Origin of the sequence: Allomuricauda sp. M10 (assembly GCF_020782875.1) — a bacterium.
Classification (GTDB): domain Bacteria; phylum Bacteroidota; class Bacteroidia; order Flavobacteriales; family Flavobacteriaceae; genus Flagellimonas.
The window spans coordinates 345,802-401,423 of the sequence record NZ_JAJGBN010000004.1 but is presented as its reverse complement, the minus strand read 5'-3'; the positions used below and the strand labels follow the sequence as shown (position 1 = coordinate 401,423).

44 protein-coding genes, 1 tRNA gene and 1 pseudogene (1 of these 46 running past the window's edge) are annotated in these 55,622 nt (G+C 42.9%); 26 read left to right on the top strand and 20 right to left on the bottom strand.

Annotated features, from left to right (window positions below):
* Positions 1 to 163, top strand: a pseudogene (locus LKX84_RS12995) (sugar kinase); the annotation flags it as partial.
* A gap of 60 nt (positions 164 to 223) precedes the next feature.
* A complete protein-coding gene (locus LKX84_RS12990) occupies positions 224 to 892 on the top strand; it encodes a bifunctional 4-hydroxy-2-oxoglutarate aldolase/2-dehydro-3-deoxy-phosphogluconate aldolase (RefSeq protein ID WP_228237587.1) in 669 nt (222 codons plus the stop codon).
* Positions 893 to 993: 101 nt separating this feature from the next.
* On the opposite strand, the gene LKX84_RS12985 is transcribed toward LKX84_RS12990, so the two are convergent.
* Together LKX84_RS12985 and LKX84_RS12980 are read right to left on the bottom strand one after the other, a co-directional pair.
* The gene (locus LKX84_RS12985; protein ID WP_228237586.1) at positions 994 to 1,791 is read right to left on the bottom strand and encodes a hypothetical protein; all 798 of its coding nucleotides are present in this window, start codon (positions 1,789 to 1,791) and stop codon (positions 994 to 996) included.
* A 53-nt stretch (positions 1,792 to 1,844) separates the two neighbouring features.
* Positions 1,845 to 3,575: an alpha/beta hydrolase-fold protein gene (locus tag LKX84_RS12980; RefSeq protein ID WP_228237585.1), complete on the bottom strand. Its 1,731-nt coding sequence runs from the start codon at positions 3,573 to 3,575 to the stop codon at positions 1,845 to 1,847.
* Positions 3,576 to 3,763: 188 nt separating this feature from the next.
* On the opposite strand from LKX84_RS12980, the gene LKX84_RS12975 reads away from it, so the two are divergent.
* From LKX84_RS12975 to LKX84_RS12955, 5 genes are all read left to right on the top strand, one after another.
* Positions 3,764 to 4,462 carry a response regulator transcription factor gene (locus LKX84_RS12975; RefSeq protein WP_228237584.1) on the top strand — a complete coding sequence of 233 codons (699 nt, stop codon included), beginning with the start codon at positions 3,764 to 3,766 and terminating at the stop codon, positions 4,460 to 4,462.
* Entirely contained in the window at positions 4,459 to 5,832 is a 1,374-nt protein-coding gene (locus LKX84_RS12970; RefSeq protein WP_228237583.1) for a sensor histidine kinase, read from the top strand. Before LKX84_RS12975 ends, LKX84_RS12970 begins: the two co-directional genes overlap by 4 nt.
* Positions 5,833 to 5,929: 97 nt before the next feature.
* A complete protein-coding gene (locus tag LKX84_RS12965; RefSeq protein ID WP_228237582.1) occupies positions 5,930 to 6,430 on the top strand; it encodes a hypothetical protein in 501 nt (166 codons plus the stop codon).
* A 5-nt stretch (positions 6,431 to 6,435) separates the two neighbouring features.
* Entirely contained in the window at positions 6,436 to 6,912 is a 477-nt protein-coding gene (locus LKX84_RS12960) for a hypothetical protein (RefSeq protein WP_228237581.1), read from the top strand.
* On the top strand, positions 6,896 to 7,663 hold the full coding sequence (locus LKX84_RS12955; RefSeq protein ID WP_228237580.1) for a YoaK family protein: 768 nt from the start codon (positions 6,896 to 6,898) through the stop codon (positions 7,661 to 7,663). The genes LKX84_RS12960 and LKX84_RS12955 overlap by 17 nt, the downstream gene beginning before the upstream one ends.
* 93 nt (positions 7,664 to 7,756) lie before the next feature.
* Here LKX84_RS12955 and LKX84_RS12950 read toward each other — a convergent pair whose 3' ends face one another.
* Both LKX84_RS12950 and ppdK read right to left on the bottom strand, forming a co-directional pair.
* Positions 7,757 to 8,653 (bottom strand): cation diffusion facilitator family transporter, encoded by an 897-nt coding sequence (locus LKX84_RS12950; RefSeq protein WP_228237579.1) that lies wholly within the window; start codon positions 8,651 to 8,653, stop codon positions 7,757 to 7,759.
* 140 nt (positions 8,654 to 8,793) lie between these two features.
* Positions 8,794 to 11,520 carry a pyruvate, phosphate dikinase gene (gene ppdK / locus LKX84_RS12945; protein ID WP_228237578.1) on the bottom strand — a complete coding sequence of 909 codons (2,727 nt, stop codon included), beginning with the start codon at positions 11,518 to 11,520 and terminating at the stop codon, positions 8,794 to 8,796.
* Positions 11,521 to 11,864: 344 nt separating this feature from the next.
* Here ppdK and LKX84_RS12940 point away from each other — a divergent pair, with 344 nt between their 5' ends.
* The 5 genes from LKX84_RS12940 to LKX84_RS12920 all read left to right on the top strand — a co-directional run bounded on the left by LKX84_RS12940 (position 11,865) and on the right by LKX84_RS12920 (position 15,667).
* Positions 11,865 to 12,470: a YceI family protein gene (locus LKX84_RS12940; protein WP_228237577.1), complete on the top strand. Its 606-nt coding sequence runs from the start codon at positions 11,865 to 11,867 to the stop codon at positions 12,468 to 12,470.
* Between the two features lie 33 nt (positions 12,471 to 12,503).
* Positions 12,504 to 13,769: a hypothetical protein gene (locus LKX84_RS12935; protein WP_228237576.1), complete on the top strand. Its 1,266-nt coding sequence runs from the start codon at positions 12,504 to 12,506 to the stop codon at positions 13,767 to 13,769.
* A gap of 81 nt (positions 13,770 to 13,850) precedes the next feature.
* On the top strand, positions 13,851 to 14,450 hold the full coding sequence (locus LKX84_RS12930) for a YceI family protein (protein WP_228237575.1): 600 nt from the start codon (positions 13,851 to 13,853) through the stop codon (positions 14,448 to 14,450).
* A gap of 163 nt (positions 14,451 to 14,613) precedes the next feature.
* Positions 14,614 to 15,489 (top strand): sugar phosphate isomerase/epimerase family protein, encoded by an 876-nt coding sequence (locus tag LKX84_RS12925; protein ID WP_410548881.1) that lies wholly within the window; start codon positions 14,614 to 14,616, stop codon positions 15,487 to 15,489.
* Positions 15,490 to 15,593: 104 nt separating this feature from the next.
* Positions 15,594 to 15,667: transfer RNA gene (locus LKX84_RS12920), tRNA-Arg, on the top strand.
* A gap of 143 nt (positions 15,668 to 15,810) precedes the next feature.
* On the opposite strand, the gene LKX84_RS12915 is transcribed toward LKX84_RS12920, so the two are convergent.
* Positions 15,811 to 16,989, bottom strand: a complete 1,179-nt coding sequence (locus LKX84_RS12915) for a DUF418 domain-containing protein (protein WP_228237574.1) — start codon at positions 16,987 to 16,989, stop codon at positions 15,811 to 15,813.
* 220 nt (positions 16,990 to 17,209) lie between these two features.
* Between LKX84_RS12915 and LKX84_RS12910 the strand changes: the two genes are divergently transcribed.
* Positions 17,210 to 18,178 (top strand): bile acid:sodium symporter family protein, encoded by a 969-nt coding sequence (locus tag LKX84_RS12910; RefSeq protein ID WP_228237573.1) that lies wholly within the window; start codon positions 17,210 to 17,212, stop codon positions 18,176 to 18,178.
* A gap of 58 nt (positions 18,179 to 18,236) precedes the next feature.
* Here the strand turns inward: LKX84_RS12910 and LKX84_RS12905 are convergent, their stop codons facing one another.
* The 4 genes from LKX84_RS12905 to LKX84_RS12890 all read right to left on the bottom strand — a co-directional run bounded on the left by LKX84_RS12905 (position 18,237) and on the right by LKX84_RS12890 (position 23,677).
* The gene (locus LKX84_RS12905) at positions 18,237 to 19,634 is read right to left on the bottom strand and encodes a Gfo/Idh/MocA family protein (protein ID WP_228237572.1); all 1,398 of its coding nucleotides are present in this window, start codon (positions 19,632 to 19,634) and stop codon (positions 18,237 to 18,239) included.
* A gap of 23 nt (positions 19,635 to 19,657) precedes the next feature.
* On the bottom strand, positions 19,658 to 21,019 hold the full coding sequence (locus tag LKX84_RS12900) for a hypothetical protein (RefSeq protein WP_228237571.1): 1,362 nt from the start codon (positions 21,017 to 21,019) through the stop codon (positions 19,658 to 19,660).
* Positions 21,020 to 21,133: 114 nt separating this feature from the next.
* On the bottom strand, positions 21,134 to 21,868 hold the full coding sequence (locus LKX84_RS12895) for a LytR/AlgR family response regulator transcription factor (RefSeq protein WP_228237570.1): 735 nt from the start codon (positions 21,866 to 21,868) through the stop codon (positions 21,134 to 21,136).
* An 18-nt stretch (positions 21,869 to 21,886) separates the two neighbouring features.
* Positions 21,887 to 23,677, bottom strand: coding sequence for a histidine kinase (locus LKX84_RS12890; RefSeq protein ID WP_228237569.1), 1,791 nt, complete (start codon positions 23,675 to 23,677; stop codon positions 21,887 to 21,889).
* Positions 23,678 to 23,842: 165 nt separating this feature from the next.
* Here LKX84_RS12890 and LKX84_RS12885 point away from each other — a divergent pair, with 165 nt between their 5' ends.
* The 5 genes from LKX84_RS12885 (at position 23,843) to LKX84_RS12865 (ending at position 31,862) form a co-directional block, all read left to right on the top strand.
* Entirely contained in the window at positions 23,843 to 24,316 is a 474-nt protein-coding gene (locus LKX84_RS12885; RefSeq protein WP_228237568.1) for a PspC domain-containing protein, read from the top strand.
* Between the two features lie 516 nt (positions 24,317 to 24,832).
* The gene (locus LKX84_RS12880) at positions 24,833 to 25,753 is read left to right on the top strand and encodes a helix-turn-helix domain-containing protein (protein ID WP_228237567.1); all 921 of its coding nucleotides are present in this window, start codon (positions 24,833 to 24,835) and stop codon (positions 25,751 to 25,753) included.
* Between the two features lie 184 nt (positions 25,754 to 25,937).
* A complete protein-coding gene (locus LKX84_RS12875) occupies positions 25,938 to 27,107 on the top strand; it encodes an efflux RND transporter periplasmic adaptor subunit (protein ID WP_228237566.1) in 1,170 nt (389 codons plus the stop codon).
* A gap of 151 nt (positions 27,108 to 27,258) precedes the next feature.
* Positions 27,259 to 30,414 carry an efflux RND transporter permease subunit gene (locus tag LKX84_RS12870; protein WP_228237565.1) on the top strand — a complete coding sequence of 1,052 codons (3,156 nt, stop codon included), beginning with the start codon at positions 27,259 to 27,261 and terminating at the stop codon, positions 30,412 to 30,414.
* An 8-nt stretch (positions 30,415 to 30,422) separates the two neighbouring features.
* On the top strand, positions 30,423 to 31,862 hold the full coding sequence (locus tag LKX84_RS12865) for an efflux transporter outer membrane subunit (protein ID WP_228237564.1): 1,440 nt from the start codon (positions 30,423 to 30,425) through the stop codon (positions 31,860 to 31,862).
* Positions 31,863 to 31,947: 85 nt separating this feature from the next.
* On the opposite strand, the gene LKX84_RS12860 is transcribed toward LKX84_RS12865, so the two are convergent.
* Genes LKX84_RS12860 through LKX84_RS12845 form a run of 4 tightly spaced genes read right to left on the bottom strand, consistent with a single transcriptional unit; the run spans position 31,948 to position 37,364 of the window.
* A complete protein-coding gene (locus LKX84_RS12860) occupies positions 31,948 to 33,576 on the bottom strand; it encodes a serine hydrolase domain-containing protein (RefSeq protein ID WP_228237563.1) in 1,629 nt (542 codons plus the stop codon).
* Between the two features lie 4 nt (positions 33,577 to 33,580).
* Positions 33,581 to 34,882 carry a M20/M25/M40 family metallo-hydrolase gene (locus LKX84_RS12855; protein ID WP_228237562.1) on the bottom strand — a complete coding sequence of 434 codons (1,302 nt, stop codon included), beginning with the start codon at positions 34,880 to 34,882 and terminating at the stop codon, positions 33,581 to 33,583.
* Positions 34,883 to 34,891: 9 nt separating this feature from the next.
* The gene (locus LKX84_RS12850) at positions 34,892 to 36,475 is read right to left on the bottom strand and encodes an N-acyl-D-amino-acid deacylase family protein (protein WP_228237561.1); all 1,584 of its coding nucleotides are present in this window, start codon (positions 36,473 to 36,475) and stop codon (positions 34,892 to 34,894) included.
* A gap of 10 nt (positions 36,476 to 36,485) precedes the next feature.
* Positions 36,486 to 37,364, bottom strand: a complete 879-nt coding sequence (locus tag LKX84_RS12845) for an aminotransferase class IV (RefSeq protein WP_228237560.1) — start codon at positions 37,362 to 37,364, stop codon at positions 36,486 to 36,488.
* A gap of 228 nt (positions 37,365 to 37,592) precedes the next feature.
* On the opposite strand from LKX84_RS12845, the gene LKX84_RS12840 reads away from it, so the two are divergent.
* From LKX84_RS12840 to LKX84_RS12825, 4 genes are read left to right on the top strand one after another with little or no spacing between them, the layout of a single operon-like run.
* Complete coding sequence (locus LKX84_RS12840; protein ID WP_228237559.1) at positions 37,593 to 38,114, top strand: 5' nucleotidase, NT5C type; 522 nt, start codon at positions 37,593 to 37,595, stop codon at positions 38,112 to 38,114.
* A gap of 1 nt (position 38,115) precedes the next feature.
* Positions 38,116 to 38,844: a dienelactone hydrolase family protein gene (locus LKX84_RS12835; RefSeq protein ID WP_228237558.1), complete on the top strand. Its 729-nt coding sequence runs from the start codon at positions 38,116 to 38,118 to the stop codon at positions 38,842 to 38,844.
* Positions 38,841 to 39,563, top strand: a complete 723-nt coding sequence (locus tag LKX84_RS12830; RefSeq protein ID WP_228237557.1) for a M15 family metallopeptidase — start codon at positions 38,841 to 38,843, stop codon at positions 39,561 to 39,563. The genes LKX84_RS12835 and LKX84_RS12830 overlap by 4 nt, the downstream gene beginning before the upstream one ends.
* A 47-nt stretch (positions 39,564 to 39,610) precedes the next feature.
* Positions 39,611 to 40,501: an alpha/beta hydrolase gene (locus LKX84_RS12825; RefSeq protein WP_228237556.1), complete on the top strand. Its 891-nt coding sequence runs from the start codon at positions 39,611 to 39,613 to the stop codon at positions 40,499 to 40,501.
* On the opposite strand, the gene LKX84_RS12820 is transcribed toward LKX84_RS12825, so the two are convergent.
* From LKX84_RS12820 to tsaD, 5 genes are all read right to left on the bottom strand, one after another.
* The gene (locus tag LKX84_RS12820) at positions 40,498 to 41,676 is read right to left on the bottom strand and encodes a class I SAM-dependent methyltransferase (protein ID WP_228237555.1); all 1,179 of its coding nucleotides are present in this window, start codon (positions 41,674 to 41,676) and stop codon (positions 40,498 to 40,500) included. The two genes, LKX84_RS12825 and LKX84_RS12820, sit on opposite strands and share 4 nt — an antisense overlap.
* A gap of 7 nt (positions 41,677 to 41,683) precedes the next feature.
* On the bottom strand, positions 41,684 to 42,784 hold the full coding sequence (locus tag LKX84_RS12815; RefSeq protein WP_228237554.1) for an AI-2E family transporter: 1,101 nt from the start codon (positions 42,782 to 42,784) through the stop codon (positions 41,684 to 41,686).
* Positions 42,785 to 42,787: 3 nt separating this feature from the next.
* The gene (locus LKX84_RS12810) at positions 42,788 to 43,438 is read right to left on the bottom strand and encodes a DUF4159 domain-containing protein (RefSeq protein ID WP_228237553.1); all 651 of its coding nucleotides are present in this window, start codon (positions 43,436 to 43,438) and stop codon (positions 42,788 to 42,790) included.
* A 64-nt stretch (positions 43,439 to 43,502) separates the two neighbouring features.
* Positions 43,503 to 44,207 (bottom strand): 16S rRNA (uracil(1498)-N(3))-methyltransferase, encoded by a 705-nt coding sequence (locus tag LKX84_RS12805; RefSeq protein ID WP_228237552.1) that lies wholly within the window; start codon positions 44,205 to 44,207, stop codon positions 43,503 to 43,505.
* Positions 44,208 to 44,226: 19 nt separating this feature from the next.
* Positions 44,227 to 45,255: a tRNA (adenosine(37)-N6)-threonylcarbamoyltransferase complex transferase subunit TsaD gene (tsaD, locus tag LKX84_RS12800; protein ID WP_228237551.1), complete on the bottom strand. Its 1,029-nt coding sequence runs from the start codon at positions 45,253 to 45,255 to the stop codon at positions 44,227 to 44,229.
* A 128-nt stretch (positions 45,256 to 45,383) separates the two neighbouring features.
* Between tsaD and LKX84_RS12795 the strand changes: the two genes are divergently transcribed.
* The 4 genes from LKX84_RS12795 (at position 45,384) to LKX84_RS12780 (ending at position 52,849) form a co-directional block, all read left to right on the top strand.
* The gene (locus LKX84_RS12795; RefSeq protein ID WP_228237600.1) at positions 45,384 to 49,775 is read left to right on the top strand and encodes a translocation/assembly module TamB domain-containing protein; all 4,392 of its coding nucleotides are present in this window, start codon (positions 45,384 to 45,386) and stop codon (positions 49,773 to 49,775) included.
* Positions 49,776 to 49,909: 134 nt separating this feature from the next.
* Positions 49,910 to 50,896, top strand: coding sequence for a 6-phosphofructokinase (gene pfkA / locus LKX84_RS12790; protein WP_228237550.1), 987 nt, complete (start codon positions 49,910 to 49,912; stop codon positions 50,894 to 50,896).
* A 24-nt stretch (positions 50,897 to 50,920) separates the two neighbouring features.
* On the top strand, positions 50,921 to 51,922 hold the full coding sequence (gene gap / locus LKX84_RS12785) for a type I glyceraldehyde-3-phosphate dehydrogenase (RefSeq protein ID WP_228237549.1): 1,002 nt from the start codon (positions 50,921 to 50,923) through the stop codon (positions 51,920 to 51,922).
* A gap of 75 nt (positions 51,923 to 51,997) precedes the next feature.
* Positions 51,998 to 52,849 (top strand): N-acetylglucosamine kinase, encoded by an 852-nt coding sequence (locus LKX84_RS12780; protein WP_228237548.1) that lies wholly within the window; start codon positions 51,998 to 52,000, stop codon positions 52,847 to 52,849.
* Here LKX84_RS12780 and LKX84_RS12775 read toward each other — a convergent pair.
* On the bottom strand, positions 52,842 to 53,222 hold the full coding sequence (locus LKX84_RS12775) for a RidA family protein (RefSeq protein ID WP_228237547.1): 381 nt from the start codon (positions 53,220 to 53,222) through the stop codon (positions 52,842 to 52,844). The two genes, LKX84_RS12780 and LKX84_RS12775, sit on opposite strands and share 8 nt — an antisense overlap.
* A 43-nt stretch (positions 53,223 to 53,265) precedes the next feature.
* On the bottom strand, positions 53,266 to 55,622 hold the 3' portion of the coding sequence (locus tag LKX84_RS12770) for a putative LPS assembly protein LptD (RefSeq protein ID WP_228237546.1). It continues 337 nt past the right edge of the window; only the last 2,357 of its 2,694 coding nucleotides appear in the window; its start codon lies beyond the right edge, outside the window; it ends in the stop codon at positions 53,266 to 53,268.

Below are 55,622 nucleotides of genomic sequence, written 5' to 3'. Positions count from 1 at the left end.
TTACGGATTGCTCACATGGCCGGATGATGACCAGAAAGCACTTAATTTTGCGGTGGCCGCCTCATGCTTGAAACATACGATAGTGGGCGACGCGAATTTGGTGACCGTGGATGAGGTGGAGAAACTGATGGGAGGGGATGCTTCCGGAAGGGTGGCCAGATAGGGCAAAAGGTGAAGGGTTGAAAGATTGAAAGATAAAAAGTAAAAAGGTTAAAGAAGAGATATGGCAAGATATTCACGGATAGAAGTGGCACAGAAAATGGCGGAGACGGGCATGGTCCCCTTGTTCTACCATCCCGATGTGGAATTGGGAAAGCAGGTGTTGAAGGCCTGTTATGAGGGCGGTGCCCGATTGATGGAATTCACGGCGAGAGGGGATTTTGCCCATGAGGTGTTCACCGAACTCAACAAATATGCCTTAAAAGAACTGCCGGGCATGATCATGGGGGTGGGGAGCATCACCGATGCCGCGGCCGCTTCGTTCTACATGCAATTGGGAGCTAGTTTTATTGTAACGCCTTCATTACGAGAGGACATTGCCATTGCCTGCAACCGAAGAAAGGTAATGTACAATCCAGGCTGTGGCAGTCTTACGGAGATCAACCGCGCGGAGGAACTGGGGGTGGAAATCATCAAACTGTTCCCTGGCTCCACGTACGGCCCCGGGTTCGTGAAGGCCATAAAGGGACCCCAACCCTGGACGAGCATCATGCCCACGGGCGGGGTGGACTCCAGCGAGGCCAACCTGAAGGCCTGGTTCTCCGCCGGGGTGACCTGTGTGGGGATGGGTTCCCAACTGATTTCCAAGGAAATTTTGGATAAGAAGGATTTTGCAAAATTGACGGCTACGGTAAAGGAAGTCTTGGGGATTATTCAGGGTTTACTTAAGTAAAGTTTTGTTTGATTGTTTTAGTATCAAAGTGATTACAGGCTTCAATTTATATGTATTCATTATTGTAAGCAACCAATAGCTATCATGGTTTAAAGCATTAACTATTTATAGTTAATTAAACACTGTGAATTAATGGGTTCTTTAACGATACTTGTTTCTACATAGTCTGTTTCGATTATAGTGTTCGAACATTTTTTTCCTTTGTATTTTTTTCCAGGAATGTGGTTGCAATCAACAAAATCAGACTTACAAATTGAGCATTCTGTTTTTGTTGCAATTCCAGTGACACTCAGTCCATTCAATCGGTTTTGAGAAATCCTTCGTTTGACAATTTTATCAGTTATTACCATTTTAGATTTAAGTCCTTCATCATCACTCCAAAGCCAACACCAACCCACTATTTTGGGTTTATGTTCCAAAAATACAGGAGTAGGTAAATCCTCGTAAGGAGATTTTATTTCAAAGCATTTGTCAAATCCATCCCTTAACTCTTTCCGTTTTTGATTAATAATCTTGTGGTTACTTTTTTCCTGATGCTCACCTAAATAATTGTATGTAATAGTGGAATTATCAATTTTAATGTTGATATTCTCTTTAATTATAGTTTCTTTTTGGTCAAATAGTTTTTGGATTTGGTTTGAAATTATATTTGTTAATATGGTTATAGGAATGTTTATTAGTGTAATATTTATTGGGTCTGCAAAAAACTCTGCGATTCCCTTTTTGTAAAGATATTCTAAGGGAAGCCCATTATCAGGTTCAATAATAACATTATAACCTTCAGAACGTAAATATTTTATTAGAAGTAAAGTATCTCGCGTAACCAGTTTTCTATTTGGAAACCGATTTTCATAAGGATTAAAGGTATCTATTATTATTATTTTTTTCTTCTTTCCCAATGTCTTTAATTTTGTATGATTCGTCTGCAGTGTATTCTGCCGAATTTCTAATATTACTGATACCTCCAACTCGTTAAATCTGCTCCTTTTGGTGCACTTTCTGCAATACGTTTCATGATCTTGGGTACATACATGCTGTTATACCGAAGTCGGCTGATGGCATTGGGCTGGTCGGGGTCGCCGTTCCAGCAGTGTTCTGCTCGATCTCCATACAACACTTCCCCTTCATAATAGGGGTCGGTGGTGCTTTCCAGAAAATCTTCCATCAAATACACGGCGTTGTTCAGGTAATAGTTGTCCATATCGCCACAATAGAGATGGATCTTACCTTTTAAACTTTCGCCCAATTTGTCCCAATCCCGTTCCAAAATATAGCGCAGGTCATAGTTTTCCTTCCAATATTCGGCCACTTCGTGATTGATTTCCCCGGTCTTTTTATCCCAAATACGTGCAGGATAACCGTCATCACCCTGTGGGGAATAGGTTGCTTCCCAAATATCCCATTGTTGCCCAGATCGGGATTTATCACCCAAAACCAACTCCAAATGATTGCCCTGTCTTAATGTTGATTGAATGTTCCCCAAATAATTGCGATGGGAAGGTACTTCCAATTTTTTGTGCGGAGAATCGTAGTAATAGGCATTCTTATCCTCGTAAATATTGGTGAGACAATACGCCCTAAAGTCGATGGGGTCTGGGCAGGCGGCAAAGCAACCGTTATATTCCTCGGGATATTTTACCTGCACGGCCAAGGCTTCCCAACCACCTGTGGAACCCCCGTACAAGAATCGGGACCATCCTTCGCCCATACCTTGGAACTGCTTTTCGATATAGGGGATGAGTTCGTAGGTAATGGCATCGCCCCACGGTCCCTGACTGGCGGAATTCACCGCATAGGAATCGTCATAATAGGGGGTAGGGTGTTGGATTTCGATGATCAAGAAACGAGGAAAATCAGGTTCGTTCCAACGTTTGTAAAAATCGTAGGCCTCTTGCTGTTGAATGATGTTGTACCCATCCAAATCGAAACGTGCAGAGTATTCCGGCTTCAAGTTCGGGTCGGGTGGAGTGGTGCGGAATCCGCCAAAATCACTGGGGAAATGCCCATGGAAAACCATCAACGGATATTTGGCTTCTGGATGTTTATCAAAATCCTTCGGCAACAGCACGTGCGCACCCAAATACATATCCCGACCGTAGAACGCCGATAATTTTTCGGACTTCATTTTAATATGCTTGATCCATTCTGTATCCTCTGGCTCTGGAATGGCAGGAATTTCTTGGTCCATGACAACTGAGATGTTCTCAATACCATTGCTGCCAACCGTTATTTTGTAGGGTTTGCTATAAAGATTTCCAGGGGAGCGGTTCCATTGTTGCCCCTCGCCATTGTCCATAGGGAGTTTTACCGTATGACCTGTGGATAGGTTAAAGGTCTCATACACATGCAAAAGGGCCTGTACATGGTATTCGCCGGGGGGCACATCAGCCAGACTGGTGTAAGGATAACCAAAAACAGTCTCGTCAAATTTGATGGGTTCCCCAGGGGTCATTTCATCTACATTCACGCCAAAAATCAATTGGGTGGACAGCCCATCATTGATTTGGAACCTGGGTTCTTTGCTATCATCCGTGGAAAGCATTAAAAGCAAACGACCGTCCTTCTTGTCAGGACTTATTTCCGAAGTAAAACTTACATCGATGCTAAACTTGGAACTTTCCTTTTTTTCGCAGGAAAGGAACATTAAGGAGCAACAATAAACAAGGAACAGGAAATTTTTCATGGCGGTTGGATTTTAGATGAAAAGATACTTCATTTCAACCACAAACCAATGGAAATGAAGGCTTTATTGCCCGTACTTTAGCCCATGTGATTTTGCGAATGGAACAAGTGGATTTTAATAAAATTTTAATCCGTTACGTTCAGAATATCAATGTATAGCATCTATTTTTGTGAGTTTGATAGGTTTGTATGGGTACAATTTTACTGATTGAGGATGAACAGAATGTTGCTGATATCCTAAAAAAAGGCCTCGAAGAAGATGGCTACACGATAATCCATAAAAAGGATGGTCCGAGTGGGATAGAGGCTTTGGGTAAAAACGCCACTAGTTTGGTCATTTTGGACATTCTTCTACCCGGCATGAATGGTCTTGAGGTATGCAAAAATATAAGGGAACTTGGGTATAGGGAGCTACCCATTTTAATGTTGACCGCTTTGGGCAGTGTGGAAAATGTAGTGTTGGGTCTGGACAACGGCGCCGATGATTACTTGACCAAGCCGTTCAAACTAATTGAGTTAAAGGCAAGGCTCCGTACCTTACTCAGAAGGACCGATGCCTTGGACAATGCCAAGTTCAAGAACGGTAACCATTATTCCTTTGCGGATATTCATTTGGACGATTATTCCAAAACCGTGACACGTGGCAATGAGGAAATCAATTTTACATCCACTGAATATAGATTGCTTTTGATGTTCCTGAAAAATCCGAATAAGGTACTTTCTAGAACAGACTTATTGGATGAGGTGTGGGGCATCAATTTTGACATTGGGACCAATGTAGTGGATGTTTATGTGAACTATATCCGCAAGAAATTGGAACGGAACGGGCAGGATCGAGTGATTCACACCGTTGTAGGTATGGGTTATGCATTAAAGGACAGCAAATGAAAATCCATTATCGTATCATTTATTTATTGATCTCGGTATTCTTTATTTATACCTTGTTGTTCAGTGGTTTCATCTATTATTCCATTTCTAATTTTTCTTTTACCGATTTTTATAAGCGATTGGAAATCAGGGCTGCTACCACTGCGAAAATTCAGCTGGACAATCCAGACAACGCATCGATCATAAAGGAAATCAGACAGGAATATCTGGAAAAGCTTCCCAACCAAAAGGATTATATCTTTCCGATCAAGAATAATGTAATCGTGGTGGCCGATGGGCAGGAGAGCCTTCCCACTGAGTTTGGCAATACCTTATTAAACCAAGGTTTTGGTAGTTTTAGAAAGGGGAGCATCTTTTATTCAGGAATTAAGTACACCACAATAAAAGGAGATGAATACATTGTTGTGGTCTCTGCGGACAACTATTTTTATTCGCACCATATTGCTTATTTAAGGAATCTATTGATCACATCGCTGCTATATGCACTTTTGTTGATCGTTTTGGTGTCGATGCTCATTTCCAGGACTTTGGTACGACCTGTTCAGCAGATTATAAAAGAGGTGGAAATGATCGGCTCTGAAAATTTGCATTTACGATTGCGTTTGCCAAAATCCAAGGATTCCATCCGAAACTTGGCCCAAACCTTCAACGATATGTTGAACCGATTGGAAACCACTTTTGAGACCCAAAAGAATTTTGTGAGCAATGCATCACATGAACTGAATACCCCTTTGACCAGTATTATTGGTGAAGCGGATTATGCCCTCTCTAAAGAGCGAGATGCCGAGCAATATAAAAAGTCGTTGACGGATATCCTGAGTGAAGCTGAAAAGTTGGAACAAAAGACCAAGGCGTTGCTTTTGTTGGCCCAAACAGGTTTTGATGGAAAATCACAAAAATTGGTTCGATTGCGAACCGATCAGCTCATTTTGGATGTTAGGGAAACCGTTCAAAAACTGAACGCCAATTTTAAAATCTGCCTCGATTTTAGTCTTTTACCGGAAAACCATGAAATGCTCAAGGTAAAGGGCAATTTTTATCTGCTCCACCTGGCATTGACCAATATAGTGGTAAACGGCTGCAAGTATTCCAACGGGCAGCCTGTGTTCATTGCCCTGGGCGCTTCAGGTACCCACGTGGTGATCCTAGTCCAAGATTCGGGCATCGGTATCCCGGAAAAGGAGATGCCCTATATTTACGATCCTTATTTTAGGGCCTCCAATACCACCGACTATGCAGGATATGGCATTGGTCTCCCCTTGAGCCGGAACATTATTTTAATGCACAATGGCGAATTACAGGTGACCTCTGTTGAGGGCAAGGGAACCTCGGTTAAGGTCAATCTTCCCATTTGGAGTGGCCCGCTCTAATTTCATTTTAATTTTAGGATATAATTCTAAGGGTTTTCTAATCCCGTTCTAAATATTCCCTAATGGGTCCCATGGTACTTTTGACAAAAAACAAATCATGGAGACAAAAAAAGTCCTTATCCCAACCGATTTTTCGGTAAAGTCACTGGAATTGGTTCGCAAAACCGTTGAAGACAATAAAAATGTATTGTTGGAAATTGTTTTGCTTCATGGCATGCACCTTTCCAATTCCATTACGGATTTGTTGTTCTTTTCCAAGTCAAGAATGATCAAGGAACTACAGACCGAAGAATTCACCGAGGCAACAAATGTTCTTAAGAACAAGTATCCTATTAAGTTGAATTCCCTTTATGTGGATTTGATCACTTCAAAGAGCAAGGCGTATTTCTTGAACTATCTGGAAGCGGCCAATATTGATGAAATTGTTGTTCCGCAAAAAGGGTTTTTAGATTTCAAGAAAGCAAAAGGTTTTGATACCCTCTCTTTATTGGATACCTGTGGAATACCGTGTGCTTACATCAACTTTGATGAAGAAATGGAAGGAGTAGAAGTTGGCAAGGCACAGTTTGCCAATGTTTTCTTGACCGGAATAAAATAAGACGCATGAAACTTTGGCCCATATATCTCTTTTTCAGTCTGCTATTGGCCTTAAGTGCATGGATGCTCATGGATACCGAAAGTCCGGAAACTTTGATTCTAGGAGATTGGGAAGAAGTTTCGTGGAAATACGAGAAACTCAACCATGACAATGTTCTGGATTTTGATATTGATGATTTCCAAAAACAGGAAATATGCAGAAATCTGGTCATTCATGAAGCGGAGACATGGCGCTTCGGCCCAGATAAGACCCTGTCTTTTTTGGAAGAAGGGGTGATCAAGGAAGACCTGAAATGGAATATAAAGGGAAGAGGCAATATTTTAGAACTAAAGCACCTGAACAGTATGGTAGAGGACTACCAAGTGGTTGGCATCTCGGAAGATGAACTTGTGGTGCAGTTTAATTTTGATTTACAGGTTAAGGGTATTGTTAAAATGACCTTCAAACGAATACCCACGAAGCAATATGCTCAGAAAATATAGCAATTATAGAAGTTTTGCCGACAATATTAAGTTGGGTGCACTAACCGCTTTCTCCGCCGGGATGGTGAATGTGATCTCGGTGATCGTTTTTTTCGCCTTCACGAGCAACGTAACAGGTCACTACGCCATTCTTGCGCAGGAGATAGCAAAAGGGAATTGGTACCAAGGTGCGGTGGTACTTATTTGGATCTTTCTCTTTTTTGCGGGCAATTTCACTTCCAACTGTTTGATCATCCATAATAATACACCAACAGGCAGGTATGTGGCCCATGCCATTCCGGTTTTTTTGGAAATGGCCTGTTTGATGTTCGTTGGTATATATCTCCAATACTTTTATACGGAAAGTTTAAAGGAGACGGAGTTTCTTGTTGCGGCCATGTTGTTTGCCATGGGTCTTCAGAATGGTCTCACCGCAAGTATCTCTAACGGAAAGGTCAAGACCACCCACCTTACAGGATTGACCACCGACCTGGGAATCGTTTTTTCCATGTTCACCAAAAAAGAGTTCAGGAACGACAAAAAGTTGGTGGAAAAGGCACAGTTGCTTTTGGCCATTATGTTCTCCTACATGGCAGGGGGTATTATTTCGGGGTTGCTTTACTATAAAATTGGAAACTCAACCTTTATCATCATTGGAATGGTGTTGAGCGTGGTACTGTTATATGACTATTACAAGCTTCAGGTGACCAAATTTGTGCAGAGAAGACGAATGTACAGTCGCAGGTATGCCATTTCCGACAGAAAATTTTAAGATTACTTGGTTTGCTACACATGGATAATGTAGCTAGGTTAGCCGGCCTTATCAAAGTGATGAGCTTTGGTAGGGCCTCCTTTTTATTAAACATTAAACGTTTCGGTTCTTGAATTCGTTCGGTTCAATGTGAATGAGTACATGCCCTAGATTAGGTATTTCCTTTCGCAGGTAATCTTTTAGATTATGGGCGATCCAATGTCCTTTTTCCACAGAAATGGAACCATCCACTATGGCATGCAAGTCAACATGGTATTTCATGCCCGATTTACGGATAAAACATTTTTCTGTTCCTAAAATGCCTTTGACCTCCAATGCTTTTTCACGGATTTCCAGAATGAGGTCGTCGTATTGGTGTTCATCCATGATTTCTCCCAAGGCCGGTCTAAAAATCAGGTAACTGTTATAAAGGATAAATGCCGAAGCCAAGAGAGCTGCCCAATCATCTGCGGTTTCGTACCCCTTGCCAAAAATGAGAGCGATTGATATCCCAATAAAAGCCATTACCGAAGTGATGGCATCACTGCGGTGGTGCCATGCATCTGCCTTCAATGAAGAACTGTGCGTTAGTTTACTTTTTCTGATGACGATTTGATACGAGATTTCCTTCCAAAGAATAATGGCACCTAAAATGTAAAGTGTCCAGGATTCCGGGGTTTTGTGTGGTGTTTGAATATGCTGAATGCTTTCATAGGCAATGATCGTAGCCGAAGTGACCAAAAATGCTACCACCACAAAGGTGATGAGGGGTTCTATCTTTCCATGGCCGTACGGATGGTTTTCATCCGCAGGTTTCTTGGCATAGGTTAATCCGAAAAGGACCAAAAGGGAAGAAAAAATATCAGTGGTGGATTCGATGGCATCCGCGATCAAAGCGTAGGAGTTCCCGAAAAATCCCGCTAGACCTTTGATCAACGCTAGACTTGCATTGCCAAAAATGCTAAAATACGTGGTTCGAATCGCGGTCTGCTCGTTACTGGGGTTTTCCAAAGGGATCAAGTTGAAAAGTTTCTGCAAAATAGATAAAAATAGGGATAGGGGAGGATGACATTATCACAAACAAAATCCCCGACACTTGATGATTTTCAAGGCCGGGGATTTCAAAAAAACAGAATGGTTAGGTAATGGCGTTAGTTTTTGGAGATTGTTGCCTGCGCGGCTGCAACCCTAGCGATTGGCACCCTGTAGGGAGAACAGCTTACGTAGTCCATACCTACAGTTTGGCAGAAGCCTACTGAACTTGGTTCGCCACCATGTTCGCCACAGATTCCTACTTTAAGTCCAGGATGGGTTTGTCTACCTCTTGTAGTTCCCAGTTCAATCAATTGTCCAACGCCTTTTTGATCCAAAACTTCGAACGGATCGGCTTTTAAAATGCCTTTTTCCAAATAGATGGGCAAAAATTTACCGGAGTCGTCCCTAGAATATCCAAAGGTCATTTGGGTGAGGTCATTGGTTCCGAAGGAGAAGAAATCGGCAATTTTAGCGATCTCATCTGCTACCAAAGTAGCCCTAGGCGTTTCGATCATGGTACCTACAGAGTATTCCACGGTATCCTTGCGTTTTTTGAAGACCTCTTGGGCGGTTTGATCGATTACTTCTTTTTGTTGCCTAAATTCCTCAACGGTACCAACCAATGGTACCATGATTTCGGGTTTGGTAATGATTCCTTCTTTTTTCAAATTGAGGGCAGCCTCGATAATGGCTTGGGTCTGCATCTCGGTGATTTCAGGATAGGTATTTCCCAAACGACAGCCTCGGTGTCCCAACATAGGGTTGAACTCTTCCAACTCGGCAACTTTACTTTTTACGGAAGCCAAGGAGATGTGAAGGTCATCGGCCAATTCTTTTTGGGTGGCCAATTGGTGAGGTACAAACTCGTGTAATGGGGGATCCAACAAACGAACAGTTACAGGATAACCCTTCATGGCACGGAAGATGCCTTCAAAGTCGCCACGTTGCATAGGTAACAGGTCTTTCAAGGCTTGCTTACGACCTTTGATGGTATCTGCCAAGATCATTTCCCTCATAGCCTTGATTCGGTCCACTTCGAAGAACATATGCTCGGTACGGGTCAACCCGATACCTTTGGCACCAAAGCTGCGTGCAATTTCAGCATCCTTGGGTGAATCGGCATTGGTTCGCACTTCCATTTGTGCATAAGAATCGGAAAGACTCATCAACTCGGCAAATTCACCGCTCAATTCAGGTTCTTTGGTAGCAACCTTTCCTTCCAAGATGTTACCGGTAGATCCATTGATGGAAATCCAATCCCCTTCGTGGTATTCATGATCACCCACTTTTAAGGTCCTGGTCTTGTAATTGATTTTCAAGGCACCAGCGCCGGATACACAACACTTACCGATTCCCCTTGCCACCACAGCAGCGTGAGAGGTCATACCACCGCGGGCGGTTACGATACCTCTTGCCAAGTTCATCCCTTCCACATCTTCAGGAGAAGTTTCTATACGGACCAGAATACTGTTTTTGTACTTGGTGGCCTCATCTGCAAAGAAAACAATCTGACCAGTTGCTGCACCAGGAGAGGCAGGTAGACCTTGTGCAATCACGTCGGCATCTGCCAAAGCGTCTGGATCGAAGATGGGGTGTAACAGTTCGTTAAGTTTGTTTGGCTCTATGCGCATCAGGGCCTTTTTTTCATCGATCAATCCTTCCTTGAGCAAGTCCATGGCAATTTTCACCATGGCAGCCCCGGTACGTTTCCCGTTACGGGTCTGTAGAATCCAAAGTTTACCTTGTTGAATGGTGAACTCCATATCCTGCATATCCTGATAATGGGTCTCCAATTTGTTTTGGTATTCGAAGAGTTCCTTGTAAATGTCGGGCATCAATTCTTCAAGGGAAGGATATTTTTCCTGACGTTCCTCTTCTTCAATTTGTGCCAATTGGGCCCAACGTTGGGATCCCAAAAGGGTAATTTGTTGTGGGGTGCGCACACCGGCAACAACATCCTCGCCTTGGGCATTGATAAGATATTCCCCATTGAATTTGTTTTCACCGGTTCCGGCATCACGAGTAAAGCAAACCCCGGTTCCGGAGTCTTCACCCATATTGCCAAAAACCATGGCCTGAACGTTCACTGCGGTACCCCAATCTTCTGGGTAGCCGTGCATTTTTCTATAGTAAATTGCCCTATCACCGTTCCAGCTGTCAAAAACGGCAGCCACGGCACCCCAAAGTTGGTCCCATGGGTTGGTAGGGAAGGGCTTGCCTGTTCTTTTTTTAACAATATCCTTAAAGTCGTACACCAAATCCTGTAGGTCTTGAACGGTGAATTGGGTATCGTGCTCAATGCGACGTTTGTCCTTTAAATGGTCCATGATTTCTTCAAACGGGTCCAGATCGTCTTTGGATTCTGGTTTAAGGCCCATGACCACACTGCTGTACATTTGGATGAAACGGCGGTAGGAGTCCCATGCAAAACGGTCGTTGCCGGTCATTTTGATGACCCCTTTAACGGATTCATCGTTAAGGCCCAAGTTAAGAACGGTATCCATCATACCGGGCATGGACACCCTGGCACCGGAACGGACAGAAAGTAACAAGGGGTTTTCATCATCCCCAAAAGTGGCCCCCATGGTTGCTTCTATGCGGGTAATGGCATCCCTTACTTCAGGTTCGATACGATTTATGACCGCCTCTTTTCCTTCTTGGTTATATTGGGTACAAACTTCTGTGGTAATGGTAAATCCTGGAGGTACGGGAATCCCGATTCGGCTCATTTCGGCTAGGTTGGCGCCTTTTCCTCCCAATAGCTCCTTCATATCGCGACTGCCATCGGCCTTTTTATTCCCGAAGGAATAGACGCTTAATTGGTTTGCTGTAAGTGTTTCCATCTTTATAATGATTAAGAAATTGACAAGTGCTAAAATCTGTATGTAAAATTAGCGGCAAACCAGCCCTTAGAACATGATAAAAATCAGGGTTTTGGAGTGCTTCCTTGTTTAAAACATTCATTAGAAAGGTGATATGTTCTTTACACAAAGTCAAACACCAATTATTGCGGAAAATACCTGTTGATCACTGGCAAAAGTTGGAGGTAAATCTTTAAAAATCAGAAAAATAAAAATATTTTGTAACCTAGGTTACTTAAAATCAATCAGTTAGGAAAATACTGACATTTATCATCTTTTGGTTTTGCATCCTGAAAGAACTTTGTCCTAATCAAAACCAAAAAACTATGGAATCTCAAATAAAAAAAAGACAGTTCACATTACAGGCAATCCTACTTTGGATGACATTCTGCCTAATTCCATTAACACTTGCTGCACAAAACTTTAAACTCAACAATGGTGAAGGAAAAGTGTCCGTAACAGGAACTTCCACCCTTCACGATTGGGAAGAAGTGGCCGAGCAAAAATCCGGAACCTTGGTTCTTGATGCATCGGGCGATCTTCCTTCCTTATCCACCTTAAAATTTGCGGTGGAGGCAGAAAGTTTAAAAAGCGGTCATGATGGAATGGACAAAAACACTTACAAAGCCTTGGATACGGACAAGCACAAACAGATCACTTTTCAAATGTTGGAAGTGAAGAGCATTGCGCCAGTGGTTTCTGCCTCCAAAGGATATAAAGTGGTGACAATGGGCAACCTGAGCATTGCAGGAAAGACCAACAAAGTAGAGTTGGCCTTTAACCTGACCCTGAATGGTGACAAGGTAGAACTGGTTGGAAAAAAAGCTTTTAAAATGACGGATTTTGGTGTGGAACCTCCCAAAGCACTTTTGGGCACCATTAAAACCGGGGACGAAATAGAGGTTCAATACAATACTATCTGGACAAAATAAAAATCAAAATACTCAACTTAAAAATCTATAGCAATGAGAAAATATGTAAAACACGGATTATTGGCTGCTACATTATTTATGGTAAGCCTTATGGGATATTCCCAAAATCGACAACTGGATAATTATCGGTCTCCCGATAAAGATGGAATCAATGTATTTGAAGCCCCAAAAGATAGCGTTTTGACCTTTGACGGAATCAAAGTGAGAGTGGGTGGTTCATCAACCCTTCAATTTCAAGCATTAGATCATGAAAACTCTGGCGCAGTTGAATTGATAGCCATCGGGGACAACTTTAACTTGGCAACTGCCAACTTGGATTTGGATGTGGCATTGGCCAAAGGTGTTCGTATGCACTTAAGAACCTACCTATCTTCTAGGCACCACCCAGAACCATATGTAAAAGGTGGTTATTTTCAAGTGGACAACTTGGATTTCATCAGCCCTGGGTTCTTGGAAGATGCCATGAAATATTTGACCATTAAAGTGGGTCACATGGAAAACAACTATGGTGATGCCCACTTTAGAAGGACAGATAATGCCCAAGCCATTCACAACCCATTTGTAGGTAACTTGATCATGGATGCGTTCACAACAGAAGTTGGTGGTGAGGTGTATTTCAGGAAAAACGGGTTCATCGGAATGTTCGGACTTTCCAATGGTAAATTGAACCAAGCCGTGAACAACCCTGATCAGACCGGAGCCTCCATCTTGGCCAAATTGGGATATGACAAACAATTGAGCGATGACTTCAGATTGCGTATCACAGGATCTATGTACAGCACTGGAAAATCAGGTAGGGTATACTTGTACAGCGCAGACCGTTCAGGATCTAGATATTACTTGGTGATGGAAAATACAGAGGCTTCTGCATCCAGCAACTTCCGTTCTGGTAGATATGATCCTGGAATGACCAATGAGATCACTTCATTTATGATCAACCCTTTCTTGAAATACAAAGGATTGGAATTCTTCGGAACTATTGAAACTGCCAGTGGTAAGGCAGATGCCGAGACCGACAAGAGAAATGCCACACAGTTGGCCGGTGAGTTGGTATACCGTTTCGGAAACAGTGAAAACTTCTACTTAGCAGGTCGTTATAACACAGTTAACGCAGAAACAGCTGCTGGAGAAGATGTTACCATTGATAGATTGCAATTGGGATTCGGTGCCTTCTTGACCAAGAATATCCTTGCCAAGTTCGAATACGTGAACCAAACCTATGATGGTTACAGTGACACAAGTATCTTCAACGACGGTAAATTTAATGGGGTTTTGTTAGAGGCCGTGATCAGTTTCTAAAAAACCATTGGTTTTAATGACAGAGGACCTAGGGCAATTTTGTCCTAGGTCTTCAAACTAAAATCCTTATCTTTAATTGACATGTTAACCACACTTCCACATATCACTAAATACCTATGGACGCTACCTGTGTTGCTCCTTTGGTTTGCCGATCCCGATCCGGAACGTGAGGCAACCGTTCGTGTGGCCCCCGAAAGTGAAGTTGTCATTTCAGGAACAACCAATGTCAATCAGTTTACCTGCAAATACAACCTTCAGGAATTGGAGCTTCCCATTCGTTTGATCTATGATGAAAAGGCCCAACATATCCTGTTCAAAAATGCCAAACTAAAATTGGAAAACGATTGTTTCGATTGCGGGGGAAAAGCCATCAACAAAGATTTTAGGGAACTTTTACAAACTAAAAGCCACCCTGAAGTGGAATTGAAACTTTTGTATGTGAATCCCCCACAACCTGAAAAAGAGACCATTTCCGTGGGAATGGAAATCAAGATTGCAGGTGTTACACGCAAATACGAATCTGTTTTAAATTGTGAGCAAAAAAGCGGTATCTGTGTAAAGGGAACCTTGTCCTTGAAGCTCACCGATTTTGGTCTGGAGCCCCCACGAAAAGTGTTGGGAATGATCAAGGTTGACAATGAAATTCTTGTACACATGTCCTTACAGATGAAAGAAATTTAATGTAATCGGTACTCTTATGTAAAAATTCGTAGTGATGTAATATCCAACGGATTTTTTGCTTTTTGTAATACGGAAAACCAAGGATCACAACTGTATGGATATTGTGAATAAAGCAGTATATTGTGGGGCATTTGTAACTAAAATTTAACTACAGACCATAATGATGAACAGATTTTTAGCAAAACAGGGATTGATCCTTTTTTCTTCCCTAAGTATGGGCTTTTTGGCCATTTCCTGCAAGGCCCAGGATAATTTTGGAGGATTGGCCCTTTACACCGTAAGGGACAACATGGGTGAAGATGCCAAGGGAACCTTGGACAAAGTGGCCGAAGCCGGTTATGCCTACGTGGAGGCAGCAGGTTATAATGAAGGGAAGTTCTATGGAATGGAACCAGCAGAATTCAAAGCTTATTTGGAGAGTAAGGGTTTAAAACCAGTAAGCACCCACATGGGAATGGTTACCTTGGAAAATGCCGATCAACTCATTGCTGATGTAAAAACAGCAGGAATCGAGTTTTTTACCATTCCGGTACCCCCGATGGGCATGTTCACTTTTGATCCTGATACCAGAACTATGGGAATGAAGGGGACAATGGAAGATTTTGCCAATGTATTGACCACTATTGGAAAGAAGTGTGAAGCTGCTGGATTGAAATTATTGTACCATAACCATGATTTTGAATTTAAGGAGAATGCCGATGGGGTAGTTCCGATAGATTATTTGTTGGAGAACACGGACCCAAAATATGTGAACTTTCAAATGGATTTGTTTTGGGTGACCAAGGCAGGAGCAGATCCCGTTGCCTACTTTGAAAAGTACCCGGGAAGGTTTAAATCCTGGCACGTGAAGGATATGGACGAAGAAGGCAAATTTGCACCGGTAGGAGAGGGAAATATTGATTTTGGTAGGATTTTGAAAGAAAAGGAAACCTCCGGTATGGTGAAGTATTTTGTGGAACAGGATATGAGTTGGGACAAAAAGCCGTTGGAAGTGATCGTAATCAGCCACGAAGGCCTTAAAAAGATTGGTTTCGACTAAAATTTAAGGGATGATGGACCGTGGGATTTCTTGAAAACTGACAAGAAACCAAAAAAATATTTTTTACAACGGTTGACATTAGTATCTTTGCACCCGCAAAGTCGGGTCGCGTAGCTCAGCTGGATAGAGCATCTGCCTTCTAAGCAGACGGTCGAAGGTTCGAATCCTTCCGCGATCACTACCCGAAACCCCAGTATTTACTGGGGTTTCGTTATTTTTGTGCCCATGGAAATTATTTTGAATCAATTTTCCGATACACTTTTTCAAAAGTTAAGATTTCATAAGGAACGGAGAAGGTTGATAATCTGGCCTTATAAAAGATTACCTATTCCGTTTTTCAGTACCAATCCAGGTTAACTTATGCCATATATCCTCAAATATTCCTCTTTTGTGTCTGGTCATCCAGTATTTGCTGAAAATACCCATTGCAAAAGCCAAGGCTATGCCAATTAACAAACTATAGGTAGCACCAACAAATCTGTAGATTCCCAATCCAAATCCGTAAAAAATAAATGCGCCGACAATAGATTGCAGTATGTAGTTGGTCAGGCTCATTTTCCCAATGGGAGTTAGTTTGTTCAATATTGGTTGCGTTTTTTTAGTGTAGAACAACAAAGTGAATCCCGATACTAGCACCAGCATGAAGGCTAAATTGGACCAAAGTCTTAAAATTGAAGAAAAAGCGGCATTTATGTTTTTCGAATCAGAAAGAACCCCTGTGTTCGACTCTAACAAAAACAACGGAATAAACAAGATGGCAGAAACCACCAACGTTTTGCCCCAAAATTTGATGTTGTCAGAGGTGTTATAAAAAATACGTTTTCTGCCCGCTAAAAACCCCAATAAAAAAAGGCCCAGCGTTTGCTCGATCCTACCGTATTCCCAGAACCATAGTAATGAAGCAATGCGCCCATTGGTAATGTTGCTTTTCATTAATTGAAACATGGAATCGCTGGTCAAAAATGGGTTGGATTCTTCATAGAAAGGCATAAAAGAGGGTATTGCCGGTTCAAGGGATGGATTTTGAAATGCCAAGACGAGCTTTGTCAAGAATATGGGTTGCATCAATAAAACAAGGGCTACCTTAAATATGGTCTTATTGTCCAGCTTTTTAAAAGGAATCAATAACACTCCCAACAAGGCATAAAGCACCAAGATTTCTCCCCTGTAAAACAGGGTATTGATGAGTCCAAATCCCAATAACAACAACAGGCGCCAAACAAAACGCCACCTGAAATCCTTGCCTGCCTTTTCCTGATTATAACTTTGAATGTAAAACGTCAAACCAAATAAAAGGGCAAAAATCGCATACGATTTCCCTCCAAAAAGAAACATTAGCGCGTCCCAGATAACCCTGTCCAATCCTACCATCCATTGTGGTAAAGAAACGTGCTCCGCATGTGCTTCAAACATCTCAGCATTGTGAAGAAGCATAATGGAGACCAGTGCGAAACCTCTCAATGCGTCTACTACGGTAATTCGGGTCGTGTTATTATCCATGGTGTTCAAGATATTATCCGACTCAATCAAAAAGTGATATTAGGATGTTTGAATGAAAATTTACCATTGAATAGAAGTGTGGGGCTTAAAGCATTTTTGGATTACCAATTTATCCAATATTTAAATATGAACGTGCTATTATATTGCTTTGATCTTTAAATTTTAGAACCAGTTGTGAAACCTATGAAGTACTTTTATTTTTTGAAAGTAAATTTTTCAAATGAAGATTAAATTGGATCGTTTTGTGTTGGCCATCATAGTTGTAGTTGTGTTGGCCTATTTTTTTCCCGGCTTGGGAAGCCGTGAGAGCCAAGTTCCCTTGGATCGCATTTCCAGTTTGGGAATTTCACTCATATTTTTCTTCTATGGATTAAAACTCAGTCCAGATAAAATAAGGGCTGATCTCAGAAATTGGAAACTCCACCTTTTGGTACAATCGTCCGTTTTTCTGCTTTTCCCTTTGATCGTGCTGGCCTTTTATCCTTTGCTGGCTTCTGGGGAGAACAGTGCCATTTGGTTGGCCTTTTTGTTCATGGCGGCGCTGCCATCAACGGTTTCCTCTTCTGTAGTGATGGTTTCCTTGGCCAAAGGAAATGTACCCGCAGCCATTTTCAATGCAAGTATTTCTGGACTAATTGGCATAATGATCACTCCGCTTTGGATGGGGTTTTTCCTGGAACAACAAGCAGGGGATTTTGAATTGACGGATGTGTACATCAAACTTCTCACGGAAATACTCTTGCCCGTTATCCTAGGATTGCTTTTGAACAGATTTCTGGGCAAATATGCCGTTCGCTATGGTTCCTACTTGACCCTGTTCGACAAATCTGTTATTTTGTTGATCATCTATAAGAGCTTTGTGCACTCCTTTGAGGATAACGTGTTCAGTTCTGTGGGGATACAGGATTTTGCCTTGATCTATGTTGGTGTATTGGGAATGTTTTTTCTGGTTTATTTCTTTATTGGATTCATAGCGGACAAGCTAAAGTTCAACAGGGAGGACAAAATAACGGCACAGTTTTGTGGCACCAAGAAATCCCTTGTGCACGGCACTGTTTTTTCCAAGATTTTATTTCCGGCCACAATGCCCATGGGAATCATATTGCTCCCACTGATGTTATTCCATGCCTCCCAAATTTTCATCATCAGTGTTTTGGCGACCAGATTGGGCCATCATACTGATAAATAATCAATGATTGGTCATTCTGTATGTGCCAAAAAATCCAGCTATGGTCTGATAAAGTAAATTAAACCAGTTTCATTTTTACAGGATCCCATTGTATAATCTTCTTGCTGAAATAGCTTTCGTTGCAGGACAGGGCTGGGGCTGCTGCCCTAAAACCAAATTCAGCATCCTCTACAACAGGTTTTCCTGTTCTGATGGCATCAAAAAAATTGGTGAAATGGTCTACATGAGAGCTATATCCTTCCGGTGCCTTATAAATGACATCCCCATATGCCTTTCTTTTGGTCTGTTCCGCACTCCATTTGGCATTGTATTCCTTCGTGAGTTCATCCTGCGTGCTTTTTGAAAAAGTGAACACCGAGTCATATCCGCCAAAACCAGGTGCTTCGGGCATTACGTTCCGTTTTACCGTGATGTCGTCCCGATCAACCAAAATAACACCTTCGGAACCGATGAGTTCTATTACTTCCTTACCTCCGGTTCCACTGATGAAATTCACCCGCACGTTTAGTTGAAATGCCGGGTGTTCCTCACATTTGGGATATTGCATTACCCCGGACATAACATCGGGTAGGTTGCGCCCGTCGTTCCAATAACTGAACTGCCCTGTACTGTATATGGTTTGTGGTCCTTTTGAATTGGTCATAAAATGGGTTCCGCTCAATAAATGGATGTACAGATCTCCTGCAACACCGGTCCCGAGTTCTTTAAAAGCACGCCACCAAAAGAATTTCTTGGCATCAAATTCCATTTTGTCAGTTACCTCAATAAAGGTTTCCCAGTCTGTGGTACTAGGGTCTGCATCGTTGGGTATCGTATATTCCCATGCACCGATGGAGCTTTGCCTGTCCCACATGGCGTTGACCATGTTAAGCTCCCCAATTTCTCCGGAGGCCAAAAGTTCCTTGGCCTTTGCATAACCAACGCTACTAACCCTTTGACTTCCTACTTGAAAGACTTTTCCGGAGGACTTTACGGCTTCCATGATCGGGTAACCTTCTTTTATTTTGTGTATCATCGGCTTCTCGATGTATACGTGCTTGCCCTTTGCCAAGGCATCGAGTGCTATGCGTGAATGCCATACATCCGTGGTACAGATCAAAACGGCATCAATATCATCTTTGTCCAAAAGATCTTTGTAGTTTCTTGTGGTAAAAAGATCCTTGCCATACTGTTCGTTGGCGTTCACGACCCTTCCGGTATAGAGGTCACAAATTCCTGCCAGTTCCACACCTGGGACTTTTAATGCAGAATTAAGATCAAAATGCCCTTGCACACCATAGCCAATGACGCCAATGCGTATGGTATCGTTAGGGCCGAAGGTTTGCTCATAGCGTAAAATCCTTTCCTCAGCCTTTTCTTGGGCGGCCAATGACGCAAGTGGACTTGCAACCGAAGCCAGGGTTGTGGCACCTATTTGGTGCAAAAATCTTCTTCGGGAATTGTTGTCTTTTCTCATGGTTTATTGTTTAGTCGTGCATGTTAATTGACCGAATAACTGACAAAGGCAATTTTTTTGCTATCCGGACTCCATGAAGGAACGTTGATCGTACCTTGACCACCAAAAAATACAGGCGTAATATCTTTTATACTCCTGGTCTCTAGATTCATCAAGCGTAATTTTACCTGTTTGCCGAACAAATGGTTCTGTTTTTCATCAGATATGTAGGCAATATACACAATCCATTTTCCATCTGGCGAAGGATGTGCGAACCAATTTGAATTGTCATCAAAAGTCAATTGCTCCGGTTTTTTACCATTCGCCAACATCCGCCATATCTGCATATGTCCTGTTCTGTATGAATTGAAATAGATATATTTTCCATCCGGAGAATATTCTGGGCCATCATCCAAACCTTCGGTTTTGGTCAGCCTTGTTTCTTGGCCTCCATTTATGCCGATGGTGTATATGTCATAATTCCCATTCCTTTCCCCACAATAGGCCAGCTTTTTGCCATCAAGGGACCATCCATGCCAATAGGACACTACCTCGGGGGTAACCCGTTTTGGTGTTCCCCCGCCAATGGGCAAAACATATATGACCGACTTGTATGGTTTAGGTGAAGGGTCGTTTTTGTCATTATGGCTTATGGCCAACCATTGATTGTCAGGAGAGATTCCATGATCGTTGTTGCATTGGTCCGCAAAACCGGTATCCAAAAGATTAAATTGTTTGGTGGCCAATTCCAAGGTGTACAGTTTGCCCTTGCTGTTCACGATGAGATAATTATCAGGATGCCAATTGGGAGCTTCAAAATGTTCGTTTATAATCTTGATCGTTTCAATACGTCCTGTTGTAATATCAACGGTCTGGATATAACTAGTGGTGTCTATCTTATTTTCTGGAGGTTGGTTATAGGAATGCAAGGATTGACCCACCATTTTCCATTGGCCATCCAACTTTTCCAACAAACGCAATTCGTGTGTAAGGGATTCTTTGCCATCAATTGAAACTGAAACTTCATCGTGACGAACCCAGGCAAGTGAATCGTTGATCCTCATCTGATGATTGAAATGAAATGCAAACCCTCCTTTTCCGACCATTTCGGGAGAAGGTTCTATTATGGCCTTGGAGGGCAGATCCAGTGAACGACCATCGGTAGTTGAGATCAAAATACTTCCGTAGGGACGTTCCGCCCAACAAGCCGCATGCGCTTCAATATCACCCATACGCCAGGTCAGACCCTCCTTTTCCAGTAATTGTATGATGGCCAAGGAATCTTTTTGAAATTGGGGATAGAGCTTGGAACACAATAGGAAAATAGAACAAAGGATCAAATAATGGCGAAAAGGGTGTTTGCCCTTTGGCGATAAAAGGCTTTGTAGAGGAAAGGTGTACTTCATTTTAGTTTGTATGGTTTTGTGTGCAAAGTAAATATACATTTTTCACGATGAAGGAAGTCAATGAACTGTATGAAGCTGATTATGCCAGGCGATTTCGATGAACAATTTTCTGACTCAAAATCTCCCACACTCTTTGATGAATGCCTCTTTTCTACGGGTGGATACTTCCAATTTTAACCCATCCTTTAGGATGGCATAACCATCTTTATGATAAGAGTTAACATATGTTAGGTTGATCAAATGGGAATTATGTATTCTGAAGAAATGCTGTCTCTCCAATAGTTTTTCAAAATGTTTCAAGGTTTTGGATGCCGTATACTTTTTGCCATCAACCGTGAAAATATGGGTGTAGTTCACATCGGCCTGACAACGAACAATATCTTCCATCAATAGAAAAACATATCCATCATTGGAGGGAACACTGATGCGTTTAGGGCTGTTATGGGTTGAAATATGGGAGAGCAGTACCTTGACCCGATCATGTAGTTGTGATTGTTCTACTTTATCCGTGGCTTTTTGAAGGGCCATTTCAAAATCATCCTTGTCCACTGGTTTTAAAAGATAGTCAATGGCAGAAAATTTGAAGGCCTCTATGGCATAGGCTTCATATGCCGTTGTGAAAATTAGGCTGAAATCTCGTTTTGAGATAGAGGACAATACATCGAACCCCGTTTTGTCATGGAGTTGCACATCCAAAAAAACGATATCGGGGCGTAGTGTATCCAACCCGGCAATGGCATCTTCTGCACTTCCAAAACAGGATATGTCCATTCCTGCTCCAAAGGGTTTTAATAATGTGGATAAGTGATCGATACAATGCTGCTCATCATCTACAATGGCTACTTTCATATGGGCTTTTGTTCCAATTTAAAAAAGGCGTTCAAGAGGTAAGCTGATTTCTACCCGCGTACCCTTTTGTTCTCCAAGGTCGATAACTTGCAATCTACCTTCTTTGTTTTTTTGTTTGTTCAAAATCTTGAGTCGATTTTCTGTAATGGAAACCCCGAAGGACTTTTTGGATTCATTTCCATTTGTTATATGCTCTATTCCCCGTCCATTATCCTCGATCGAGCAAATGAGCATGTCTTGATTTTCATTTATGGTTATTTGAATTTGTCCAATCCCATCTTTATCCCGGAACCCATGCCATATGCTATTTTCGATAAAAGGCTGTAACAGCAACGGGGGAACCAAGGTATTTTCAACATCGAGTCCTTCATCAACCTGGATATGATATGAAAATTTGCCAGGTTGTCTTTTGGTTTCAACCTGAAGATAGAGTTCAAGAAACTTTAGGTCCTCTTCCAAAGGAATGGATTTGTTTTCGGAATTTTCAAGCACCATTCGCATCAATTTGGCAAACTTGGAAAGAAATTCCAATGCCGTTTCATTATTGTTCTTCAGAATATAATCCCCGATGGAGTTGAGGGCGTTGAATATGAAATGTGGATTCATCTGTGCCCGCAATGCCTTTAATTCTGTATCGGCCACCAATGCCCTGAATTCAGCTTCTTTTTTCTGTTCCACGGCATCCCTTCGTCTTTTGTACAGTACAAATCCGAAAACGGATGCTGCCAAAAGACCTCCGCCGCCCAGAAGCGAAGCCGTTTTAATCGTAGACTGCCTATCTATTTCCGCTTGGGCAATGGTCCTTTCCTTTTCAAATTCAAACTCCAACAGACTGCGGTTGATCTCTACCCGTCGGTTCTGGTTGTTGAGGCTATCCTTCAATACTGAAAATTTGGTATAGGCTTCCAATGCCTTGGAAAATTCTCCTTTGGCCGAATACACATCGGCCAGAGTTCCCCAAGCGGACTTTTGAAGAAAAATATTTCCCTGTGCTTCACTCAATTGTAATGCTTCGTTGGCGTATTGCTCCGCATTGTCATAATCCTTGTTGCCCAAGTAGGCCATTGATGCATTGGCGTAGGCGGTAGGGCGAACGAACTCAATACCATATTGCTCAATAAGGTCAATACTCATTGCTGCGGATGCCAATGCAAAGTCCATTTGATTTGCCTGACTGTAGACTAAAGATAGATTGCTATACAGGTTGGCCTTATATGTTGGATTGTTCGTTACCTGTTCTAGATCCAATGCTTTGTTGTAGTAAAATATGGCAGAATCCAATTGGTTCAAAGAACCAAAAATATTGGCAATGTTTGCAGTGGCGGTCAGTTCTAGGTTTTTATCGTTATGCAACACTTTTTTGAACTGCTCCAAGGCCTTGCCATATTCTTCTTGCTCATAGTACAGAGTGCCGATGCCTCCATAAATGCTCCAGCCCATTGATTCCAAATCCTTGTCCTTTTCCGTAAGGGCCAAGGCTTTGTGGTAGTATTCCAAGGCTTTGTAGGGGTTGGAGAAGGAATATTGATAGACCAAGGCGACGCGTTCATACCCCAATAAAAGTCCTTTCCAGTATCTTAATTCTGTAGCCAAATCAACGGTGCTCTGGGCAAATGCTAGAAGAGTGGTATCCGAAGGATTGGCAAAAAGAGCTTGTTTGGTGTATTGGTTTCTAAGGTCGATGGTTTCTTGATTTGTAACCGGACTTGATTCAATTATCCCGATGAGGGAATCCAGTTCCATTTGAAATTGTTGTGCGTAAGAATGCACAACAATGGATAATAACATCAAGGTAAAGATGCATTTCATATGGCAACCAAATAATGAAGTTGAAGGTAAAATGAAAATACACATTTTCACAAAGAATAAAGGATATACCACACAAAATAAGTGGGTAAGGGCAGAAAATCATTTACAATTTCAGATAATAAAAGCCTTGTTTAATTTCAGACCAACAATCATTACCTAAACCAAATGGATACACAGAAAATAATTCAATTCATAACTCGCCCTGAAAAGATTTTATTGGGAGTAAGCAGCAGGCTTGCATTGAAATTGAACCTACAACCTATCATCATCAGGATTTCCTTCATAGTACTTACCTTATTGTTCATCCCTTTGGGAATATTGGCCTATTTTGGGGGTTATCTTGTACTGAACAAAATGGCGGGCAAGATGATGACCTTTGCCCTTATAGGAGCATTATTGGGAATTCCCTTTAGCTACTATTTTCAATCCGAGATGGTGCAACGCATGGCTGGTGGCATCACAGGGTATGTGAAAAATTTTGTGACCATTGTGGACGATGTGGACCGCTTTGTCGGCAATGGAATGGACATTATTTGGGATGCCCTGATCGGAGTGGTGATCTTTACGTTGATTGGCGGGGCTATTGGTTATTTTATGAATGCATCAAAAAGTAAAAGCGGGCAAAATGATGTAAAATAGGGTATTTTATTTTGCGTTGGTATAGGTGGTTTATCTTAGTGGGTTGCCCTTCTTCTCCGCAGCCTTGAACACTGGGAGATCAACACTTTATGAAATGGCCACTGTGAGCTTCAACGAAATTTCCAATATTCAAATCGGTGGAATTGGTAGATTCCGTGGTTATTTTGGAAGGGCGGTTTTCAGGGCCTCGATTTTGACGCGAAAAATGAAACCAATCAAAACTATACTTTTTTTAAAATCAACCATCACCTCCGGTTCTTATCGATATAGCTCCTTTTAATGGTCATCTTCACTCCAATCTTTTCACCCTTACTACTGATTGTACTACTCCCATTAGAAGAGTATTTTTATTTTAGTCGGCTGTAAATGAGCTGTATATGCTTATTTGTGTTCCAAAACAGCAGGCCCTGATCATTGCGTGTTATATAAATTACCGAAAGCATACCATTATTACCGTAGGGTGTACCATGAGCAAGAGAATGATCTACCTTTGGTCAAGGTTAAGAGATAACTGCTATGGAAGAGATCATAAAATTTGACAGCATTTGTGAATATAACAAGCATTATGGTGTAAAAACAGATCACCCTTTGGTCTCTGTGATCGACTTTTCAAAAGTAGAGCCCAAGGTACCCTCCAAAATGAATTTTGGTTTTTATTTGGTGATGTTGAAAGACGTGAAGTGTGGTGACATGCAATACGGAAAACATTATTATGATTATCAAGAAGGAACCTTGGTGTTTATGGGGCCTGGACAAGTAGCAGGTAGGTCTCCCAAACCTGAGGAATTATCCAATCAGGAATGTAAAAGAATGAAACCCAAAGGTCATGCCTTGGCATTTCATCCCGATTTGATAAAGGGCACTACCTTGGGTAAGAACATCAACAACTATAACTTCTTTTCCTATCAGGTAAATGAGGCGTTGCATATATCGGATTGTGAAAGGGAAATCGTGTTGGATTGTTTTTCAAAAATTGGGTTCGAACTAAAACAGGCCATTGACAAGCATAGCAAAACGCTGATCGTTTCCACTATAGAACTGTTCTTGAATTATTGTTTGCGTTTTTATGATAGACAGTTCATAACTAGGGATAACCAAAACCAAGGTGTTTTGAACAAGTTCGAGAGTTTGCTGAACGATTATTTTACATCGGATAACCCAAAAAACATTGGCCTTCCTTCGGTTGGGTATTTTGCTTCCGAATTTAAGCTGTCGTCCAATTATTTTGGTGACCTGGTCAAAAAAGAAACCGGTAAGACCGCACAGGAATACATTCAGACAAAGTTGATCGATGTGGCCAAGGAACGAATCTTTGACGACACAAAATCAGTAAGCCAGATTGCCTATGAACTCGGGTTTAAATACCCGCAGCATTTTACTAGATTGTTCAAACAACGAGTGGGATATTCCCCGAACGATTATCGAATGCTCAATTAAACAACGAAAGCACAGCATCATCTAGACAGACTTTTGTTCTTGGACATTGACCATATCACGGCCGACGGATCGGTTCGTGACAGGGTATTTTCATTTAAACATTAAAAGAATTTTATCATACCAAGCCTGTATTGGGGTTTGGGTATTTGCATTATCAATCATTATAACCAAAAACAACAACACCATGAAAAAGGAAAATTTACAGACAGTTTTGGCCATATGCATTATGGCAATCCTTGGGTCGGTACTGACATCTTGCGCCGATTCCAACGCTGCGGAACAGAAGGTGGTTGCCATGGCAACACCCTATATTCTCCCATCTACTGAAAAGATTACCAATTGGGATGAGTACATCGGGCGTTTTGAAGCTTCGGAAAGAGTAGAGGTTCGGTCCAGGGTAAACGGATATGTGGAATCCGTTAAGTTCAAGGATGGCGACTTTGTGGAAAAGGGCCAAGTGCTTTTTATTGTGGACCAACGCCCATTTTATGCGGCCTTAAAACAAGCGGAGGCTGAAAAATTGCAAGCAGAGGCAGATCTTCAAAGGACCAAGAGCGATTATGATCGTGTTTCGTCCGTGCAGGATTCCAGGGCAGTTTCCATGGAAGAGGTTGAACAGCGCAAACAGATTGCAAAATCCTCTGAAGCTAGGTTAATGGCAGCAAACGCTAGGTTGGCCGAAGCCCAATTGAATCTTTCGTACACCACCATAAAAGCACCGATCAGCGGAAAGGTCAGTGAAAAATATGTGGATCCGGGAAACTATATTTCAGGAGGGTCGGCAGATGCCAGCCTTTTGACCACAATCCTTCAAGTGACTCCTATGCACTTTTATTTTGATGCCAGTGAAACGGATTTCTTTGGAAATCCTGGAACCAACGATGGAAAAGCTTCAACCGGTAAAAAACAAGTGTTGGTGAAGTTGACCAATGAAACTTCCTATGATAGGGTCGGCTATATGGACTTTGTGGATAACGAAATCCACCAAACCACCGGTACCATCAGGGGAAGGGCAGTTTTTGACAACAAGAACATGGAACTGGAATCAGGGATGTTCGGGCGTATGCGATTGTTGGGACAAGAAACCGAGGTCTTACTGATTCCCGAAGAAGTAATCACTACCAATCAATCACAAAAAATAGTGTATACGGTAGGCGAGGATAATACGGTTCAGGTAAGACCCATCCAGATAGGCAAATTGTACAACCACAAGTACAGGATTGTTTTGGGTGGTCTACAGCCTGGTGATAAGGTCATCAGTGGCAATTTGTTAAAGGTTCGTCCTGGGATTCCGATCCAACCGGAACAAAAAACCTTCAAAGTTGAACCTGAAACCTCATTGGCCGCCAAGTAAGCATCAGATCCTTTTGAACATGTAGACAATACATGTTGGTAACGCCTTTTTTAGGCTTGTTCCATTCCAAAATGGACAGGCTAGGGCAGTTCTTTTCAAAATTCAAAAGGAACAACAAATACATAGTAAATCAAAAAACCAATATTTCAATATGAAATTCACGCATAATTTTATAAAAAGGCCAATCCTTTCCATTGTGATTTCCATCATTTTGATGATTCTTGGGGGACTGGCTTATTTCTCGCTTCCGGTGTCACAATATCCGGAAGTGGCTCCCCCGACGGTGGTAGTGACCGCTGCGTATCCAGGGGCGAGCGCGGAAACCATTTCCAAGACCGTCGCCACGCCATTGGAGCAGGAAATCAACGGGGTGGAAGGCATGATCTATATGTTGTCCCAAGCCACCAACGATGGGTTGCTGAACCTCACCATCTCTTTCAAACAAGGGGTTGATGTGGACCAGGCACAGGTACTTGTGCAGAACAGGGTGGCCATTGCTGAGCCCAGATTGCCTGAACAGGTAAGACGACTCGGTATCACCACACAAAAGAGTTCTCCGGACCTTATGTTGGTGATCCATATGATTTCTCCTGACAATACGTATGACCAAACCTATTTGGCCAATTATGCCAATTTCCAGATCATTGACAAGATTTCAAGGATTGACGGGGTAGGAAATGTAAGGATGTTCGGTGGGGACCAATATTCCATGAGAATTTGGCTCAACCCAGATAAAATGGCCAGTATGGACATGACGCCCAACGAGGTGCTCAGTGCCTTGAGGGCACAGAACGTTCAGGTGGCCGGTGGTACCTTGAACCAGCAACCCTTAATGGATCAAAATGCCTTTGAGGTAAACATACAGACCCAAGGTAGGCTCAATACCAAAGAGGAATTTGAGGACATTATTGTTAGAAACGGCGATAGAGGCCAGTTGGTAAGGGTTAAGGACATTGGTCGGGTGGAATTGGGTTCGGCAAGTTATGCCACCAAAGGATATCTGGATAAGTGCCCCGCCGTGGCGCTTCCCGTGTTTCAAAGACCGGGAACCAATGCATTGGAAACCGCGGATGCCATTTTAAATACCATGAAGGAAGTTTCCAAAGACTTTCCAAAAGGTGTGGAATATAGGGTTGCCTACAACCCAACGGAATTCATTGCACAATCTATTGACGAGGTAGGGGGAACTATCTATGAAGCCATCATCCTTGTAGTGTTGGTGATCATTTTGTTTCTCCAGACGTGGAGGGCCGCCATCATACCTATTTTGGCGATACCCGTATCTCTTATCGGAACTTTTGCGGTAATGCAGGGATTGGGATATTCCCTGAACAACTTGACTCTTTTCGGTCTGGTACTGGCCATTGGTATTGTGGTGGATGATGCCATTGTGGTCGTGGAAAACATGGAGCGGAACCTTCGGGATGGTATGGGCGTTAAAAAAGCGGCAAGAAAGACTATGGATGAAGTAGGAGGAGCTTTGGTGGCCATGGGATTGGTATTGGTTGCCGTGTTCTTGCCAACCATATTCTTAAAAGGAATCAGTGGAGCGTTCTACAGTCAATTTGGTGTTACCGTGGCCGTGGCTACTATGATTTCGGTATTTGTTTCACTTACCCTAAGTCCTGCAATGGCGGCCATCGTCATGAAAAAACATAAGGAGGAAGACCATGAAAAAGTGGCGACAGCAAGGTTCGGTTTTATTCCCAAGTTCTTTTCTGGCTTTAATAAAGTCATGGATTGGGTATCACTGAAGTATGGGAATATTACCCAAAAGTTTATCGCGAAGCGTAAATGGGTCTTGCTATCCTATGTGGGACTTATCGTGCTTACCGTTTTTGCCTTTAGTAGGGTACCCACAGGATTTATTCCAGAACAGGATCAGGGCTATTTCATCAACATTATCCAATTGCCTCCCGGTTCTTCCTTGGAACGGACCGATAAGGTGATGCAAAAGGCCATTGACAGTGTTTTGACCATTGACGGAGTAAAAAATGCCGTGGCCTTTACTGGCTTTGACGCAGCCACTTTTACAAACTCCTCCAATGCTGGGGCCATTTTCACGGCTTTGGAAGATTTTGATGTGAGAAAGAAAAAAGGTGTCACCTTTAAGGGGTTGCAGCAAGAGTTGACCAAAAAATTGGCTCCTTTTGACGATGCTTTCACTGTGGTAGTGGCCCCTCCACCTGTTCGCGGAATTGGAAATGCAGGTGGATTCAAAATGATGATCCAAGATCGTGGGGGATTGGGTACGGAGCAGTTGTTGCAGGCTGGATATCAGCTCATGGGGGCAGCCAACCAAGACCCAGCGCTCAATAGTGTGTTCACTTTCTTCAACTCAAGTTCACCACAATTGTTCTTTGATTTGGACAAAGAAAAGGCCCAGACCATGGGAGTGCCTATCGAAGAAATTTCAAGTGCCATGGAGGTATACATGGGATCTGCCTTCGTGAATGACTTTAACATGCAAGGGAAAACGTTCAGGGTAACGGCACAGGCAGATGGGGAATATCGATATACCCCCCAAGACCTTACCCGGATTAGGGTACGGAACAGGAATGGTGAAATGGTACCCTTGAGTGCTGTAGGCCAGTTAAGGGATATCTCAGGACCTGCACGGGTTCCCAGATACAATCTTTACCCGGCATTAGCACTTTCGGGCAACGTTAACCCCGGCTATAGTTCAGGGGAGGCCCTTGAGGCCATGGAACGTTTGGCAGACCAAATCTTGCCCGAGGGAATTGATTATGAATGGACTGAACTGGCTTATCAACAAAAAGAATCCGGAAATACCGCAGGCATTGCCTTTGGGTTGGCAGTTTTGTTTGTGTTCCTCTTGTTGGCAGCGCAGTATGAAAGTTGGGTGCTTCCCTTGGCCGTAATCTTGATCGTACCTATGTGTTTGCTTTCATCCATGACGGGCATTGGATTGGTGGGAATGGACAATAACATTCTTACCCAGATTGGATTGGTGGTCCTTGTGGGATTGGCTAGTAAAAATGCCATCCTAATCGTGGAGTTTGCCAAGCAATTGGAAGATCAGGGATATCCCTTGGAAAAAGCAGCCATGGAAGCGGCCCGATTGAGACTTCGCCCCATATTGATGACGGCATTTGCCTTCATTTTAGGTGTTGTTCCCTTGGTATTGGCATCCGGGGCAGGGGCAGAAATGAGACGTTCCTTGGGAACGGCAGTGTTCAGTGGAATGTTGGGGGTAACCTTCTTCGGTTTACTGTTCACACCGGTTTTTTATGTGCTCTGTAGAAATATTGGGAAAAGAAAAACAAAGGCAATCGAATTAAACTAATTACAGGAATGAAATATTCAAGAACAATAATAAAATCCGTTTTGATCCTTTTTGGGATGCTCTCCGCCTATGGGCAGGAGATGGATGCTTCCAAATGGAGATGGCGGGATACATCCAAAGAGACTGTGGTACTGTATATCGGAAATGATACCATAAGTCAAAATGTATGGCCCATCACACAGGATAAACAGTGGTGGAAATCTTTTGGCTATCCAGCTCTGGATACTTTGGAAAGCAAGGCCCTCGAGCAGAACCTTGATCTAAAAATCGCGTTGGCCAAACTAAACCAGGCCAAGGCCAACAAACATATCGCCATGTCTACCATGTTCCCGACCATTAGGATGGAACCATCGTTCACGAGGCAGGAGTTTTCGGCCAACCGACCCAACCCTTTTGGGGGGCAACTGGGACCGGCAACTTTGAGTACCTACCAAGCTCCGGTCACGGCTTCCTACGAGCTTGATGTTTTTGGGAAAAACTTCAACAATTTGGAGGCCAATAATCTGGTCTACAAAGCCACTGAAGAAAACCGCAAACAGATCGTATTGGAAGTGACCACCGAAGTGGCCAGTAATTATTTTTTGATGGTCCGTTTGGATGCCGAAATCGACTTGTTGAAGCATACGGAAAAAACAAGACTCGATAATTTGGAGATAGCCTCCACTCGGTACAATGCAGGTCTGGTAAGCCAGATTGATGAGCTTAGGGCAAAAACGGAATTGGCTTCGGTACAGGTACAACTGAAAAACACCCAAAGATTAAGGTCCGAAATAGAACTTATATTGGCCACGTTGGTCGGGGAGGATGCCAGTACGTTTGGGGTGCCCCATGCCAACATCCAATATCTTCCACCCAATGTCGAATTTCTCAGAAAAGATTCGTTGGTTGTTACGAGACCGGATTTGCGGGCTTCAAAATTGATGATAGAGTCAGCGGAAAAAATGCTGGTCAATCAAAAGAAACAATTGTTGCCCTCATTCCAATTGAGTGGAGCCTACGGTTATCTTTCCGGGGCTTCGGACAATCTCATTGAGCGGGACAGCAGGACTTGGTTTGCAGGTGTTACGGCTTCTCTTCCAGTATTTGAAGGAGGTAAGAAGCGCGCTGAAATTAAGTTGAGAAAGAGTGAATTGGAGGAAGAGCATAGGAATTATGAGCAAAACTTGCTTCAATCCTACAAGCAAGTGGAAAATGCATTCTCCAATTTGCATTGGATACGGGAACAGTTGTTGGCGCAACAGGAGTTCGTGGTGGCAGCAAGGGACGCTGCCCTATTGACCAATGAACGATATAGAAAGGGATTGGTAAACTATATCGATGTGGTGGATGCCGAGCGTCAGGTCCTTGAAGCGGAACGCCTTAGTGTCCAACTTTTTGGACAGGAACTTACCGAACGTGTCAATTTGATACGATCCATGGCTCTTGATTTTGGGCGATTGGAAAATTGAGGATGAAAATTGCTGATTGAAAAAGAAAAGAACCCCTGCTGCATGCAGGGGTTCCTTTTTATAAGGTCATAAAGACCAAATTGTGTTATTCCGTTTTTTCAAACCATAGGTTCCGTACCCTGCCATCGGAAATCCAAACTCCGGTAATCTTTCCATTTTCACGCTTGAATTTTAATGTGCTCAATGGATATTCACCTTGTAATAAATCCTTGAATTTTTGCGTAAGGGTCAATTCACCAAATCGTATATGAAAAGCATACAACCTACCTTCCCTATAAAAGATGGAATAAGAGGTATGGATCTCGGGACTGTAATAAGCACCTACATATTCTTCCGCATCGGCATCAGTTAGGGGTTCTTCCTTGAATTTTTTAAAATGAAGTGATCGGTTGGAGCCTGGGATGAAATCAAATTCATTTTCATGAAACTCCAATTTGGTGCCATTTTGAGAGTCCAAGGCTTCAAATTTTCCTTCGGCAACTGGAAGAAAAGCGGTTCTGCGGCCCAAAAGCAACGTATCGCCATTTATAGTGACCTGTTGTTCTTCATAAGTGTCATCGTCCCAATAATCACCCACATAGGATTCCATGGTCGATTTTGAAATTTTGGCCACTTTTAGTTTTTTATATGGTGCGGGTTTCCCGAAAAGGATTCCGGCAATGTCATTGGATTTACCCCCAGGTCCGGAGGACGAAAAATTGGTGATGATGGCAATACTTGTTTTTTCCTCTGGGAATACCGCTACATTGGAACGGAAACCACCAATGGAACCGCCATGGGTTATCCGTTTTTTGCCGTATAGTTTGTCCACATTCACACCGAAGGCATATTCCAGATAACTCCCATCATTCAAGGGATCCAAGGTCTGCATGGTTTGGAATATGTTCTCCCATCCGGGTTTGGGATCATAATAATTTTTCAGGTAAATCAACAAATCGTCCGTGGTAGTATGCATATTTCCTGACCCTACATATCCCCAATATTCCACTGCGCGGATAAACCCATTGCGTTGGGTGTAGTAGGAGGTAGCATTGTTCGGAATAATCCGGTCATAGCGGTCTTCCACATAGGTTTTGTGCATGCCCAAAGGAATGAAAATGTCTTCCTTCATAAAATCCACAAAGGATTTTCCGGTGACTTTTTCAATAATGTTGGCCAAGAACATATAACCCGTGTTGCAGTATAAATATTCCGACCCCGGTTCAAAATTGAGTTCCGTTTGCAGTTGCATGATCCGATCTAGGTCGGCATTGGTGCGTGAATCGTCATTACGCCATCCGGCCAAGGCAAACAAGGCATGGAGACTCCTGAGTCCACTGGTATGGTGCAACATCTGCCGAATGGTAATTTTACTGCCAAAGGGAGCTAGACCATCAATATATTTATCAATGGTATCATCCACTGAAAGTTTGCCTTGTTCTTGTAAATACACAATACCCAATGCGCTGAATTGCTTGGATACCGAGGCCACGTTGAATTGGGTCCCCGTTTCATTCAGCACCCCGTATTCCAAACTAGCTAGACCGAATGCCTTGGAATACACAACATCATCTCCTTGCATAATGGAAACGACACCTCCAGGATTATTAGGATTGTTCCAAGATTGGAACAAACTGTCGATTTGCACTTCTTTTTCCTTTTCCAGTTGACCAAAGGAAACGGAGCAAAGAATCAACAGTAAGGTACTGGCTATTATCAGTTTTTTGTTGAGCATCTTTTTATTTTTCCAATCCTGCTTGGGCCAAAGTGACCAATAAAGCCAATTGAATGGATTCATCACCAGGCTCATCGTTCAAGTACCATTCATGCAAGGAATGGGCTCCACCTCCTTGACCTCCACGACCGATACAAACAGATGGAATTCCTTTGGAAACAGGTATGTTGATGTTAGTGGAACCACGACCCAAACTTGGGGCAACACCAAAGTATTGGGTGGCTGCCATGGTGCGCTGTACCAATGGGAGCGAAGCTGGAAGTTCCCCGGAAGGTCTATCACCAATTTTGGTCATTTCATAGGTAACTTCCCCTTTCACACCGCTTGCGTTGTATGCAGTGATAGCCTTTTCTACCGAATTTAGCAAGATGGATTCGATCTCGTCCAAATTTTTGGGGTCGATGGCCCGCATATCTATTTCCGCCCAAGATTCAAAAGGAATGGAATTGACAGAAGTACCACCTCCAATTCGACCTACATTAAAACTTGTCTTGGGAATATCCCCAGAAGTATAGGCCCAAGCTGCTTCGGAAAAAATATCGATGGCCTTACCTAAAGCATGATGTGGATTGGCCAAACCGAAGGCCCCCCAGGAGTGGCCTCCTTTTCCCTTGATTTCTAATTTGTAGCGTTTGGAGCCCAATCCAGCATTGCTGATTCTGCCCATGCTTCCACCATCAATGGCAATCCACGAATCAATGTCGAGGCCAGATTCATTAAAAATGTATTTCATGCCACGAAGGTCACCCAAGCCTTCTTCGCCTACGGACCCCACGATCAGCACATCTTTTCCGGTTTTGATATCGGCCTTGTTCATGGCCTTCAACATACTGATGAGCATGGCCATAGCTCTGGTGTCGTCCCCGATTCCAGGAGCTTTGAGTGTATCGCCTACTTTTTGAACGGTCACATCGGTTCCTTCTGGAAAAACTACATCCAAATGCGCATCCACGCCTACATATCCTGATTCGCCTGAGGTTCCTTTTCTGAGGCCAATGACATTTCCGACTTTATCGGTCCAGATACTGTCAATGCCAGCTTCTTCCAACATTTTGGCGAATACCTTTCCTTTTTCATCTTCCATGAAAGGAGGAGCCAACACTTCCGTAAGGGTAATGAGGTCGGCAGTAGTTTTGTCCATTTGACCCTTGATAATTTCGAAGGCAGCCTTAACCTTTTTGGCTTTGGTCAATTTTTCAATTTCCTTGGTATACTGCTTTTCAATGGTTGGAGTTTCTTGTGCTTTCAGAATGCAAGTTGCCAATCCGAGGGCAAGAACAAATGCTATTGTAGTTTTTTTCATCATGTTGAGGTGCTATTGTTTACGTAATACTTTTCCTGATTTGATATCCTTGAACTCACCTTCATCCACGGCCAGCCCTCCATTCACCAAAACATATTCGATGCCTTCGGAGTATTGATGAGGTTTTTCAAAAGTGGCCTTGTCAATGACTGTTTCCGGATTGAATATGGTGATGTCTGCCTTCATCCCTTCTTTAATAAGTCCACGGTCCGTGAGATTCAGGCTTTGGGCAGGTAGATAGGTCATTTTTCTTATGGCTTCGGAAAGTTCTAAAGTGTGTTTTTCCCTTACATAAAGCCCCAAAACCCTTGGGAAGGTGCCATACCAACGTGGGTGCGGGTGACCCATACCGGGTTCTACCAAACGCCCGTCTGAACCGATCATGGTCATGGGATGTTTCATAATGCGTTCCACATCTTCTTCGGCCATGGCATGGTATACACAGGATGCCCCACCGTTCAATTGGGCCTTGATGACCAAGTCTGCCCCATTTTCCACCGAGGGCTCCAAATTGTGCTGTTCGCACCAATACTTTAATGTTTTTCCTTCCAGTTCTGGGGCCCATTCCACTTTCGCGAATTGGATTCGGTCCAGATCCGAACCGCCCCGGTCGTTCAAAATATTAAAGACAATCCCATTTTTAATACTGTCACGAAGTACAGGGTCTTCCACCCGAGACTTGAAATCTTCCTGTCCACCAGCCCTTGCCCAACTTGGGATGAGCACTGAGATACTGGTATAACTGGCAGCATAAGGGTATTGATCCATTTTTATGTCCAATCCCTTTGCTCGTGCGGAATCTACCATGGCCAAAGTGCGGGTGCTCTTGCCCCACATGGGTTTTCCAATGGCTTTATGGTGGGTAAGGATTACGGGAATGTTTGCATCTTTTGATATTTGGATGGCTTCTTGCACAGCATCAAAAAGGCCCAATCCTTCCTCCCGTAAATGGGAAGTATAGATACCCCCGTATTTGGAAGCTACCTTGGAAAGGTCGATGACTTCATCCACTTTGGAAAAGGCCCCGGGCAAATATTTCAATCCAGTGGAAATACCATAGGCCCCATCTTTCATGGCACTGTCTACTTCCGCTTCCATAGCTTTGAGTTCCTCGGGAGTGGGTGCTCTGTTTTCCAATCCCATGATATTCCTTCGTACCGTGTTGTGGCCCACTAAAAAAGCGGCGTTCATGCCGATACCCTTTTGTTGAAGACTGTCCATAAAGGCTTTCATAGGGTAGGGCGAGCTACCATCAGGACCGCCCAGTGCGGTGGTCACTCCTTGACGGACATGACTTTCGCAGGAATTCAATTCCATAATTGGTTCCAAATGGGCATGCATATCAATGAATCCAGGGGAAACGGCCAAACCTTCTGCATTAATGATTCTGTCTGCCTTGGCATTGTCCAAATCTCCCATGGCCACGATCATGGAATCCTTGATGGCAATATCGGTCACCACGGGTTCTCCTCCCTTACCGTCATAAACGGTTCCGTTCAGAATAAGCAGGTCGTATTTTTCGCTACAGGAAGAAAGGATTAACACGGATACCAAAAGCATCATCGAGCTAACTAAAGGTGGTGTTTTATAGATCATAATTACATTTTTATAAGGTCACTTCAGAAGTGTCAATTTCTTTAAGGGCAGCAAGGACTTCCTGCAGTTTTCGGGTTATGGGGCCAAAGTTTTCGGGTTCATGATAGGTATGCTCACCCAATTGGGCAATGGATGCTATCTGGGTGGAAGTGCCTGTAAAAAAGGCTTCGTCCATCGTGGGTATTTCTTCCACGGAAATCCCTCTTTCCACCAGTGGGATATTCAGTTCTTGACAAAGCTTGACAATTATTTTTCGGGTAATGCCATCCAAAATATGCTCGTTGGCAGGATGGGTGATCACCGTGTCATCTTTGACAAAAAAGATGTTGGTGTGTGATCCCTCGGTAATGACGCCATCACGAACTAAAGCCGCCTCATCCGTTCCGGCCAGCATGGCGGCCTCATTGGTCATGATGTTGCCCAATAGGGAAATGGATTTGATATCGCAGCGGTGCCATCTAAAATCGGTTTGTAGAATGGCGTGCATGTTTTTTTGGTTGATGTAAGGCATTTGAAAGGGTATGGCGTATATCATCACCGTGGCGGGGGTACCCTTTGGGTAACTATGCTTTCTGGGTGCCACACCGCGGGTAACCTGCATGTAGATAAGACTGGGCTGGTCCACAAGTCCGGAAGCGATCAATAAAGGTTCGATTTCTTTTTCCAGGTCAGACACCTGATACTCGATACCAATTTTTACGAGATTTTCCTGTAGTCGGTCCAGATGGGCCTTTTTGTAGAAAATGCCGTTTTCGAGTTGCACCATTACCTCATAAATGCCATCCCCAAAAAGGAATCCACGATCGAAAACCGAAATGGTGGCGTTTTCACTGGTTACAATTTCACCGTTCAAAAAAACCTTTGCAGGAAAATTACCTTTGGGCAGCATGTTCGTGGGTTGGTTTTGGTCATAAGCTGTGAAGGTAACGGTTATTTCATTAAATTAAAACACTGCAAAGTCGTTAAATGGGTGGTAATTTTAAGTTTTGGGAATGTGGTAAAAATGAGCACTCTTTTTATCAAAACAAATAGATTATTCATTTTCCTTGTTCAAATTCTCAGGATACTTTTTTGAAATTTCCCCAAGTTTTAGCGTACTTCACACAAAACAAATTACATGACCATTTTTGTGGATATGGATGAGGTCATCGCCGATGCCTATATGGCCCATATCGAAATCTATAATCAAGAATTCAATGCCAATCTTCAAATTGCCGATTGTTATGGTAAGGAAGCCTGGCAATGTGTTCCGGAACAACACCAGCTTTCCATAAAACAGCACACGCAACGGGATGGATTCTTCAAGGACTTACGAATTATTCCTGATAGCCAGGAAGTGCTGCGCGAACTAAGTCTAAAACACGATGTTTATATTGCCTCCGCAGCCATGGAATTTCCGCAGTCCTTGCGTGAGAAATCGGATTGGCTGGATGAATTTTTTCCCTTCATTCCTTGGCAAAAGCGTATCTTATGTGGAGACAAATTTATTTTGAAGGGAGATATCCTCATTGATGACCGTAGCAAAAACTTGATAAATTTTGAAGGCAGGTCCATTTTGTTCACGTCTCCCCATAATACCAATACCACCGATTTTGAAAGAGCGGACACCTGGAAAGAAATTGCGGATAAACTTTTGTAGGATGCCGATAAAGATTTATATAAAGAGTGTTATTCTTTTAAGCGCAGTTTTTTTACTTCAGGCATGTTCCGCTCAATCCCATTTGATTCAGGACGAATTGGAAACTGTTACCAAAGAAGACCTAAAATATTACCTGTATTATCCTGAAAATTATTTTTCGTCCCCTACTGAAAACTTTGGATTGTTGTTGTTTTTACATGGCGGAGGTGAATCAGGTCGAGATGTAAAGGAAATAAAGGAGACCGGACCGCCCAGACTCTTGGTGGAAGGAAAACAATTTCCATTTTTGATATTGGCTCCCCAAAATCCTCATGAAAAAAAATGGTGGAATACCCAAGCTGTGATGCAATTGTTGGATTCGGTAACGGACAACAACCGCGTGGATAAAAAAAGAATTTACCTGACTGGTTTGAGCAGGGGAGGCAGTGCCGCATGGGAACTCGCCACCCAATATCCTGAAAAGTTTGCCGCGCTCGCTGTAGTATGTGGTATGGCACCTTTACCCTATGCCCATTGGATAGATAAGGATTTGCCCATTTGGGTTTTTCATGGTGACCAAGATGAGGTTATCAATGTGGAAGAATCGGATCAGATGGTGAAAAAATTGAAAGAAATGGGTTACCAAGTCCAATATACTAGATACAAAGGAGTGGGGCACAATGCTTGGGATAGGGCCTATACCACCGATTCCCTGTACACTTGGATGGCCAAACAAAAAAGATTGAAATGACATATTTAAGATATTTGCCCTTGGTTGTAGGTGTGTGCTTGGCAGTTTCATGTCGAGAAAAAACTCCTGAGAAACAAGATTCCAATATTGAAATGGAGCAGGAGATAGTTGTTGATTCGGTTCCAGTAATTCAGCAAAAAACATTTAAGACTTTTGATGGTTTGGCCGACACCACTTTTGTGCGTTTGGCTGATTTTAGTGACGATTTCGCCTATGATCTTCGGTACGCCACAGAGAATAATTTTCTAAAGGCCAAGGTGTACGATTGCGCCGAATGCTATACTCGGGTAAAAACCGCAAAGGCCTTGATCGAGGCCAATAAGGAATTCTTGAAACATGGGGCCAAGATCAAGTTTTATGATTGCTACCGACCCAACTCGGTTCAATATAAAATGTGGAAAATTGTCCCCAATCCCCAATATGTTGCCGATCCCGTAAAAGGATCCATCCATAACAAAGGCGGTGCAGTCGATATTACCTTGGTGGATTTGGATGGAAAGGAACTGGATATGGGAACCGACTTTGATTTTTTTGCGAAGCGTGCCTATCATGATAATTTCGATCTTCCCAAGGAAATTTTGGACAATCGAAAACTGTTGAAGGAAACCATGGAAGCCCACGGGTTCTGGTCCATTAGGACGGAGTGGTGGCACTATAACCTTTCCGCGGGATCCAATGACAAGGTCGCGAATTTCAAATGGGATTGTACGGATCAATAAACAAACTAAAGATGAAGTTTTTCAAGGTTTTTCCAATTTTAATAGTGATGGTTGCAACGCAAATTTCTGCCCAACAGGCCATTATGCCCCTATGGCCCAAAGAAATCCCCAATCAAAAGGAAACGGATGAAAAGGAAGTGTCGGCCTTCAATAATGACGGAATCATTTGGATCACCGACGTGCAAGTGCCGACTATCGAAGTTTATCTCCCAAATAAACGCATTGCTACCGGTCAGGCGGTGGTTATTTTTCCTGGAGGTGGATATAGCGGATTGGCATATGATTGGGAAGGAACGGATATAGCCAAGGCTTTAAATGCCAAAGGAATAGCTGGTATAGTGGTGAAATATCGCTTGCCATGGTCCAATTCCATCACCAAAGACAAAAATGTGGTTCCCTTGCAAGATGCCCAGCGTGCCATCCGTATGGTCAGAAAAAATGCAGAAGATTGGGGCATTGCTCCCAATAAAATTGGTGTGATGGGATTTTCCGCTGGAGGCCATTTGGCATCCACTTTGGGCACACACTATAATGAAAAGGTGTATCCCCGTCAAGATGAAGCAGATGATTTAAGTGCCCGCCCCGATTTTTTGGCTTTGGTCTATCCTGTGATAACGCTTGGTGAGGTGAGCACACATACTGGCTCAAGGAAATCTTTGGTGGGAGAAAACCCTACCCAGGCACAAATCGATTACTTATCCAATGAAAAGCATGTGAATAAAGACACGCCTCCCACGTTTTTGATCCATGCGGCCGATGATGGAGCAGTCCCCGTAGAGAATAGCATCCTATTTTTTAGGGCACTTCAGGAATATGGAATTCCTTCGGCTTTGCATGTGTACCCCCATGGTGGGCACGGTTTTTCCTTGGCATTGCATGATTCGGTGCTACGTGGTTGGATCAATGTGTTTTTTGATTGGGTGGAGCATCTGGATTAAGCTTTTTCGCAAGCCAATACCATCAAATCCCCCTCCATGTTTTTGGTGAAAAAGAGGTAATGATTCCCACCATCGGAAATTTTGTGTTTCTTCCTAAGTTCTGCAACCGCAATAGGAAAGTTTCTAGTGGTAATATTAGCCTTTGATGCATTGAAGGATTTCAATGTTTTTTTAGAGTAAGGAAACGTGTCATTAATTTTGAACCGTCTTCCTGGGAAGTCCATTAGTTTGGCCGAAGTATATAAATGGGAATGAGGATGTAACTTTTGAAGTTGAAAAACATTTCCAATAATCTTAAACCCTCCTGATTTTAAAATGGCCGCATTGGGTTCGTACAGGTAAGTTGACGGCTCGCCCAATTCCAAAGGCGCATTTTCTTCTTCCAATAGATTGAAATGGAACTCATCTTTTTGGCCTTGGAGAATATTTGCCGTCTTGATTCTAATGTCACCTTCATATCCTTTTTCAATGACGAACAAAAGTTCTTTCACCTCATTTTGGGTGGCCAATACATGTACTTCCTTTACAAATTTGAGTTCCGAAATACCCTGTTTGATATCCAACAGCGGAGATGTTTTAATGAGGACATTTGATGTTTTTTGCAATATGATATCGAGATGAAGCGTAAGATCGGGAAAGCAATCTTTCAATAAAAATACCTTTCCTGTTTTATCGTTTCGTCTTGATGGGTCCACATAGATCCAATCAAAATGTTGTCCCGTTTTTTGTAAAAATGTGACACCATCTTCAGACACACATTCGATGTTCTCCTGACCTAAAATTTTAAAATCATGGCGGGCAATTTCACTGAGATCTTGATTGATTTCGCAATGGGTAACCTGCTCTATTTTCTTTGAAAAAAAATAGGAGTCAACCCCTAATCCACCTGTAAGGTCTAACAGCGTTTTTCCGTATACCAAACTTGATTTGTACAATGCCGTAACCTCGGAACTGGTCTGTTCAATATTCAGTTTATTGGGGTAGTAAATACCTTTGGATTGGAACCAGGTGGGGAGCTTCTCCTGACATTTTTTTCGGGACTCCAGTTGTTCTGCTAGTTCTTTCTGGGAAATACCTTCAAATTGCTGGTTTTTCAACAAAACCGACATAATGTCAGTATCCTGATTTTCAAGTATAAAATGCTGTACACCAGTATGTAATATCAATTTATTCAAACTGATGCTATAAGTTTTTGGTCAATTTCTTCACGAAGGGGTTTTCAGCTAAAAATTCCTTCAAAATTACCTTTATTGCGGTATATCCCGGCACGGCAACTACCATTCCAACCACCCCAAAAAGGAGTCCGGCAATGATGATGACCAAGAAGATTTCCAGCGGATGGGATTTAACACTGGTAGAAAAAATAAAGGGCTGGGAAAAGAAATTATCGACCAGCTGACCTATGGTCAAACCGATCAAAACATAAAAGGCTTTTGGTAAAATTACAGTACTGAAATCCTCGCCCAAGGAACCGGTCATGGTAAGGGTGATCATGATCACTCCACCAATGATCGGACCCACGTAAGGAATGATGTTGAACAAGGCACAAAGGAAGGCGATCACGATGGCATTTTCTACTCCCACAATGAGGAGTGCTATGGTATAAATAACAAACAAAATAAAAAGTTGCAGTAGGATGCCTGCAAAATATCGGGAGAGCAAACCGTTGATCTTGTCTATGGATTTTACCAGTTTACTTTCCTTATCATCCGGTACAAAAGTCAACATTCCGTTTTGGAACAAATTGCTATCCTTCAAAAAGAAAAAGGAAATGAACAAAACGGAAAACAACCCAATGCTAAAACTGCTCAAAGCGTTGACCAAAGAGTTCAAGAAATTGGGAATGAAACCTAGATCAAGTCCTTTGAGCACGTTCTCCTCAACGTGGGCATCCTCGATAAGGTTATCAACACTCCCCTTGGAAGCCCCAAAATATTCCAATCCTTGCAGGTAAAGCGTATTCAGGTTCGATTTCAACTCATCAATGTCCAACAACGATAGGTTTTTGCTCTGTTCCGAAATAAGCGGAATAAAAAGGGAAAGAATCCCCAAGAAAATGGCAAGCATAAAAATCATGGTAACCACTACGGCCAAGGTATTGGGAAATTTCAACCGTCTTCTTAGGAAAAGCACAATGGGCCTTCCCAATAGCGCAATTACGGCAGCAATGGCCAAATATGCCAATACCGATTGTATCTTATAAAAGAAATATGCGGTCAAAACAACTGCGGCCAAGATGGCTACGGCACGAATGATTCCGTTGGCAATGGTCTTTGAATTCATGTATCAGCTTTTAAAGGCGTATTCCACTATATTGGCTCCCATTTGAAGGGCTCTTTGCCTAACATCTTCAGGGTCGTTGTGAACGGCAGGGTCTTCCCAGCCATCACCAAGATCACATTCAAAGGTAAAAAGAAGCACCAAACGACCTTTATCAAAAACACCCAAGGCTTGGGGTCTTTTTCCATCATGCTCATGAATCTTGGGCAACCCTTCAGAAAATGTAAATTTTTGGGTAAAAATGGGGTGGTCTGCTCCTAATTCTTCCAACTGTTTATCTGGAAACACTTTTTCCAATTCCCTTTTAAGGTAAGGTGCCATGCCATAGTTGTCATCGATGTGAAGAAAACCCCCGGAAAGCAGATACGTTCTAAGGTTTTCAGCTTCTTCATCAGTAAAAAAGACATTGCCATGGCCAGTCATATGCACAAATGGATACTTGAAAAGGGAAACGCTCCCGGGTTCTACGGTTTCGGGCTGGGACGTAATTCTGGTGCCGATGTTGGCATTGCAAAACTGGATAAGATTGGGAAGGGCCGTTGGGTTGGAATACCAATCCCCGCCACCGCCATACTTTAAAACGGCAATTTCCTGTGCTTCCACTTTAAACATCAAAGTGGAAAAGAAAGTAAGGATGAAGAATAGGTTTTGCCTCATGTGAAAATGCATTGCCTTTCAAATGTAGTCTATTCCGTTCAAAAGTGAATTGCTGTGGATCAAATCAACTGTTGATCACATTGACAGTGGTACAGGCCACAATAGCAGCGGTCTCTGTTCTGAGCCGATTGTTGCCCAGTGAAATGGGAATAAACCCCTTGGCCTTGGCTGCATCAATTTCGTCTTTGGAAAAATCACCTTCGGGGCCGATCATGATCGTGGTATCCCTATCGGCGATTACCCTGCGTTTGAGTTCCATTTTCTCGCCTTCGTCGCAATGTGCGATAAATTTGAGACCTGTATTTTCAACTGCCATAAATTCCTTGAAGGAGATGGCTTCGTTGAGTTTGGGCAACACGGTTTGCAAAGATTGTTTCATGGCAGATTGCAATACCCGTTCCATCCGCTCCATTTTAACCGTTTGCCTTTCGGAATGGTCACAAATGATGGGTGTGATTTCATCAACTCCAATTTCAGTGGCTTTTTCCAGGAACCATTCAAAACGGTCGTTCATTTTGGTTGGGGCCACCGCCATGTGAAGGATGTATCTTTTTGGAATGGACTTGCGTTCCGAAATGATGTTGACCTTACATCTTTTTTGATCCGGCACCAATATTTCAGCTTCAAAGAGATACCCTTTTCCATTGGTGATATGCACAATGTCCCCTTCGGATTTGCGTAATACCCTGGCAATATGTTTGCTTTCTTCCGGCGGAAAAACAAACTGCTTGATACTGCTGTCCAAAGTAGGATGATAGAAAAGTTGCATGGTTTGTGGTTTTGTTCGGTTAGCTTCCGATGGCATAGCGGGCTTTGGCGGCCACGCTTTGGTCGGTAAACTTTCCTTTTTCGAACTTAAGATAGCCAACAATTCCGATCATGGCGGCATTATCGGTACAATACTCAAATTTTGGAATAAAGGTTTTCCAGCCCATGGTTTCCTCGGCCTCCTTCAATCTGGCCCTAATCCCTGAGTTGGCGGCAACACCACCACCAATGGCAACTTGGGTGATTCCGGTTTGGTTCACGGCCAGTTGCAGTTTTTCCATCAAAATTTCTAAAATGGTATGTTGTACCGAGGCACAGATATCGTTGATGTTTTCTTCCACAAATTTCGGGTCCTTCTGGGTTTCTCGCTGCAAAAAGTAAAGAATGCTGGTCTTAAGCCCACTAAAGCTGAAATTGAGTCCGTCCACCTTCGGTTTGGGAAAATCGTAGGCACTGGGGTTTCCCAATTTGGCATATTTGTCAACCAAAGGACCACCGGGATAGGGCAGTCCCATCAACTTGGCACTTTTGTCAAAAGCCTCGCCTACGGCATCATCCAACGTTTCACCCAAGACTTCCATAGTAAAATGGTCCGTCACTTTTACAATCTGGGTATGCCCCCCACTAATGGTCATGGCCAAAAACGGGAAGGTGGGTTTGGATCGCTCCTCATCCTCAATAAAATGGGCCAAAATGTGGGCTTCCATGTGGTTGACCTCGATCAAGGGAATATCAAGTCCCAAGGCCAAAGACTTGGCAAATGAGGTGCCAACGAGCAAGGAACCCATCAATCCTGGACCTCGTGTAAATGCTATGGCGGATAGTTCTTTTTTGTCGATATTTGCTTTGGCCAAGGCCTGGTGCACCACGGGAACTATGTTTTGTTGATGAGCCCTAGAAGCCAACTCTGGGACAACACCTCCATATTGCTTGTGGATTTCTTGCGTTGCCACTACATTGCTCAGTACATTTGTATGGCAAAGAACGGCAGCCGAAGTGTCATCGCAGGATGATTCTATCGCAAGAATATATTTTTTTGTATCGGTCACTGGTTTTGGAACAAAAATTGGTCATCAAAGGTAAAACATAAAGCCCTATCAAAAAACTTCGTAAAATACTGTTGCGCATCCTACTGGCTATTTTGCTGTTCATGGTGTTGGGCTCGCTGGTACTTTCCATGCCGGTGGTGCAAACGAAATTGGCCAAATATGCCATGGATTCCATCAACGAAGAGTTTGGGACCAATATCCAGATTGACCGTGTAAGTCTTTCCCTTTTTAACTTGAATACGGGCGTTAAGGGTATTTATGTAGAAGATTATAAAAAAGACACCCTCTTCTATATAGACAAGTTGACCACCTCCATTTTGAACTTGCGTAACATGGCCAACAACAAAATGGAATTTGGGGATATTGAGGTGGACGGACTCATCTTCAACCTTAGGACTTACGAAGGCGAAACGGATACCAACCTGGATGTTTTTGTGGACAAACTGGATGATGGGAAACCAAGGGACCCGGGTACACCTCCATTTTTTCTTTCTTCTGATGAGATACAGATCGTTGATGGCAAATTCCGTTTGATCGACGACAATTTGGAACAACCAAAAACCTTGGATTTCAATGATGTGAAAATTACCGCAACGGATTTTCAGATTTTAGGTCCGGAGGTAACCACCCGAATTGAAGATCTGTCCATGCTGGCCCGAAGGGGAATCCTGTTGAAAAAAATGGCAGCCGATTTCAAGTACACCAAAGAAGAAATGCGGTTCGATTCCCTGCTTATCGATACCGAACAATCGGAACTCAAGGGAAATTTAGTATTCACCTATGATCGTGAAGATTTTGCCCAGTTCATTGACCGTGTTCAATTGAATGCCGATTTTACCGAATCAACGGTTTCCCTGAATGAAGTGAACACGTTCTACAATGAATTTGGTCAGGACAAAGTGGTCAATTTTACAGGAAGCTTTAGTGGGGTTCTCAATCAGCTCAAAGTGAAAGACCTCTTTCTATTTACGGACAACACGGGCATCCGTGGTGATTTTGAGTTCGATAATATGTTCAGTGAACAAGCCCCGTTCGTGTTGCGTGGCGATATCGACAATCTTACCTCTAGTTATTACCAACTTCGGGGAATCTTGCCTAAAATTCTTGGGGAGAACATTCCTGAATCCGTACAGAAGCTGGGGCAATTTACGGTGAGGGGAGATGTGGAAGTCACGGAAACCTCCATTGATGCCACCGTGAATTTGAATACCGCCGTTGGGGACAGTTATGTGGATCTCCAGATGACCAATATCCAGACCATCGACGATGCTTCCTATATTGGGTTTATTTCGTTGATGGATTTCGATCTTGGACATTTTATCAACAATGATCAATTGGGCTTCACCTCTTTGGATATGAACGTGGAAGGAAAAGGGTTTGTGGCCGAAAGTCTGAACACCGAGGTCCGAGGGGAAATCTATAAGTTGGAATACAACAATTACGAGTACAATAAGATCAATGTATCCGGTATTTTGAAGGACCAATTGTTTGACGGTATCCTGTTGTGCAATGACGATAATTTCAGGTTCGACTTTAAGGGTCTTGCCGATTTTGGTGGTCGTGAGAACAAATTCAACTTTATTGCCGCGGTGGATTATGCCGATTTGAAGAAGCTCAACTTTATTGATGACAGCATCAGCATCTTCAAAGGGCATATCAACATGGACATTGAAGGGAATAACCTGGATGACATGGTCGGGCAGATGAATTTCACGAACACTACCTATCAAAATGCCAACGACACCTATTTCTTTGAGGATTTTACGGTGAACTCCTCTTATGAAAAAGATACCATCCGTACCATCGAAATCAATTCCCCGGACATTATTACCGGGTACATGCGCGGCCAGTTTAAGGTAAATGAGTTGGGGAGATTGGTTCAAAACTCCATCGGTAGTATTTATACCAACTACAAACCTTTTGAAATTTCGGATGGACAGTATTTGGATTTCAATTTTAAGATCTACAACAAGATCGTGGACGTGTTTTTCCCCGAAGTATTTTTTGATGCCAATACGTTTATTAGGGGAAGCATTGTAGCAGATGAAGGTGATTTCAAACTTACCTTCAAATCGCCCAGTATTGCGGCTTATGGCAATACTTTTGACAATATCGAAGTAAAAATCGACAACAAGAATCCACTGTTCAACACCTTCGTTTCGGTAGAAGACCTTTCCACATCGTACTATGACATCAAGGATTTCAGTTTGATCAACACCACCCTTAAGGATACGCTGTTCTTTAGAACAGAATTTAAAGGGGGCAGTCAATATAACGACAGCTACAACCTGAATTTCTACCACACATTTAACGAGAACAACAAATCGGTGATCGGACTTAAAAAATCCGACGTTAGTTTTAAGGGGAATACTTGGGTGTTGAACCGCGACGGCAACAGCAAGAACAAAGTGATTTTCAATAGTGCCCTGGACAGTATCAAAATTGAGGATTTGGTAATGGACAACAACAATGACGAACAGATCCGTTTGCGTGGTGAGATTGCTGATTCCACGTACAAGGATTTGGATCTTCAATTTAAATTGGTGTCGCTGAACAAAATTACCCCGGCCATTGATAGTCTTAAATTGAATGGTGCTGTGGACGGCTTTCTCAACATTTTGCAAAAAGATGGAAAGTACCTGCCCACTTCCAGCTTAAAAATTGATGATTTTAGTGTCAACGACATTCATTTAGGCGACCTTGAAATTGGAATTTTCGGGAACAATGACCTTACGGAATTTGGGGTAAGCACTTGGTTGAATGATAATGGTAAGGAGAAATTGAGCCTTAACGGAAAGGTGACCAATTATAACAACAAACAGGAGTTGAACCTAACGGCCAATTTCACCGACTTTGCATTGGAACCTTTCAGTCCGTTGGGAGATGGGGTCATTTCCAACATCCGTGGAAAGGTAAACGGCAGTGCCCAAATAACGGGCGTCGCAACCAACCCGTCCATTAATGGGGAACTGACCTTGAACGATGCCGGTATGGGCATACCTTACCTGAATGTGGATTATAATTTTGCCCCGCTTTCCAGGGTTCGACTATTTGACCAGACATTTTATTTTGAAAAAGTGGGTTTGTCCGATGTGGTGGAAGGAACCAAAGCAACATTGGATGGAACCATTAGCCATACCGAATTTTCCAATTGGTACCTTGGTTTGGATGTGGATACGAACTATGACCGCTTTATGATCCTTAATACTGAGTTTGATGAGGAATCCCTTTATTATGGTACAGGTTTTATCAATGGTACAGGTAGTATTTACGGCCCCACGGATGCCTTGACCATTTCTGTGGATGCTAACACTGCAAAAGGAACATCCCTTAAAATACCGTTAAGCGATGTTACAAGTGTTGGCGACTATTCCTTTATCAATTTCATCAATAAAAAGGGCAACAATTCTTTTGAGGAAGAACGGGTTTTGGAAGAATACCAAGGTTTGGAAATGAAATTTGACCTTACCATCACGCCTGAAGCGGAAGTTGAAATTGTAGTGGACCGGGCTTCGGGAAGTTCGTTAAAAGGTACTGGGGAAGGAATCTTGTTGATCGAGATCAATACCAACGGTAAATTCAACATGTATGGAGAATTCGTTGCGGTAACAGGCGAATACAATTTTAAATACGGTGGTATCATCGATAAGAAATTCAAGGTTCGTCCGGGAGGTACCATTCTTTGGGAGCGGGATCCTTTGGCCGCCCAGTTGAATCTGGAAGCGGTATATGCCCTCAATGCCAATCCGGCCCCGTTGTTGGACAATGCCGGGTATACGGGAAGGATTGCTACAGAGGTCGTTGTTCGGTTGGACGGCGAACTGGAAAGGCCCAACGTTAATTTTGATATCGATTTCCCAGGAACCAATTCGGTTGTGCAATCGGAACTTCAATATAGATTACAGGATCCCACTGTAAAGGAACGTAATGCCTTTTTCCTTTTGGCTCAGGGAACTTTTGTAAATGCCCAAACAGGAATCAACCAACAAGCGGTTACAGGAAATTTGATACAGACCGCCTCTGGTTTGCTCAACTCCATTTTGGGAAGTAATAATGATAAATTCAATCTTGGAGTATCTTACGAGCAGGGGCTTTTAGATCCAAATGCAGATACCCGTACCGAAAATAGAATCGGGGTGACAGTTTCCACCCAGATTTCCGACAGAATATTAGTAAACGGAAGAGTGGGTGTGCCTGTTGGTGGTGTTTCCGAGACCGTTGTGGCCGGTGATGTGGAAGTTCAGGTATTATTGAATGATCAAGGAACGTTGAGCGCGAAGATTTTTAATAGGGAAAACCAAATTCAGCAGTTTATGTTTGAACGACAAGGGTATACCCAAGGTGTTGGACTTTCCTACCAAGTGGATTTTGATAACTTTAAGGAGTTGATGCAAAAGATATTTCAAAAGAAGGAAAAGGTACAACAGGCAGGGCCTCAAAGACCTACTACAGAGGTCATGGGACAGGACAGCCTGATTCGTTTTTCGCAAAAGGCTGATAATATTCCGAATAGGCCTTAGGGAATTTATATTTTTAAACGTTTTTCACCTAAAATTTTACGAAAACGTTTGAGGAATCTCTCCAAATTAAATAAATTATTAAGCCATTCATATTTTCAATAAAGTTTCCTAGTTTTGACCTCTTAAAATTTTTAATGGCTTCAGAAATTAAGAAAATTGCCGTCTTCACATCAGGTGGAGACTCACCGGGGATGAATGCGGCCATACGTTCAGTGGTTCGTACCTGTGCGTATTTGGGAAAGGAGTGTGTAGGCATCTATAGAGGATATCAAGGAATGATCGAAGGGGATTTCAAACCCATGGATGCACGTAGTGTAAACAACATCATCAATAAGGGAGGGACTATTTTGAAATCTGCCCGCTGCGAGGAATTTAGGACTCCAGAGGGAAGAAAAAAGGCCCATGAACAGTTGATGAAAGAAGGTATAGATGCCTTTGTGGTCATCGGTGGAAACGGAAGTTTCACAGGTGCCCTCAAGTTCACGGAGGAATTTGATTTTCCGGTGATCGGAATTCCAGGTACCATCGACAATGATATTTTAGGATCATCCTACACCATTGGATTTGATACGGCCATCAACACCGTTGTTGAGGTAATCGATAAGATCAGGGATACGGCAAGTTCCCATAACCGTTTGTTCTTTGTGGAAGTAATGGGCCGTGATGTGGGCCATATTGCATTGAACGCCGGTGTAGGAGCTGGTGCGGAGGAAATTTTGATTCCCGAACAGAACCTTGGATTGGAAAGATTGCTGGAATCCCTTAAACGTAGTAAGGCTTCCGGTAAATCATCCAGTATCGTAATTGTTGCCGAAGGTGATAAGATCGGGAAGAACGTATTCCAATTGAAGGAATATGTGGAAGAACACCTACCTATATACGATGTGCGGGTTTCCGTTTTGGGGCACATGCAACGAGGTGGTAACCCAACCTGTTTTGACCGGGTTTTGGCCAGTAGAATGGGAGTGAAGGCCGTAGAGAGCTTGCTAGAGGGCAAATCTAACCTAATGGTGGGTATCCGCGACACCAAAATGGTACTGACCCCCTTGGCAGATGCTATCAAAGCACATACAGAAATAGACGAAGAACTCATCAGAGTTTCCGATATAATGACAACTTAATGTAAACACTTTAAAAGAGTAAAAATGTCAAATTTGAAAATAGGAATCAACGGATTCGGTAGAATTGGAAGGTTGGTCTTTAGGGCAACCGTTAAAAGAGGTGACGTAGATGTTGTGGCCATCAACGATTTGTTGGATGTAGACCATCTTGCCTACTTGTTGAAGTACGATTCGGTACATGGTTTGTTCAATGGTACCGTGGAAGTGAAGGACGGCCACTTGGTTGTTAATGGAAAAACTATCAGGATTACTGCCGAGCGTGACCCTAAAGTTTTAAAATGGGACGAAGTTGGTGCTGAGATCGTTGCCGAGTGTACCGGTATCTTCACCACTTTGGAAATGGCCCAATACCACATTGATGGTGGTGCCAAAAAAGTAGTGATCTCTGCTCCTTCCAAAGATGCGCCTATGTTCGTTATGGGCGTAAACCACAAAGAAGTGAAGCCAACGGACACCATTATTTCCAACGCTTCCTGTACAACCAACTGCTTGGCTCCCATCGCCAAAGTACTTAACGATGCCTTTGGAATTGAAGAAGCTTTGATGACCACTGTACACGCTACTACTGCTACCCAGTTGACCGTGGATGGACCTTCAAGAAAGGATTTTAGGGGAGGTAGAAGTGCCCTCTTGAACATTATCCCTGCCGCTACCGGTGCAGCCAAAGCAGTAACCAAGGTTATTCCTGCTTTGGAAGGAAAACTTACAGGTATGGCCTTCAGGGTACCTACTGCCGATGTCTCTGTAGTAGATCTTACCGTGAAATTGAAAAAGGAAACTTCTTATGAAGGCATCAAGCAAGCCATGAAAAAAGCCTCTGAAGGCGAATTGGCAGGTGTTTTGGGTTATACTGATGAATTGGTGGTATCCCAAGATTTTGTTGGTGACGTAAGAACTTCCATTTTTGATGCCGATGCAGGTATCGAGTTGAACTCTACGTTCTTCAAAGTGGTTTCTTGGTACGACAACGAAACCGGATATTCCAACAAATTGGTGGAATTGGCCTTGCACGCAGCTAGCCTATAATTTAGTATCTTACAGTGTAGTTTTGGGAAGGGAAAATCTCCCTTCCCAAAATTATCAACCTAAAATATTTGACGTATGATTTTAATCGTGGATAGTGGTGCCACTAAATCCGACTGGATAGCCCTTGACGATAAAGGAGAGCAATTGTTCTTGACCCAAACCTTAGGTTTGAGTCCTGAAGTGTTGACCCGTGAGGTTATTGAAGATCGTTTGGCCAACAATTTTGAACTTTCCAAGAATAGGACAGAAGTACGTCAATTGTTTTTCTATGGTGCCGGTTGTGGTACCGATAGAATGAAAAATTTCTTAAAAGCCATTTTCAAGGATTTCTTCCCCAATGCCAAAACCGAAGTTAGGGAAGATACCTATGCAGCCATCTATGCCACCACCAAAATTGGTAGACAAGGTATTGTCTGCATTTTGGGAACGGGTTCCAATTGTAGCTATTACGATGGTCACCAACTTATTCAAAAAGTAACCTCTCTGGGATACATTTTGATGGATGACGGTAGCGGAAATTTCTTCGGACGTAAATTGCTCAGGGATTATTACTTCCACAAAATGCCACAGGATCTGGGTATCAAGTTTGCCAAGGAATATGATTTGGATGCCGATGTGATCAAGGAGCACTTGTACAAACAGCCCAACCCGAATACCTATTTGGCAACATTTGCCCGTTTCATCATTGAAAACAAAGAACATCCTTATTGTAAAGGTGTGATAGAGAAGGGATTGCAGCAGTTCGTGAACAACTACATCATGCAGTTTGAATTGGCTACCAAGGTTCCTGTTAGCTTTGTTGGCAGCATCGCCCATTTTCTACAGGACGAACTCAAAGCCTGCTTGGAACGCAATGATCTGATTTTGGGAGTCATCCGCAGAAGACCCATTGAAGGTCTAGTGGAGTTCCATAAAGAGACTATTTAACGGCAATCATAGAAATCTCCACATTTACAAATTTGGGGAGATTGGCAACTTCTACAGTTTCCCTTGCAGGAGCAGTATCTGCATCAAAGTAGGTGCCATACACCTCATTGATTTGGGCAAACTGGTGCATATCTTTTATGAAGATGGTAGATTTCACCACATGCTCAAAAGTCATCCCTGCTTCTTCCAAAATGGCCTTAAGATTTTCCATGGATTGCTTGGTTTCCTTTTTGATATCTCCTTCCACAAGTTTCCCTGTAGCTGGATCGATTGGAATTTGCCCGGAAATGTAAAGGGTGTCCTTGATCAAGGTTGCTTGGTTATAAGGCCCTATGGGAGCTGGTGCTTTGCTAGTATTGATGATTTTTTTCATGGTGATCGGTTTCTATGTTAAGGGATGAAAGTATTCAAAAAGGTTATCGGTTCCTATAAGGTTGGCTTCGGTTTTCCCATTTAAGATCGCTAAGTATGGAACTGCTGATACCAATAAAGAAGTACCAACGTTCGTATCTTCCAAATGGGGTCCAATCAAAGCTCATCTTAAAACTTCCCAATTCGCGTTTAAAGGCGAATCGGGTATCGGCAAACCCCTTGTTCTTTAAATCGTAGCCAGAGTTAAAGCCAACCTCCCATTTGGGGGATAATTGAATATTTCCCGAAAACATTAGTGAATGGTTGGTAATTTCGCCCTGTCGGTTACTGTTATTGTAGGTGGCCACGTAGGTAAATCGGGCATCCCAGGGTAATTTGTTGTTATATAAGGGGATTTCCTCGTTGCCTGACTCCCTTTCATCTCCACCAAAGTGTCGGTCGCCAGTTTGGGCACCCTCTAATTCAAATGGGTTAGCGCCATAATCGGTATTTTGCTGATTATTTTTATTGTCCTTCTTTTTAGCTCCTCCTTTTTGGAACATTTCACTGTTCAGGGAGAAACCTGTGTTCAATCGGGCAGAGGTCAATCGGGCCAAACCGCCACCATTGTTAATATTCAAGGTGTTGATTCTTCTTCCTGTATTATCAATGGCATAGGGATCAAAAGTAGCTGCAAAGTTAATGGGCACGTTTTTGATGATTTCCGTTGCACCACTCATGCTTATCGGACTCAATTTAAGTGAATCCGCTTCAAAATTATAGCTTGTTGAAAATGTTAGGTTGCTGAGGATACTTATTTTCTTGGGCTCCGTTGCCGTGGAATCCTTGTCGCGCACCTTGGCCTCCAAAGTATTTTGTAAGGAGAAGCTAACAGAACTTCCCTTGCTCAAAGAAGGAGTACCATATAAACTGGTTTGGAAAGGGGTGTACTGTACTTCATCACCATCTCCATCAATATAGGAGTCGTAAAATTGCTCAAAAGAAGGGGCGTAGCTATAACTGACGGACGGACGCATAACGTGGCGTAATGCCTGAATTTTCTTGTCCTCGCCAAAATTCCATGTTCCGTAAACCGTAGTTCCGATGCTGGTGCCCAAGCTATAACGGTTAAAGCGATCAAAACCGGGAATGGTGTCCGTAACCACTGCTTCCTCTACCGCGTCGTATTGCCTTCGGATGGTTTCCAAAGTCCAAATATCCTCATATGTACCACTAAGGCTCACGCTAAAATACTTGGCCACTTTAAAGTTGGTGGCAATAGGTAGGCGGTGGCGCGCCCCAATCTTGGCCTCATCGAACATTTTACTGGTGAAGAAATCCTCCTCCGTAGTGGTAATGCTGTTTTGTGCATTTACATCATACTGAAAATTGATGTTCTCAAAAGCACCCTTTTTTACTTCGTCCCTTTTTACGAAGGGATAGATACGCTCCATACTACCTTGAAAAGTTGGTAAGGACATATTGATGGTTTGTGTCCTGGAATTTTGGGTATGGCTCAGGGTTAAACTAGTGTTTACCGATGGATATTCAGGAAAAGTCTTGGAATAACTAATGGACGAAGCAAAGGTGTTCGTTTGCGAGTTGTTTCGGTTTACCTGGTTCAGGGAGTTGGTGTAATACTGGCTGCTACCCAAATTTACCGAAGCCGAAAACCTTGAATTGGGGCTTGCTTTGGTGTCCTGGATATGGGAAATCCGAATGTTGTAATTACTGGATCGGCTGTAATCGTCAAAACCTTTTTGGCTCTGGATTAAATTTTCATAACTGATCCTAATGTTCCCTTTGAACTTATACCTTTGGGTATACACGGACTGCCCGATGAAACCGTAACTTCCATTCGTGTAGTAATCCCCAGTAACACTAAGGTCAACATAATCGGAGATGGGAAGGTAATATCCACCGTTCTGGATAAAATAACCTCTGTTAGGGTCATTACCAAAAGTCGGGAACAAGAGTCCGGGAGCCCTTCCTTGTGTCAATGGGAAATAAGCGAAGGGCAGGGCAACAGGTGTGGGAACATCCACAATGTACATGTTGCTGAAACCTGCAATGATCTTTTTCTTGGGTACAAACTTGGCTTTCCTTACCCGTATATAATAATCGGGATCTACGGTGTCTTTTGAAGTGGTCAATTTTCCCTCACTCAAAAAGTAAACGGAGTCATTTTCCTTTTTGGTTACTTGGGCGTAGACCTTCATGGCGTCGCTACCCAATTGACCCAAACCGGCCTGTTGTTCGGTCCTGGAATTCCAAATAATGGCTTTTTCGGTATCAAAATTAAAACGGATGGAATCGGGTCGCACCTCATTGTCCCCTTGTTTAAAAAAGGGCAATTGGGAATAATTCCCCAGGCTATCCTTCATTCTTCCTGCGTAAACCTCATTTTTAACATAATCCATCA

Excerpts from the sequence above, each read along its gene's own strand:
- LKX84_RS12990 (WP_228237587.1), top strand. The coding sequence starts at position 224 with ATGGCAAGATATTCACGGATAGAAGTGGCACAGAAAATGGCGGAGACG.
- LKX84_RS12980 (WP_228237585.1), bottom strand. The coding sequence starts at position 3,575 with ATGAAAAATTTCCTGTTCCTTGTTTATTGTTGCTCCTTAATGTTCCTT.
- LKX84_RS12975 (WP_228237584.1), top strand. The coding sequence starts at position 3,764 with ATGGGTACAATTTTACTGATTGAGGATGAACAGAATGTTGCTGATATC.
- LKX84_RS12970 (WP_228237583.1), top strand. The coding sequence starts at position 4,459 with ATGAAAATCCATTATCGTATCATTTATTTATTGATCTCGGTATTCTTT.
- LKX84_RS12965 (WP_228237582.1), top strand. The coding sequence starts at position 5,930 with ATGGAGACAAAAAAAGTCCTTATCCCAACCGATTTTTCGGTAAAGTCA.
- LKX84_RS12960 (WP_228237581.1), top strand. The coding sequence starts at position 6,436 with ATGAAACTTTGGCCCATATATCTCTTTTTCAGTCTGCTATTGGCCTTA.
- LKX84_RS12955 (WP_228237580.1), top strand. The coding sequence starts at position 6,896 with ATGCTCAGAAAATATAGCAATTATAGAAGTTTTGCCGACAATATTAAG.
- ppdK (WP_228237578.1), bottom strand. The coding sequence starts at position 11,520 with ATGGAAACACTTACAGCAAACCAATTAAGCGTCTATTCCTTCGGGAAT.
- LKX84_RS12940 (WP_228237577.1), top strand. The coding sequence starts at position 11,865 with ATGGAATCTCAAATAAAAAAAAGACAGTTCACATTACAGGCAATCCTA.
- LKX84_RS12935 (WP_228237576.1), top strand. The coding sequence starts at position 12,504 with ATGAGAAAATATGTAAAACACGGATTATTGGCTGCTACATTATTTATG.
- LKX84_RS12930 (WP_228237575.1), top strand. The coding sequence starts at position 13,851 with ATGTTAACCACACTTCCACATATCACTAAATACCTATGGACGCTACCT.
- LKX84_RS12925 (WP_410548881.1), top strand. The coding sequence starts at position 14,614 with ATGAACAGATTTTTAGCAAAACAGGGATTGATCCTTTTTTCTTCCCTA.
- LKX84_RS12915 (WP_228237574.1), bottom strand. The coding sequence starts at position 16,989 with ATGGATAATAACACGACCCGAATTACCGTAGTAGACGCATTGAGAGGT.
- LKX84_RS12910 (WP_228237573.1), top strand. The coding sequence starts at position 17,210 with ATGAAGATTAAATTGGATCGTTTTGTGTTGGCCATCATAGTTGTAGTT.
- LKX84_RS12905 (WP_228237572.1), bottom strand. The coding sequence starts at position 19,634 with ATGAGAAAAGACAACAATTCCCGAAGAAGATTTTTGCACCAAATAGGT.
- LKX84_RS12900 (WP_228237571.1), bottom strand. The coding sequence starts at position 21,019 with ATGAAGTACACCTTTCCTCTACAAAGCCTTTTATCGCCAAAGGGCAAA.
- LKX84_RS12895 (WP_228237570.1), bottom strand. The coding sequence starts at position 21,868 with ATGAAAGTAGCCATTGTAGATGATGAGCAGCATTGTATCGATCACTTA.
- LKX84_RS12890 (WP_228237569.1), bottom strand. The coding sequence starts at position 23,677 with ATGAAATGCATCTTTACCTTGATGTTATTATCCATTGTTGTGCATTCT.
- LKX84_RS12885 (WP_228237568.1), top strand. The coding sequence starts at position 23,843 with ATGGATACACAGAAAATAATTCAATTCATAACTCGCCCTGAAAAGATT.
- LKX84_RS12880 (WP_228237567.1), top strand. The coding sequence starts at position 24,833 with ATGGAAGAGATCATAAAATTTGACAGCATTTGTGAATATAACAAGCAT.
- LKX84_RS12875 (WP_228237566.1), top strand. The coding sequence starts at position 25,938 with ATGAAAAAGGAAAATTTACAGACAGTTTTGGCCATATGCATTATGGCA.
- LKX84_RS12870 (WP_228237565.1), top strand. The coding sequence starts at position 27,259 with ATGAAATTCACGCATAATTTTATAAAAAGGCCAATCCTTTCCATTGTG.
- LKX84_RS12865 (WP_228237564.1), top strand. The coding sequence starts at position 30,423 with ATGAAATATTCAAGAACAATAATAAAATCCGTTTTGATCCTTTTTGGG.
- LKX84_RS12860 (WP_228237563.1), bottom strand. The coding sequence starts at position 33,576 with ATGCTCAACAAAAAACTGATAATAGCCAGTACCTTACTGTTGATTCTT.
- LKX84_RS12855 (WP_228237562.1), bottom strand. The coding sequence starts at position 34,882 with ATGATGAAAAAAACTACAATAGCATTTGTTCTTGCCCTCGGATTGGCA.
- LKX84_RS12850 (WP_228237561.1), bottom strand. The coding sequence starts at position 36,475 with ATGATCTATAAAACACCACCTTTAGTTAGCTCGATGATGCTTTTGGTA.
- LKX84_RS12845 (WP_228237560.1), bottom strand. The coding sequence starts at position 37,364 with ATGCTGCCCAAAGGTAATTTTCCTGCAAAGGTTTTTTTGAACGGTGAA.
- LKX84_RS12840 (WP_228237559.1), top strand. The coding sequence starts at position 37,593 with ATGACCATTTTTGTGGATATGGATGAGGTCATCGCCGATGCCTATATG.
- LKX84_RS12835 (WP_228237558.1), top strand. The coding sequence starts at position 38,116 with ATGCCGATAAAGATTTATATAAAGAGTGTTATTCTTTTAAGCGCAGTT.
- LKX84_RS12830 (WP_228237557.1), top strand. The coding sequence starts at position 38,841 with ATGACATATTTAAGATATTTGCCCTTGGTTGTAGGTGTGTGCTTGGCA.
- LKX84_RS12825 (WP_228237556.1), top strand. The coding sequence starts at position 39,611 with ATGGTTGCAACGCAAATTTCTGCCCAACAGGCCATTATGCCCCTATGG.
- LKX84_RS12815 (WP_228237554.1), bottom strand. The coding sequence starts at position 42,784 with ATGAATTCAAAGACCATTGCCAACGGAATCATTCGTGCCGTAGCCATC.
- LKX84_RS12810 (WP_228237553.1), bottom strand. The coding sequence starts at position 43,438 with ATGAGGCAAAACCTATTCTTCATCCTTACTTTCTTTTCCACTTTGATG.
- LKX84_RS12805 (WP_228237552.1), bottom strand. The coding sequence starts at position 44,207 with ATGCAACTTTTCTATCATCCTACTTTGGACAGCAGTATCAAGCAGTTT.
- LKX84_RS12795 (WP_228237600.1), top strand. The coding sequence starts at position 45,384 with ATGCCGGTGGTGCAAACGAAATTGGCCAAATATGCCATGGATTCCATC.
- pfkA (WP_228237550.1), top strand. The coding sequence starts at position 49,910 with ATGGCTTCAGAAATTAAGAAAATTGCCGTCTTCACATCAGGTGGAGAC.
- gap (WP_228237549.1), top strand. The coding sequence starts at position 50,921 with ATGTCAAATTTGAAAATAGGAATCAACGGATTCGGTAGAATTGGAAGG.
- LKX84_RS12780 (WP_228237548.1), top strand. The coding sequence starts at position 51,998 with ATGATTTTAATCGTGGATAGTGGTGCCACTAAATCCGACTGGATAGCC.
- LKX84_RS12775 (WP_228237547.1), bottom strand. The coding sequence starts at position 53,222 with ATGAAAAAAATCATCAATACTAGCAAAGCACCAGCTCCCATAGGGCCT.